At 46.5% G+C, this 57,090-nt stretch carries 64 protein-coding genes, 1 other RNA gene and 1 pseudogene (1 of these 66 cut by a window edge); 6 read left to right on the top strand and 60 right to left on the bottom strand.

Going from position 1 to position 57,090, the window contains the following annotated elements:
• Positions 1-64: 64 nt before the first annotated feature.
• The 8 genes and pseudogenes from rnpB to SB847_RS06305 all read right to left on the bottom strand — a co-directional run bounded on the left by rnpB (position 65) and on the right by SB847_RS06305 (position 6,176).
• Positions 65-446: RNase P RNA component class B (rnpB, locus tag SB847_RS06270), an RNA gene on the bottom strand.
• Between the two features lie 55 nt (positions 447-501).
• On the bottom strand, positions 502-801 hold the full coding sequence (gpsB, locus tag SB847_RS06275; protein ID WP_003153541.1) for a cell division regulator GpsB: 300 nt from the start codon (positions 799-801) through the stop codon (positions 502-504).
• Between the two features lie 79 nt (positions 802-880).
• On the bottom strand, positions 881-1,429 hold the full coding sequence (locus SB847_RS06280; protein WP_410561690.1) for an SLOG family protein: 549 nt from the start codon (positions 1,427-1,429) through the stop codon (positions 881-883).
• Between the two features lie 88 nt (positions 1,430-1,517).
• Complete coding sequence (cotD, locus tag SB847_RS06285; RefSeq protein WP_003153539.1) at positions 1,518-1,754, bottom strand: spore coat protein CotD; 237 nt, start codon at positions 1,752-1,754, stop codon at positions 1,518-1,520.
• A gap of 83 nt (positions 1,755-1,837) precedes the next feature.
• A pseudogene (locus tag SB847_RS06290) lies at positions 1,838-1,945 on the bottom strand (hypothetical protein); the annotation flags it as partial.
• A 121-nt stretch (positions 1,946-2,066) separates the two neighbouring features.
• A complete protein-coding gene (locus SB847_RS06295) occupies positions 2,067-3,305 on the bottom strand; it encodes a ribonuclease H-like domain-containing protein (protein ID WP_038458947.1) in 1,239 nt (412 codons plus the stop codon).
• 19 nt (positions 3,306-3,324) lie between these two features.
• Positions 3,325-5,571, bottom strand: coding sequence for a DEAD/DEAH box helicase (locus SB847_RS06300; RefSeq protein WP_410561685.1), 2,247 nt, complete (start codon positions 5,569-5,571; stop codon positions 3,325-3,327).
• 98 nt (positions 5,572-5,669) lie between these two features.
• Positions 5,670-6,176, bottom strand: a complete 507-nt coding sequence (locus tag SB847_RS06305; RefSeq protein WP_012117833.1) for a PTS sugar transporter subunit IIA — start codon at positions 6,174-6,176, stop codon at positions 5,670-5,672.
• Between the two features lie 138 nt (positions 6,177-6,314).
• On the opposite strand from SB847_RS06305, the gene SB847_RS06310 reads away from it, so the two are divergent.
• Positions 6,315-6,728 carry an Hsp20/alpha crystallin family protein gene (locus SB847_RS06310; RefSeq protein ID WP_410561681.1) on the top strand — a complete coding sequence of 138 codons (414 nt, stop codon included), beginning with the start codon at positions 6,315-6,317 and terminating at the stop codon, positions 6,726-6,728.
• A gap of 29 nt (positions 6,729-6,757) precedes the next feature.
• Here the strand turns inward: SB847_RS06310 and SB847_RS06315 are convergent, their stop codons facing one another.
• Positions 6,758-7,225 carry a YppG family protein gene (locus SB847_RS06315; RefSeq protein WP_410577475.1) on the bottom strand — a complete coding sequence of 156 codons (468 nt, stop codon included), beginning with the start codon at positions 7,223-7,225 and terminating at the stop codon, positions 6,758-6,760.
• A 186-nt stretch (positions 7,226-7,411) separates the two neighbouring features.
• Between SB847_RS06315 and SB847_RS06320 the strand changes: the two genes are divergently transcribed.
• Positions 7,412-7,594, top strand: a complete 183-nt coding sequence (locus SB847_RS06320; protein WP_003153532.1) for a YppF family protein — start codon at positions 7,412-7,414, stop codon at positions 7,592-7,594.
• Between the two features lie 38 nt (positions 7,595-7,632).
• Here the strand turns inward: SB847_RS06320 and SB847_RS06325 are convergent, their stop codons facing one another.
• Together SB847_RS06325 and SB847_RS06330 are read right to left on the bottom strand one after the other, a co-directional pair.
• Positions 7,633-8,001: a YppE family protein gene (locus SB847_RS06325; protein WP_029326132.1), complete on the bottom strand. Its 369-nt coding sequence runs from the start codon at positions 7,999-8,001 to the stop codon at positions 7,633-7,635.
• Between the two features lie 45 nt (positions 8,002-8,046).
• A complete protein-coding gene (locus SB847_RS06330) occupies positions 8,047-8,292 on the bottom strand; it encodes a DUF5446 family protein (protein ID WP_014418233.1) in 246 nt (81 codons plus the stop codon).
• 205 nt (positions 8,293-8,497) lie between these two features.
• Between SB847_RS06330 and sspM the strand changes: the two genes are divergently transcribed.
• Positions 8,498-8,602 carry an acid-soluble spore protein SspM gene (gene sspM, locus SB847_RS06335; RefSeq protein WP_410561673.1) on the top strand — a complete coding sequence of 35 codons (105 nt, stop codon included), beginning with the start codon at positions 8,498-8,500 and terminating at the stop codon, positions 8,600-8,602.
• A 43-nt stretch (positions 8,603-8,645) separates the two neighbouring features.
• On the opposite strand, the gene SB847_RS06340 is transcribed toward sspM, so the two are convergent.
• Positions 8,646-9,608: a DUF2515 domain-containing protein gene (locus SB847_RS06340; protein ID WP_410561670.1), complete on the bottom strand. Its 963-nt coding sequence runs from the start codon at positions 9,606-9,608 to the stop codon at positions 8,646-8,648.
• A gap of 41 nt (positions 9,609-9,649) precedes the next feature.
• On the opposite strand from SB847_RS06340, the gene recU reads away from it, so the two are divergent.
• Both recU and SB847_RS06350 read left to right on the top strand, forming a co-directional pair.
• The gene (recU, locus tag SB847_RS06345; RefSeq protein ID WP_012117837.1) at positions 9,650-10,258 is read left to right on the top strand and encodes a Holliday junction resolvase RecU; all 609 of its coding nucleotides are present in this window, start codon (positions 9,650-9,652) and stop codon (positions 10,256-10,258) included.
• A gap of 38 nt (positions 10,259-10,296) precedes the next feature.
• Positions 10,297-13,080, top strand: coding sequence for a PBP1A family penicillin-binding protein (locus tag SB847_RS06350; protein ID WP_410561666.1), 2,784 nt, complete (start codon positions 10,297-10,299; stop codon positions 13,078-13,080).
• Positions 13,081-13,157: 77 nt separating this feature from the next.
• On the opposite strand, the gene SB847_RS06355 is transcribed toward SB847_RS06350, so the two are convergent.
• From SB847_RS06355 to SB847_RS06440, 18 genes are all read right to left on the bottom strand, one after another.
• Positions 13,158-13,649, bottom strand: coding sequence for a YpoC family protein (locus SB847_RS06355; RefSeq protein WP_007612186.1), 492 nt, complete (start codon positions 13,647-13,649; stop codon positions 13,158-13,160).
• Positions 13,646-14,305 (bottom strand): endonuclease III, encoded by a 660-nt coding sequence (nth, locus tag SB847_RS06360; RefSeq protein WP_007612187.1) that lies wholly within the window; start codon positions 14,303-14,305, stop codon positions 13,646-13,648. Before nth ends, SB847_RS06355 begins: the two co-directional genes overlap by 4 nt.
• An 18-nt stretch (positions 14,306-14,323) precedes the next feature.
• Positions 14,324-15,022, bottom strand: a complete 699-nt coding sequence (gene dnaD / locus SB847_RS06365) for a DNA replication protein DnaD (RefSeq protein WP_003153516.1) — start codon at positions 15,020-15,022, stop codon at positions 14,324-14,326.
• 94 nt (positions 15,023-15,116) lie between these two features.
• Positions 15,117-16,409: an asparagine--tRNA ligase gene (asnS, locus tag SB847_RS06370; protein ID WP_003153515.1), complete on the bottom strand. Its 1,293-nt coding sequence runs from the start codon at positions 16,407-16,409 to the stop codon at positions 15,117-15,119.
• A 134-nt stretch (positions 16,410-16,543) separates the two neighbouring features.
• Complete coding sequence (locus SB847_RS06375) at positions 16,544-17,725, bottom strand: pyridoxal phosphate-dependent aminotransferase (protein ID WP_007612190.1); 1,182 nt, start codon at positions 17,723-17,725, stop codon at positions 16,544-16,546.
• A 22-nt stretch (positions 17,726-17,747) separates the two neighbouring features.
• Positions 17,748-18,233 carry a cell wall elongation/penicillin-binding protein regulator TseB gene (tseB, locus tag SB847_RS06380; protein ID WP_224182275.1) on the bottom strand — a complete coding sequence of 162 codons (486 nt, stop codon included), beginning with the start codon at positions 18,231-18,233 and terminating at the stop codon, positions 17,748-17,750.
• Positions 18,234-18,242: 9 nt separating this feature from the next.
• Positions 18,243-18,413: a YpmA family protein gene (locus SB847_RS06385; RefSeq protein WP_003153512.1), complete on the bottom strand. Its 171-nt coding sequence runs from the start codon at positions 18,411-18,413 to the stop codon at positions 18,243-18,245.
• A 147-nt stretch (positions 18,414-18,560) separates the two neighbouring features.
• A complete protein-coding gene (gene dinG / locus SB847_RS06390; protein WP_410561661.1) occupies positions 18,561-21,347 on the bottom strand; it encodes an ATP-dependent DNA helicase DinG in 2,787 nt (928 codons plus the stop codon).
• Positions 21,348-21,468: 121 nt separating this feature from the next.
• Positions 21,469-21,852 (bottom strand): aspartate 1-decarboxylase, encoded by a 384-nt coding sequence (panD, locus tag SB847_RS06395; protein WP_216061700.1) that lies wholly within the window; start codon positions 21,850-21,852, stop codon positions 21,469-21,471.
• A gap of 1 nt (position 21,853) precedes the next feature.
• Entirely contained in the window at positions 21,854-22,714 is an 861-nt protein-coding gene (gene panC / locus SB847_RS06400; RefSeq protein WP_045208029.1) for a pantoate--beta-alanine ligase, read from the bottom strand.
• Positions 22,715-22,717: 3 nt separating this feature from the next.
• Entirely contained in the window at positions 22,718-23,551 is an 834-nt protein-coding gene (panB, locus tag SB847_RS06405) for a 3-methyl-2-oxobutanoate hydroxymethyltransferase (protein WP_007409480.1), read from the bottom strand.
• Between the two features lie 244 nt (positions 23,552-23,795).
• On the bottom strand, positions 23,796-24,773 hold the full coding sequence (locus tag SB847_RS06410; RefSeq protein WP_032873269.1) for a bifunctional biotin--[acetyl-CoA-carboxylase] synthetase/biotin operon repressor: 978 nt from the start codon (positions 24,771-24,773) through the stop codon (positions 23,796-23,798).
• Positions 24,758-25,948, bottom strand: a complete 1,191-nt coding sequence (locus tag SB847_RS06415; RefSeq protein WP_088461047.1) for a CCA tRNA nucleotidyltransferase — start codon at positions 25,946-25,948, stop codon at positions 24,758-24,760. The genes SB847_RS06410 and SB847_RS06415 overlap by 16 nt, the downstream gene beginning before the upstream one ends.
• A 4-nt stretch (positions 25,949-25,952) precedes the next feature.
• Positions 25,953-27,086 (bottom strand): N-acetyl-alpha-D-glucosaminyl L-malate synthase BshA, encoded by a 1,134-nt coding sequence (gene bshA / locus SB847_RS06420; RefSeq protein WP_007612214.1) that lies wholly within the window; start codon positions 27,084-27,086, stop codon positions 25,953-25,955.
• The gene (gene bshB1 / locus SB847_RS06425) at positions 27,083-27,796 is read right to left on the bottom strand and encodes a bacillithiol biosynthesis deacetylase BshB1 (RefSeq protein ID WP_003153501.1); all 714 of its coding nucleotides are present in this window, start codon (positions 27,794-27,796) and stop codon (positions 27,083-27,085) included. Before bshB1 ends, bshA begins: the two co-directional genes overlap by 4 nt.
• Entirely contained in the window at positions 27,789-28,202 is a 414-nt protein-coding gene (gene mgsA / locus SB847_RS06430; protein ID WP_003153499.1) for a methylglyoxal synthase, read from the bottom strand. The genes bshB1 and mgsA overlap by 8 nt, the downstream gene beginning before the upstream one ends.
• A gap of 23 nt (positions 28,203-28,225) precedes the next feature.
• Positions 28,226-29,029: a 4-hydroxy-tetrahydrodipicolinate reductase gene (gene dapB, locus SB847_RS06435; RefSeq protein ID WP_007612215.1), complete on the bottom strand. Its 804-nt coding sequence runs from the start codon at positions 29,027-29,029 to the stop codon at positions 28,226-28,228.
• A gap of 8 nt (positions 29,030-29,037) precedes the next feature.
• A complete protein-coding gene (locus tag SB847_RS06440; protein WP_003153495.1) occupies positions 29,038-29,373 on the bottom strand; it encodes a nucleotide pyrophosphohydrolase in 336 nt (111 codons plus the stop codon).
• 142 nt (positions 29,374-29,515) lie between these two features.
• Between SB847_RS06440 and SB847_RS06445 the strand changes: the two genes are divergently transcribed.
• The gene (locus SB847_RS06445) at positions 29,516-30,388 is read left to right on the top strand and encodes a YitT family protein (RefSeq protein WP_003153493.1); all 873 of its coding nucleotides are present in this window, start codon (positions 29,516-29,518) and stop codon (positions 30,386-30,388) included.
• Positions 30,389-30,411: 23 nt separating this feature from the next.
• Here SB847_RS06445 and SB847_RS06450 read toward each other — a convergent pair whose 3' ends face one another.
• From SB847_RS06450 to spoIVA, 30 genes are all read right to left on the bottom strand, one after another.
• Positions 30,412-31,587, bottom strand: coding sequence for an oxalate decarboxylase family bicupin (locus SB847_RS06450; protein WP_038458962.1), 1,176 nt, complete (start codon positions 31,585-31,587; stop codon positions 30,412-30,414).
• 29 nt (positions 31,588-31,616) lie between these two features.
• Positions 31,617-32,399: a sporulation protein YpjB gene (gene ypjB / locus SB847_RS06455; protein ID WP_007612217.1), complete on the bottom strand. Its 783-nt coding sequence runs from the start codon at positions 32,397-32,399 to the stop codon at positions 31,617-31,619.
• Positions 32,400-32,466: 67 nt separating this feature from the next.
• Positions 32,467-33,060 carry a lipoprotein heptaprenylglyceryl N-acetyltransferase LhaT gene (gene lhaT / locus SB847_RS06460; protein WP_410577477.1) on the bottom strand — a complete coding sequence of 198 codons (594 nt, stop codon included), beginning with the start codon at positions 33,058-33,060 and terminating at the stop codon, positions 32,467-32,469.
• A gap of 107 nt (positions 33,061-33,167) precedes the next feature.
• Positions 33,168-33,935: a menaquinol-cytochrome c reductase cytochrome b/c subunit gene (locus SB847_RS06465; protein ID WP_007409471.1), complete on the bottom strand. Its 768-nt coding sequence runs from the start codon at positions 33,933-33,935 to the stop codon at positions 33,168-33,170.
• A 31-nt stretch (positions 33,936-33,966) separates the two neighbouring features.
• Positions 33,967-34,641 carry a menaquinol-cytochrome c reductase cytochrome b subunit gene (gene qcrB, locus SB847_RS06470; protein WP_003153485.1) on the bottom strand — a complete coding sequence of 225 codons (675 nt, stop codon included), beginning with the start codon at positions 34,639-34,641 and terminating at the stop codon, positions 33,967-33,969.
• 1 nt (position 34,642) lies between these two features.
• On the bottom strand, positions 34,643-35,146 hold the full coding sequence (locus SB847_RS06475) for a Rieske (2Fe-2S) protein (protein WP_003153484.1): 504 nt from the start codon (positions 35,144-35,146) through the stop codon (positions 34,643-34,645).
• A gap of 137 nt (positions 35,147-35,283) precedes the next feature.
• Entirely contained in the window at positions 35,284-35,730 is a 447-nt protein-coding gene (locus SB847_RS06480; protein ID WP_038458968.1) for a YpiF family protein, read from the bottom strand.
• 54 nt (positions 35,731-35,784) lie between these two features.
• On the bottom strand, positions 35,785-36,324 hold the full coding sequence (locus tag SB847_RS06485; RefSeq protein ID WP_003153482.1) for a ReoY family proteolytic degradation factor: 540 nt from the start codon (positions 36,322-36,324) through the stop codon (positions 35,785-35,787).
• A gap of 73 nt (positions 36,325-36,397) precedes the next feature.
• Positions 36,398-37,669 carry a tetratricopeptide repeat protein gene (locus tag SB847_RS06490; protein ID WP_082998672.1) on the bottom strand — a complete coding sequence of 424 codons (1,272 nt, stop codon included), beginning with the start codon at positions 37,667-37,669 and terminating at the stop codon, positions 36,398-36,400.
• Between the two features lie 316 nt (positions 37,670-37,985).
• On the bottom strand, positions 37,986-39,272 hold the full coding sequence (gene aroA, locus SB847_RS06495) for a 3-phosphoshikimate 1-carboxyvinyltransferase (protein ID WP_065180552.1): 1,287 nt from the start codon (positions 39,270-39,272) through the stop codon (positions 37,986-37,988).
• Between the two features lie 11 nt (positions 39,273-39,283).
• A complete protein-coding gene (locus tag SB847_RS06500) occupies positions 39,284-40,399 on the bottom strand; it encodes a prephenate dehydrogenase (protein WP_410561646.1) in 1,116 nt (371 codons plus the stop codon).
• Between the two features lie 51 nt (positions 40,400-40,450).
• Entirely contained in the window at positions 40,451-41,533 is a 1,083-nt protein-coding gene (hisC, locus tag SB847_RS06505; RefSeq protein WP_007612228.1) for a histidinol-phosphate transaminase, read from the bottom strand.
• Positions 41,534-41,544: 11 nt separating this feature from the next.
• On the bottom strand, positions 41,545-42,342 hold the full coding sequence (gene trpA, locus SB847_RS06510; RefSeq protein WP_007612229.1) for a tryptophan synthase subunit alpha: 798 nt from the start codon (positions 42,340-42,342) through the stop codon (positions 41,545-41,547).
• Positions 42,335-43,537, bottom strand: a complete 1,203-nt coding sequence (gene trpB, locus SB847_RS06515; RefSeq protein WP_053284893.1) for a tryptophan synthase subunit beta — start codon at positions 43,535-43,537, stop codon at positions 42,335-42,337. The genes trpA and trpB overlap by 8 nt, the downstream gene beginning before the upstream one ends.
• A complete protein-coding gene (locus SB847_RS06520) occupies positions 43,518-44,171 on the bottom strand; it encodes a phosphoribosylanthranilate isomerase (RefSeq protein ID WP_410561645.1) in 654 nt (217 codons plus the stop codon). The genes trpB and SB847_RS06520 overlap by 20 nt, the downstream gene beginning before the upstream one ends.
• A 4-nt stretch (positions 44,172-44,175) precedes the next feature.
• Positions 44,176-44,928 carry an indole-3-glycerol phosphate synthase TrpC gene (trpC, locus tag SB847_RS06525; protein ID WP_326155350.1) on the bottom strand — a complete coding sequence of 251 codons (753 nt, stop codon included), beginning with the start codon at positions 44,926-44,928 and terminating at the stop codon, positions 44,176-44,178.
• Entirely contained in the window at positions 44,921-45,937 is a 1,017-nt protein-coding gene (trpD, locus tag SB847_RS06530) for an anthranilate phosphoribosyltransferase (protein WP_410561643.1), read from the bottom strand. The genes trpC and trpD overlap by 8 nt, the downstream gene beginning before the upstream one ends.
• The gene (trpE, locus tag SB847_RS06535; protein WP_410561642.1) at positions 45,909-47,456 is read right to left on the bottom strand and encodes an anthranilate synthase component I; all 1,548 of its coding nucleotides are present in this window, start codon (positions 47,454-47,456) and stop codon (positions 45,909-45,911) included. Before trpE ends, trpD begins: the two co-directional genes overlap by 29 nt.
• Before the next feature lie 223 nt (positions 47,457-47,679).
• Positions 47,680-48,063: a chorismate mutase gene (gene aroH / locus SB847_RS06540; protein ID WP_003153463.1), complete on the bottom strand. Its 384-nt coding sequence runs from the start codon at positions 48,061-48,063 to the stop codon at positions 47,680-47,682.
• On the bottom strand, positions 48,060-49,148 hold the full coding sequence (gene aroB / locus SB847_RS06545) for a 3-dehydroquinate synthase (protein ID WP_410561641.1): 1,089 nt from the start codon (positions 49,146-49,148) through the stop codon (positions 48,060-48,062). Before aroB ends, aroH begins: the two co-directional genes overlap by 4 nt.
• Positions 49,148-50,320, bottom strand: a complete 1,173-nt coding sequence (aroC, locus tag SB847_RS06550; RefSeq protein WP_003153459.1) for a chorismate synthase — start codon at positions 50,318-50,320, stop codon at positions 49,148-49,150. The genes aroB and aroC overlap by 1 nt, the downstream gene beginning before the upstream one ends.
• A gap of 71 nt (positions 50,321-50,391) precedes the next feature.
• On the bottom strand, positions 50,392-51,162 hold the full coding sequence (locus SB847_RS06555; RefSeq protein WP_105937573.1) for a protein-glutamate O-methyltransferase: 771 nt from the start codon (positions 51,160-51,162) through the stop codon (positions 50,392-50,394).
• 189 nt (positions 51,163-51,351) lie between these two features.
• The gene (ndk, locus tag SB847_RS06560; RefSeq protein ID WP_007409456.1) at positions 51,352-51,798 is read right to left on the bottom strand and encodes a nucleoside-diphosphate kinase; all 447 of its coding nucleotides are present in this window, start codon (positions 51,796-51,798) and stop codon (positions 51,352-51,354) included.
• 120 nt (positions 51,799-51,918) lie between these two features.
• Positions 51,919-52,881 (bottom strand): heptaprenyl diphosphate synthase component II, encoded by a 963-nt coding sequence (gene hepT / locus SB847_RS06565; protein ID WP_003153454.1) that lies wholly within the window; start codon positions 52,879-52,881, stop codon positions 51,919-51,921.
• Positions 52,882-52,909: 28 nt separating this feature from the next.
• Positions 52,910-53,611: a demethylmenaquinone methyltransferase gene (gene menG / locus SB847_RS06570; RefSeq protein ID WP_003153453.1), complete on the bottom strand. Its 702-nt coding sequence runs from the start codon at positions 53,609-53,611 to the stop codon at positions 52,910-52,912.
• Positions 53,612-53,616: 5 nt separating this feature from the next.
• Positions 53,617-54,372 carry a heptaprenyl diphosphate synthase component 1 gene (gene hepS / locus SB847_RS06575; protein ID WP_007409455.1) on the bottom strand — a complete coding sequence of 252 codons (756 nt, stop codon included), beginning with the start codon at positions 54,370-54,372 and terminating at the stop codon, positions 53,617-53,619.
• 156 nt (positions 54,373-54,528) lie between these two features.
• Positions 54,529-54,756, bottom strand: a complete 228-nt coding sequence (gene mtrB / locus SB847_RS06580) for a trp RNA-binding attenuation protein MtrB (RefSeq protein WP_003153449.1) — start codon at positions 54,754-54,756, stop codon at positions 54,529-54,531.
• Positions 54,757-54,776: 20 nt separating this feature from the next.
• The gene (folE, locus tag SB847_RS06585; protein WP_003153448.1) at positions 54,777-55,349 is read right to left on the bottom strand and encodes a GTP cyclohydrolase I FolE; all 573 of its coding nucleotides are present in this window, start codon (positions 55,347-55,349) and stop codon (positions 54,777-54,779) included.
• A gap of 186 nt (positions 55,350-55,535) precedes the next feature.
• Positions 55,536-55,814 (bottom strand): non-specific DNA-binding protein Hbs, encoded by a 279-nt coding sequence (gene hbs, locus SB847_RS06590; protein WP_003153447.1) that lies wholly within the window; start codon positions 55,812-55,814, stop codon positions 55,536-55,538.
• Between the two features lie 373 nt (positions 55,815-56,187).
• Positions 56,188-57,090 carry the 3' portion of a stage IV sporulation protein A gene (spoIVA, locus tag SB847_RS06595; protein WP_007409454.1) on the bottom strand. Its footprint extends 576 nt past the window's final position, so 903 of the gene's 1,479 nt are visible here — the last part of the coding sequence; the start codon falls outside the window, past its right edge; its stop codon occupies positions 56,188-56,190.

Below are 57,090 nucleotides of genomic sequence, written 5' to 3' on the forward strand. Positions count from 1 at the left end.
CATTCAAGATAAAAGCTCCCCTTTAAAGGAGAGCTCTAATTTGTCATATCAATAATGTTTAACGTTCTGTAAGCCATGTTTTGTTCCGTCGTACTGCAATCGGCTCATCACCTCGTACTCAGGCGGCAATCATCTATCTACAGAAAGCATTCTGTCCTTCTATCTGTTCAATTCCTTCAAGAAGGTTCCCCTACCAAAATTTGGGTTTCTCGCTCGAGGGGTTTACCGCGTTCCACTCTCACCATTTCTGATGAGACTTCGTCACTGTGGCACTTTCAAGGATACTCAGCCATATCCGGAGACGTAGGCTTTTTTCCTGCCGTCAGCCTATCAAGGCTGCCCTAGCTTATTTCTTCGCTAGGCACGAACACTACGGGCATCTCAGCACCGTGCGAGCATGGACTTTCCTCTACAGATTCAAAGATCTGCAGCGATTACCCGAACGTTAAGAACACTTGTTCATTATAAAGCAACTTGTCTCATTTGACAAGTGCTTCTGCCTTATTCGTCATAAAGTTTGCTGCCGAATACATGTTTCTCAAGGTTGGACAGCCTTTTCAGAATGTCAAAGTTGGTTGTATTGGACTGCACCGGCTGTTTTTTGCTTGCTTCTTCAAGCTGTTTTTTCAGCTGCAGATTTTCTTGCTGCAGTTCTTCAATTTCTTGATGAAAGGTTTCATAATCCTTAATAATCATATCTAAAAATTTGTCAACGTCTTCTTGTCTGTAACCTCTAACGCCTGTTTTAAATTCTTTTTCCAAAATGTCTTTCGCAGAAAGCTTTACTTTATCAGCAAGCATCTTTTTCACCTCATATCGTGAATCATCATGTTATATTTTATTCAGAAACACGTCCCGTTGTCAAATATTCTCTGACGTGTTATGTAAAGAAATCTTCTTCTTCAACGGCAGCACGGAGATCATCCATCGTAATTGAATAAATCGGATATCCGTTTGTTTCACGGCGTTTTTCTGCCTGCTGCAGCATATATTTCGGCGATCCTTCCATTTCAGGGTCATATAAAAGCAAAAGCGCATCTGACTTTTCAATAAAGAACGCGTTTTTCTGCCGGAATTGGAGCGGACTTTCGTACGGCCGATGCGTCAGGCTCTCCTCATAATCTGCCTGAGCAAGCACCGCTTCATACATTTCTTTATTCGGATCCTTCCACTTTTCCTCCTGGCCGTAGAAAGGTGTGATAACGGCAACCTTTAATTTCGGATACTCTTCTCTGAGATCGTACGCCGTTTCTGCCGCCCAAAGCTCAGTCCCCAGCTGTCCGGATATGAGAATCCATTCCAAGCCTTCGTCAATAAAGCTTCTGAGTCTCGTTTCTATCGCCTTTTTTATATAAACAAGCGCCCGGTCATCCTGTTTAAAAATCCCGAGTTCAAACGGCTTGTATCCTGTTACGGCTAATACTTTCAATTGATCACCTGCTTAAAAAATGGGGCTCCCCATCGGGCCCCATTTTGATTTGCTGATATCCTAACCGATCTTGCTTAAGCGTTCAATACTAATGATCGCAGCAAGGGCTTCCGCACTGAAAATGCTGGTGAGTTGTCGGGTCAACATTTGAAAAAGTGTGCGGATAGTAATGAACGTGCTCAAAGTTGTGGTGATTTACGTTAGTTGTATGTTGCGGATGAATATGCGGCACAACCGTGTTAGAAAAGCAATGGTGTTCACAGCAATGAGTCGGATGGACAATCGGCGGCATCACGTTTGGTCTGCAACAATGATGATGAAACATGCTAAATCCCCTCTCCATTAACTTTTATTACACTGTTAGGTTATGAAGAAAAGAGGGTACATGTTCTAATTCAATCACCCAATTTAAAAGTGCGTCAGCAAACTGTCTTTAAAATTCGAAAATACAAACGCAATCAAAAAAACCACGACAAAGAACAAGTAAAAAACACCTTTATACATACCAACTCTCCCCTATAAATAACTAACGCTATTTTACAAGATGCGGCACCATTCTACAACAAAATCGATGCGGATTCAGAAAAAAATATTTTTGGCGAAACAGCTCGGCTTTTGCGCTTTCCCGGGCAATATTTCAAGAGGAATATTTCCTCTTGAGCCGGGCAATTCTCACATGGAGCTTCTCGGCTTCTTTTTCCGATATTTCCCCGTCTTCTGCCGCCTGCTGCGCGACCTGCAGAGCTTTTTTGTAATCTTTTGCGTGATGCTCAAAATAGATCGCCAGCTCTACCGCTGATTGGTGTCTGCATATGTGAAGAGCAGAGCCCGTCAGTTTCTCCCAAAGGGGCACGGCGTCTTGCCTGCGGTTTTGTTTTTTATAAAGCATTGCTAAGTCAAAAAGGGCCCGATCCGAATCTTCAAAGGCTTTGCCTTGCAGCGCTTCCAGCTGTGAAACAGCCCGATCGGTTTCTTTATGAGCGATAAACCATTTCGCCATGGCGTATGCTTCCTGACGTTCTGACGTTTGATCAGAAGATGCAAAAATCTTTTTTGACATATGGATGTAAAGAGCGATGAGGGAAAGCACATCTTGTTCATTATGTGAGAGCACTCCCTTTAAAAGAGCCGGGTCCTCCGCCTTTAAAAATTGAAAATACAGCATCGGCGCCAAATAACCAGGTGTGTCTTCGTCCCTTTTAAAAGCAAGCTCTTCATTTTCAACCGCTGAAAGCGATACACGCTCTAATTTATGTTTCCAAAGCCGTCTCGCCCCGTGCAGAAGATCAAAGTGACCGAAGTCAGGAAGTTTCGGAAGCCTGTCCCGCAGCAATGTATGCCTAGTTTTTACCTGAGGCCAGTCAAAGGCTTTTCCGTTATACGTAACAAGGGACGTAATGTCAACCTCACTTAAAAAGCTTTTGTAAAGAGCCGTCTCGTTTCCCGGTTTAGGAAGCAGATGCTGTTTAACCGCGACACGGTCTTCATACACTCTTGCATGGCCGAGCAAAAAGATCATATTGCCGGCCCCGCCGCCAAGGCCGGTCGTTTCAGTATCAAAGAAGAACAGCTGGCTTTTTTCGTATCCTTCTGCTGATAAAGTATGTGTCAAACCGCCTTTATTCCATAATGCCATGACGTCATCAAGTTCACTGAAGCTGTACCGTCCGTGACGGTGCGAAAGCGGATAGACGGTTTCGCGGATAAGACAGTATTCATCCTCAAAAAAGAAAGGCTTCACTCCGAATGCCTCCCATTCTTCTCTAAATGGGACTTGAATATCCGGGACCGAAAGTTGTGAAGCTGCCGGCTTTTTTTCAGCTTCCGGCACATTCAGGTGGTTTTTCATCCGCTTTAATTTATTTTTCAAGGACATCTTTCGTCCCCCTTTTCTTTTACACGTAATTCAAGAGCCGGAGTATCGCTTTCTTTGCATCTATTCCTTCTATTTCGGAACCGATGCAGGAAGGACACCCGTCTTGACATGGACATTGTCTGATCAGGCGCTCAGCCCCTTCAGTGATTTCATCAAATCGCTTATATACTTCATCAGCAAGTCCGATTCCGCCCGGATAATGATCATACAGAAAGATTGTCGGAAGTCCGGTATGTGCAGCTTTGATTTGCGGCACGACATGCACGTCATTTCGGTCGCACATGACGTATACAGGCACGATATGCTGCAGGACGTGGGCAATGCCTAAAAGCAGCTGTTCAAGCGTTTTTTCGCCGATCTCCGAATCCGGCTCTTTCAATTCAAGCCAGGCAGCACTGGTATGCAGTTCTTCTTCTGGAAGATGAATCGGCCCTGATCCTATATTTTCAAATGTCGTCATTTTAATTTTTTTAAATATTGTCGGAAGTGCGTTCACGGTTACATCGCCGAAATGTAAGGCCGTTTTCTTTCTGCTGTCCGTTCTGTCAATGTCCAGCACTTTCAGCTGCACCGCTAAATTGGCATCTGTATAATATTCGACATCGACCTTTCGCACGTACGCCTTTTTATGATCCCAATCAAGCTTTTCAACCTGATACTGCACCCCTTCATGAAGATAAATCGCTTCATCATGAAGAAGCGTCATCGCGCTGAAGCGGTCCATTTCTCCGATGATTTTTACATCAGCCGTCTCTGACCGGTCAACGATGACCACGTTTTCCTGTGACGCCGAACGGAGACTGATGTTGGAGGCGGGAAAAGATTCGCTCGCCCAGTGATAGCGTTCGCGGTTTTCGTGAAGCACCCCTTCTTCCTCTAAATACTCAAGAATGTCTCTTGCATCATTTTCTCCGAATGTTTCATCGGCTCTGAAAGGCAGCTCATACGCGGCGCATTTCAGGTGATCGACCAGTATAATGAGATTATCGGGATTAATCCTTGCAGATTCAGGCGAGCGTTTAAAGAAATAATCAGGATGGCGCACAATATATTGGTCAATCGGATCAGAGTTCGCCACCATCACGATAAGCGCCTCTCCCTGCCGCCGTCCGGCCCGGCCCGCCTGCTGCCATGCGCTCGCGACACTGCCCGGGTACCCCGTCATCACGCAGACCTGAAGCTGGCCGATATCAACGCCGAGCTCCAGCGCGTTTGTGCTGACAACGCCGAGAATGCTGCCGTCTCTTAACCCCCGCTCTATTTCTCTTCTTTCTTTCGGAAGATATCCGCCGCGATAACCTCTGACAGACTTTGAGCCGATTTCTTTTTTTACGATCTCCTGAATGTGGCTTAAAATAATTTCAACCCGCACACGGCTTCTGGCAAAAACAATCGTCTGGATCTTATTTTTCAAAAAAGTTTTGGCAAGCTTGTTCACTTCCACGGTGGCACTTTTTCGAATATGCAGCGGTTTATTTACAATCGGAGGATTGTAAAAAGCAAAGTGCTTTCTTCCGGCCGGGGCTCCGTTGTCGTCAATCAGGCGCACAGATTTTCCCGTCAGCTGCTCCGCCAACTCCCTCGGATTGGCGATTGTGGCGGATGTGCAGATAAATGACGGCTTGCTTCCGTAAAAAGCGCAGATTCTCATTAAACGGCGGATGACGTTCGCCACATGGCTGCCGAATACGCCCCGGTACGTATGTAATTCATCAATGACGATATATTTCAGGTTTTCAAACAGACTCACCCATTTTGTATGGTGGGGAAGAATGGCTGAATGAAGCATATCAGGGTTTGTAATCACAATATGCCCGGCCTTTCTGACTTTCTGCCTGATGGCCGGAGACGTATCTCCGTCATAGGTGAAGCTTTTAATGTCCATGCCCGTCTCGTCTATGATTTCGTTCAGCTCGCTTTTTTGATCCTGCGCGAGCGCCTTTGTCGGAAATAAATAAAGCGCGCGGCTTGAGGCATCTTCCGCGATAGACTGAAGAACCGGAAGATTATAGCACAGTGTTTTTCCGGAGGCCGTCGGTGTGACAGCCACAATGCTTTCTCCGTTTTGAACCGTCTGAAAAGCGGAGTATTGATGTGTAAAGAGCCGCTTAATCCCCCTCTTTTCGAGAGCCGCCCGAATGTTCGGATCTACTTGCTCCGGCATCGGCATGGTTTTCGCCTCCCGCGGTTCCTCTTCATGCCAATGCACAATATTTTCATGATTTTTTAATTCCTGTATCAGTTCGCTCAGTGATTTTTTCTTCATCGTTCACACCTCTTTATGAGGTACAGTTTACCGAATATTTGTTTGCCTGGCTAGATGAAAATCCTGCACAAGAAAAAAAGCAGGGAATCAGCCCCTGCCTACTTCATTTTTATCGTAAAAAGCTCTGTTTGTCCTTTTTTCGCTTCATTTGCGCCTGCAAATTGCAAAGGTTCTGCGGCATCGCCATTCATAATCACCATAGGGATGACGGTGCTGCTTGCTTTTTCTTTTATTAAATCCAGCCGGCACGTTAAAAGCAGATCGCCTGTTTTCACTTTGTCTCCTTCTTTTACATGCGCTTCAAAGCCTTCACCGTTCATATTGACGGTATCCAAACCGACATGTATCAAAAGTTCCGCTCCGGAAAGGGTGCGGATGCCGACAGCATGTTTTGTATGGAACAGCTGAATCACTTCTCCCTCAACCGGTGAAACAATGTCTCCGTTTGCAGGCTCGACGGCAATCCCGTCCCCCATCATTTTTTGTGAAAATACGGGATCCGGCACTGAAGCCAAATCCATCACCGCTCCGTCAGCCGGAGAAAAAATCACTTCCTCGGCCGGCTTTTTCCGGCTGTCTCCCAATCCGAATAATTTTTTCAGCAATGTGTTGTGCTCCCCTTCCTAAATGTGAATCCGTTACCAGTTTATTCTCCACTATTTAACCATACTTTCTTTTTTCCTTCAATTCTTAACCATACGGCTTAACATCGCATAGTCTGTTTGTAAAAAGGCGGTGGTCATATGGATCAATCACAAAACGATAAACTTGATCCGCAAAGAAATGAGGACATCATCAGCCATGCGATGGACCAATTTTTTCACTCAGGTCCCTTCGCAGAATTGATGCAGGGTTTTCAGCACCTTGTCAATTCGGCTTTTATTGAAGCGCAAGTGACGATTGACGTCAGAGAAGAGCCGACGGGCCTCGCGGTTGATATCGGCGTTCCCGAGACGTTCCGTGACGGGGATATGCTGGTGGAAACGAAAGGGTGCTACCTTCACGTTACAATCCGCTACGATCATAAACAGGCTCATTCATCCCATGTGTCTTCAAGCATGACAAGAACCGTTGTCCTCCCGTATAAGGTGAGTGAAGAAGATATGGAAACATCCTGGAATGAACAGACGCTTACCCTCTTTTTCCCTAAAAAATAAGCATGAATGATGGATATCATTCATGCTTTTTATTTGAAGATACTGGTGAGGCCTTTCACCAGCGATCCGACCTGATTTACGGCGCTTACCATCTGCCCCGTTGTATCCATCATTTTATTAAAGTCAAACTGTCCGTTCGTTTTTTTAAACTGGGAGAGTATGCCTGAGAATTGGGAAGACTGCTGCTGATTCGGTCTGGGAACGGGGTAAGGATTCACAAACCCCGGCTGCCCCCCGGACATGGCTGCCTGAGGAGGAGGGGGAGCAAACGGCTGCTGCATATGACCGTATTCCTGATTCGGATAAAATTGCTGCGGGTACTGTCCTTGCTGTTGATATGGCGGCGGCTGTAATGGCTGTATCTGCTGCGGATACGGCGGCTGTAATGGCTGTATCTGCTGCGGACTCGGCTGCTGCAGCGGCTGTATCTGCTGCGGGTAGAAATATCCCGCCGGCTGCTGGTACATATTTTGATAGGGCTGCGCTCTCCATTGCATATGACATTCCCCCTTGTCTCTCACTAAGCTTCTGCTATATATGTATGAATTCCGCCTTGGTTATGTGCTTTCGGAGATTCTGATCTTTGTCAAATGCTGTCGAAAGTCTTAATTTTTTAAAAACAGAAAAAAGTCGAATCGTTATGTTACCATAATCTCAACATACATGAGAGGGGATGCACCATTATGAACGTATCATACTTAAGAAAGCGTTTTGCTGAAGTGAAAAAATATGAAACAGATTGTGCAGATAAACTGATGGACTTTGCAAAATTCCTCTATATTCAAGGCCATCTCACCGCAACCGAATTTCGAAACAGTATGAAGGTTCTCGAAGCAAGTGGAGCAGAAAACCCGGCGTATGAATAACATACCCGACCCCTTTATATAAAAGAAGGCAGCCGTTTTCAGCTGCCTTCTTTTTCAATTTCATCCCTTAATATACGAAGCGTATATAAAACAGATTCAGTTAAATCCCTGTATCTTTTTTTATGAATATGATGAACATATGATTGGAGCATCAGCTCTCCGAAATTTTCTGTAACGGCCTGAATTTGTGCGTGATGAACGTATTTCGGACGGTTTTCCTGAATAAACGCAAGCGCTGCTTCTGTCCAAAGCGCGCAAAGCCGGTCTCTTTTTCCAACATCGGGTTTAATAATCTCAAAAAAATCATATGAACGGCCTGACTCTTTTCCATCCTGATACCTTTTTTCGGCTTCCAGAACCGCCTCTATCATTTGTTCTGTCAGCTCCAATAACGACTGTGTCTGCAAACGGACTCACCTCAGTACATATGGTACCAAAGTTTTTGCATAAAATCAGCTGATCCGGCAGGCTCTCGGCAAATCCTTTTTACGCCGGTCAGCCAAAAACAGGTCATCAATACAAACATGAAGCTCCCGCGCCTCTTCCTCAAGGCGGGAAAGTTTCTCCTGCCTGATTTCTTCAGCTTCCGCCTGACAGGATCTGACTGCTTGGGTAAGCGTCTTTTCAGCAGCAGAAATCCGGATTTCGATATCAGAAAGCAGACGGAGAATATCAGCCTTGCTCGTGTAAACAGACATTCATGTTCCTCCCTTTTATCACTTGCGTCTCTTTAGAATATAATTCTCGTTTTCATACCGCTCTCCTCTGCACATGACAAAACTAGAAGCAGTTCGGCAAACAAACAGAGATTATCCTAAAAGGCGTGCCTTTCGACAAAAAAGTGCCGCAAACTTTGTATGAACCGGCACGTTAATGCAAACGATACAGTTGAGGAGGTGCCGTATGAAAACGAGACCGAAAAATGCAGGTAAACAGCAAAAAACCGAAACAAAAACGACTGATACGCTTGATAAAAAATTAGGCGGCCCAAACCGCCCTTCCACGTAACACATCAGCAGCCCGAAACCCCAGCGAACGGTTTCGGGCTTTTTCATTTCTTCAGCCACTCTTTAACTGCGAAGAGCACATGGAGCTCCCGTCTTTTCTGGAAGTACCAGTCCGTCAGTTCAAGCTGTTTCGGCATTTTCTCCTGTAAGAAAGCCCCTTTTCTTAACCTTTTTTGAAACCAATCCGCCTTTTCGCCGTCTAATGGGTGGGCAACAAGGGGATAGGTTGTCCTCAGCATCGGTGATGTTCTTTTTTTGATGCCGATCATTTTCTCCATATCAAAGCGTGAACCGGTATGAGGAACGGTATCAAGAAAACGGTAAAAAGAAGCGTGAAGGTCAGGGCTGAACAGAAGGCGGGCCAGCTGTTTTCCGAGCGTAATTCTTTCTTCGGTTTTCGAAAACCGTTTGACGGAAATTCCGTATAAATGTCCGTCAAATGAAGGGAATATCACCGTATTAAAATGAAACCAATCACTTAAATAAAAAGGAATCGTGCCAAAAACATTCTTTTTAAACGAAGGATTTTGTATAATAGGTGCTTGGATAGTGTTTTGTTCATTTATAATAAGAGCATACATGAGCCGTTCCGTATCTCCGTCACGCCAAAAGCGGAACCATTCTTCCTGCATAAAAGCCGAGACGCGGAAATAAGGAAGATGACGGAATAGAGGTTCGCCGATTTGTTTTGACCACTGGTAGACCAGAAGCTGAGGATAGGCATCAGAAAAAATCAGCCAATTCGCCCTTTCATACGAAAGGAAAAACCAGTTTTTCTGACTGCTGTCAAGGCCCTCCTGATAAAGGACGCCTCTTAAATCAGTCATCGACCAGCCCGCATTGCGGGACACAAAGGATGCCAAAAGCGGCCACTTGATCTCAGGATGGCGGTCATAATATGCTTTATAGGCATTCGTCCGGGAAATATTATCGGCATTTTTTATTTTCGTCTCTTTTTCGATCAGGCGAAGAATGGCGGTTACGGTCTGTCGTTTATGCACGTTCATTCACTTCCGTCACTATTAGTTTGATAAGGAGGATGGAAAAAGTGATTCGGTACCCGAATGGAAAAACTTTTCAGCCGAACAAAACGGTTTCATCCCAAAACAGCCAGAAACGGTCTCATTCATACAGTAATCGCGGCATGACCCTCGAAGACGATCTGAATGAAACGAATAAGTATTATCTGGCTAACCAAATTGCTGTCATTCACAAAAAGCCGACACCCGTCCAGATTGTAAACGTCCACTATCCGAAAAGAAGCGCCGCAGTCATTAAGGAAGCTTATTTTAAACAGTCTTCCACAACCGACTACAACGGCATTTATAAAGGACGCTACATTGATTTTGAGGCAAAAGAAACAAAAAACAAAACGGCATTTCCCCTGCAGAATTTTCATGATCATCAGATTGAGCATATGAAGCAGGTGGTCAGGCAAGACGGCATTTGTTTTGTTATTATATCCGCTTTCGGAAAGGTTTATTTCCTCGAAGCCGACAAGCTGTTTGTCTTTTGGGAGAGAAAGGAGAACAATGGCAGAAAATCAATTCGCAAAGACGAATTAGAAGATGCTTCCTTTCCGATTTCCCTTGGATACTCACCGAGAATTGATTATATTAGTATTATTGAACAGCTTTATTTTTCGCAGGAACAGTAGACTGAGCGAAAGGTTGATAAACGAAAGGTTGAGATGTTATGTCAGATCAATTTACGAGCCGTGAAGAACGCCGTAAGGCAAGGCAGACGAAAAGCACTAAGCCCTCTTCACCGAAAAAAGGCAAGAAACAGCGTAAAGGCGGTTTATTCAAAAAGATTGTGCTGTCCTTGGTTATTCTGTTTGTCCTTGGCATAGTCGGCGGAGCGGCGGCATTTGCCGTTTTGGTTTCCGGCGCGCCGTCTTTGGACGAAGCCAAGCTGAAAACGCCTTACTCTTCAACGATTTACGATAAAAACGGCAAAGAAATCGCGGAAGTGGGCGGTGAAAAACGAACCTACGTCCCGATTAAGGATATTCCTGATGTTGTGAAAGAAGCATTTATCGCAACTGAAGACGCCCGTTTTTATAAACACCACGGTATAGACCCGATCCGGATCGGAGGCGCCTTGGTCGCCAACTTTACGGATGGATTCGGTTCAGAGGGAGGAAGCACAATCACCCAGCAGGTTGTGAAAAACTCGCTTTTGACCCATCAGAAAACGATTAAACGGAAAGCACAGGAAGTGTGGCTTTCACTGCAGCTGGAGCGCCATTATTCTAAAGATGAAATCTTAGAAATGTATTTAAACAGAATTTATTTCTCACCGCGTGCCTACGGCGTCGGTAAAGCGGCTGAAGAATTCTTCGGCGTAAAAGACTTGAGCAAGCTTACGGTTGAACAGGCGGCGACGCTTGCCGGAATGCCGCAAAGCCCGACCGGATATAACCCGGTTAAAAACCCTAAGGCTTCCGAAAAACGCCGGAACATTGTTCTCAGCTTAATGGAAAAACAAGGATTCATTTCAAATTCTGAATACCAAAAAGCAAAGAAAGTGTCCATGAAAGATGAAGGCGTCGTCAGCCAAAAGCAATACGATAAAAAGGACACAAATAAATATAGCGCTTTTGTCGAAGAAGTTATGAAAGAAATTGAGACAAAAGAAAAGAAAGACGTCGATATTTCAACTGACGGACTGAAAATTTACACGACTCTTGATACGAAAGCACAAGATTATCTTGATCAATTGATGAACGGAGATACGGTCGGCTTTTCGGAAGGCATGCAGGGCGGCGTCACCCTCCTTGATACGACAAACGGGGAAATCCGCGCCATCGGACCGGGACGTAACAGAACTGTCGGGGGATTCAATTATGCAACGCAAGGTAAAACCCAGCCCGGTTCAACGATAAAACCGATTCTTGATTACGGGCCGGTCATTGAAAATAAAAAATGGTCGACGTATGAGCAGATTGACGATTCGGCTTATACGTACTCTGACGGCACACCGATTCATGATTGGGACAATAAATACAGAGGTCAGATATCTATGCGAGAGGCCCTCGCAGACTCACGTAATATTCCTGCTTTAAAAGCATACCAAGCAGCAGGAAAAGATAATGCCGTCGACTTCGCAAACGACTTAGGATTGGGATTAAACAAAGATCAAGTATATGAACCCTATTCTATCGGGGGATTTGGTGAGGGTAACCGCGGTGTATCTACTATGACCATGGCAGGCGCCTACAGTGCTTTCGGAAATAATGGAACGTACAACGAACCGCACGCGGTCACATCGATTGAATTTAATGACGGTACTAAGCTTGATTTAACACCGAAACCGAAAAGTGCTATGAGCGACTACACGGCGTTCATGGTTACAGATATGCTCAAATCAGCTGTCGAATCTGGAACAGGTAAACTGGCCCAAGTACCGAACGTGGAAGTCGCCGGTAAAACGGGTACGACTAACTTTACTAAAGAGGATATTCAAAAATATAATATTGCTCAAGGCGGAGTCCCAGACTCATGGTTTGTCGGCTATACCCCTCAATATACAGCGGCGGTTTGGACCGGAGTTGAGTCTGGCAACAAAGCAGGTAAGAAATCACTGTCTTCTGCTGACCAGCAAGTCGCAAAACGGATTTTCCAAAAGCTGATCTCTTACGTTGATGACGGTAAAGGAAGCTTCAAGCAGCCTGACAGCGTCGTCAAAGAAACAGTTGAGAAAGGCTCGAATCCTGCAGCTTTAGCCGGACCGAATACGCCGGATGATAAAAAAGTGACGGAGTACTTCGTGAAAGGAACGCAGCCAACTGCCGTTTCTAAAACGTACACGAAAGAAAAAGCCGATAAACCGACAGGATTGCAAGTGAAATACGACAAAGATAAAAAATCATTAACCTTAAGCTGGAATTATGACGGTGATGCAACATTCAATGTCAAGCAATCCGTTGACGGCGGAAGCTACAGTGACATTCAAAACAGTTCGGCAAAAGAAGCCGTCGTCCCAGATGTCACGCCAGGCTCCACATACAGCTTCCAGGTGACAGCGGAAAACGATGACGGAAAAAGCGATACGGCATCAGCATCTTTCAAAGTCCCGAAAGATGAAGAAGACGATGCAGATAAAGATAAAGCGACTGACGATGAACAGAAGTCTGATGAAGATAAAGACAAAGACAAGACGCAAACTGATGATTCAAACACAGATGACAATCAGACAGATACGCCTGACGGATCGGATCAAACACCAACTGATGACCCGGATAAAAATCAGGATCAATCCGATAAGGATCAAACAGATAACAACAATCAGAATCAGCCCGGTAACGGGACCGATAACAACGGACAGCAAGATAACGGCTCTGATAATGATTCCGATTCCGGTTCAGACGGCTCAAATAAACCCGACAGCGGTCAAACGGACAAAAACAAAGACTCATCTTCAAATATCAACGGGCAGTCCAATTCGTCAACCATCCAGTCAAACCCCGCTCATTAGCGGACGAAATCCTTCACCTCAAACAGGTGAAGGATTTTTTTCATACAAAAAAACCTCCTTATGAGAAAAGGAGGTTTTTAACATTTGTTCATGGCTTCATATTTATGATATTGTTTCTTCATCTCCGTCATCAATTCATCAAGCTGAATAAACGAGTGATATTGAGTCGGTTTTGTTAAAATAAACGCCATTCGCTCCGCCCAATTGATCGGTTCGGCGGGAAAATGCTTTGTTTCAAGCACAGACCAATCGAGTGATGTGACCCGCTCCCCTGCCGTCCAGTGAAAAGCGGCAATCAGACAGGCAATTCCCTTCAGCATGTCATTTTGATCACATCTCGATTTTCTTGTTTGAAAAACGGGAAGCAGCGTTTCTTTCGTTTCGTTCCAAATCTGAAATAGAAACGGGACATATTCGCCCCTTTCCCTCCATGGCTGCACGGTTGGCTGACCGCTGAAATCCATATACAGCGGATGGCGGCGCAGCGCCGTTTTGATCTCAAGGCTTTCCAAATCCGTAAGGCTGCGGAGGTATGTTTCATAGCCTGCCAGAATGTCAATCGCCGTCACCGTTTCACCAGCCCTTTTTTGTCACGCTTCTGCCCTTCTCTGCATAGCGGAAGCAAAGGACATTCCGCACAGCGGGGAGATTGCGCTTTACAATGATACCTGCCGAAAAATATTAATCTGTGGTGCGTAACAGACCAATCCTCTTTCGGCACTTTTTTCATTAATGTTTTCTCTACTTCCAAAACAGAGTCCTTCCAGCGGCAGATACCGAGCCGTTTAGAGACACGCTCCACATGAGTGTCTACTGCAATCGCAGGTACGCCGAAAGCAACAGACACGACCACATTTGCCGTTTTCCGTCCGACACCCGGCAGATTCACAAGCTCATCCCGGTCTTTCGGCACTTCTCCGCCGTACTCTTCGATGATCATTTTGCTCAGCTTTTGAATATTTTTGGCTTTATTACGGTACAGGCCGATTGATTTAATATCCTGCTGGAGTTCTTCCAGCGATACGGCAAGATAATCTTCGGGCCGTTTATATTTTTGAAATAGCGTTTTTGTCACTCTGTTGACGAGAGCGTCCGTACATTGCGCGGATAATGCGACTGCCACAACCAATTCGAAAGGATTTGAATGGACAAGTTCACATTCTGCGTGCGGAAACATATCGCCGATTTTTTCAAGACAATATTCAATCTGCTTTAAATTTAACACGTTTCTCCCCTTCTCATGTTATTGTTCCAGCCAATTGTAAAAAGGCACCTGCCTCGTATACTCTTTTTGCGGATCATTTTGTTTCGTTTGAACACGACGGAATTTTTGGCTGTGCGCCTTCGCCTGCTCAACCGTTTTGAAGCCGTTCTTTTTCCATTCAAATAAAATCCGGTCAATATAGCGAAAACTGAGTTTTCCCGATAAAACGGCTTCTTTTAAGGCGTGTTTAATCAGAATCGCATCATGCTGATCCTGATCCTGCCATATGGCCAGCGTCTCGCATTCAAGGGGCGACAGCGGTCTTCCGAACTCTTCTTCAAAGATGGTATACAGGCTTTTTTGTTCTCTTTCTGACGTTCTTTCCTGCGTTTCATTTTGAGAATGCTGCATGTAATCATACAGCTTCGCCCATAACGGCTGCAGAGAATATTTTTCAAACTTTATGCCGTTATGGTCTTCACATTCTTCAATAAACAGAAAACCTTTTTGAATAAACATTCTCAGGCAGCTTGTACATTCTTCAGCAGAGATGGACATGCCTGACTGAAGTTCAAACGGCGTCGGAAAATAAGAGCCTTTTTCCAAATGCATTTTAATCTTCAAAAGCAGGATCAATTCGGTTTCATTCAGCCCGAGCTGCCGGTAATGTGTCAGCAGCAGGTTGGGAATGCTTGAAATGCCGAGTTCCTGCATATCTATAAATTGCTGTTTTTTCATCCTTACACCTCTTACTGTAAAAGGTTATCTCCGGGAGCTTTCCCCTTTACTTAGAAAAAGTCTCCCTTGCAGGAGACTTCGTTTTTTAAAACTATTACGGATACAGACGGTTCAGAAGTCTCGGGAACGGAATCGTTTCACGCACGTGAGGCGCTCCGCTGATCCAAGCCACTGTCCGCTCAAGTCCAAGGCCGAAGCCGGAGTGCGGAACAGAACCGTATTGTCTGAGTTCAGCATACCATTTGTAAGCATCTGAATCCAGACCGTGTTCTTTTAATCTTTCTTCCAATAAATCCATATCATGAACGCGTTCTGAACCGCCGATGATTTCCCCGTAGCCTTCCGGAGCAATTAAGTCGGCACATAACACGACATCGTCACGATCTTTGGCAGGCTGCATATAAAACGGTTTTAATGACGTCGGGTAATGAGTGATAAACACCGGTTTGTCATAGCTTTCTGCGATCGCTGTTTCATGCGGCGCACCGAAGTCATCTCCCCACTCAATATCGTCAAAGCCTTTTTCTTTCAGGAATTCAATCGCTTTATCGTACGTAATGCGCGGGAATGGCGCTTTGATTTGTTCAAGCTTCGATGTGTCTCTTCCTAATGTGTTCAGCTCGATCTTACAATGTTCCAGCACACTTTGTACGATGTATGCAACATAATTCTCCTGAACTTCAAGGTTTTCTTCAAATTCAACAAATGCCATTTCAGGCTCAATCATCCAGAATTCGATGAGATGGCGTTTCGTTTTTGATTTTTCCGCTCTGAACGTCGGTCCGAAAGAGAATACTTTTCCGAGCGCCATTGCAGCTGCTTCCATATACAGCTGGCCGCTTTGAGACAGGAAGGCGTCTTCATCAAAATATTTCGTCGCGAACAGCTCAGTCGTGCCTTCGGGAGCGCTTCCCGTCAAAATCGGCGGATCAACTTTCACGAAGCCTTCTTTGTTGAAAAATTCATAAGTCGCACGAATGATTTCGTTGCGGATTTTCATAATTGCGTGCTGGCGTTTCGAACGGAGCCATAAATGTCTGTGATCCATTAAGAATTCCGTACCGTGCTCTTTAGGCGTAATCGGATAATCAGTCGCTTCGTGAATGACTTCAATGGATGTAACAGCAAGCTCATAGCCGAGCGGTGAACGCTCGTCCTCTTTCACAATTCCTTTTACATAAAGTGACGTTTCCTGTGTCACTGATTTCGCGATTTGGAAGATGTCTTCTTCTACTTCAGCTTTAACGACAACTCCCTGAATGAAGCCTGTACCGTCTCTCAGCTGTAAAAATGCGATTTTACCGCTTGAGCGTTTATTAGCGACCCAAGCTCCAATCGTTACTTCCTCGCCTGTGTGTTTATACACTTGGTTGATTGTTGTTTTCAAACTCTTTCCCTCCAGAACAAGAAAGACATTCAGGAATCTGCCTGAATCTCTTTTTTCATCACTTTATTATACCCGTTCTACTCTAACGGGGTCAATGCAAGTGAAAAGCGGCTTTAAAAGCCGCTTTTTCAGAATCAGCTGTGTTTTTCCGTGAAGCGGCGGATTCTTTCGACCGCTTCTTCTAAAAGATCGAGTGACGTTGCGTAAGATAAGCGGACGTTGTCCGGTGAACCGAAACCCGAGCCCGGCACGATGGCGACTTTTTCTTCTTCCAGAAGCGCCTTGACATATTCATCGACATCTTTGAATCCGCAGTTTTCTGCGGCCGCTTTGGCGTTAGGGAACAAGTAAAACGCCCCTTCAGGCTTGACACAGGTGAATCCGGGAATTTCACTGAGCTGAGCGTAAATGGTGTTCAGTCTGTGCTCAAATGCCTGTCTCATCTCTTCCAGCGGCTCAGCCGGCCCGTTATAGGCCGCAATGGCGCCGTATTGAGCGATAGACGTCGGATTTGATGTGCTGTGGCTCGCAAGGCTCGTCATCGCTTTAATAATCGTCTCCGAACCCGCCGCATAGCCGATCCTCCAGCCCGTCATGCTGTGAGATTTCGACACGCCGTTAATGATGATCGTCTGCTCTTTCAATTCATCTGAAAGCTGTGCGATTGAGACGTGTTTTTTTCCTCCGTATGTAAGCTTCTCATAAATCTCGTCAGAAACGATCAGAATGCCGTGCTCCAGACACACTTTTCCGAGTTCCGCAAGCTCTTCTTTCGTATACATAACACCTGTCGGGTTGCTCGGTGAATTGATAATGAGCGCTTTTGTTTTCTCGGTGATAGCCTGCTTCAGCTGCTCCGGTGAAATTTTAAACTGATTGGATTCCAGCCCTTCTGCATAGACGGGACGCCCCCCTGCCAGTTTCACCTGCTCAGGGTAGCTGACCCAGTAAGGAGTCGGTATAATCACTTCGTCCCCTTCATCGAGAATAACCTGAAATAATGTATACAGAGCGTGTTTCGCTCCGGTGCAGACAATGATTTCTGACGGCTTATATTCAATCCCCTGGTCGTTTTTGAATTTTTTTGCGATACTGTCTTTCAGCGCCGGCAGACCGCCTGAAGGCGTATATTTCGTATGGCCTTCATTCATGGAACGCACCGCGGCATCTATAATATGCTGAGGCGTATTAAAATCCGGTTCTCCTGCTCCGAGGCCGATGACATCATGGCCTTCTGCTTTCAGCTCTTTCGCTTTTGCAGTAATTGCTAGTGTTGCAGACGGTGTTAATGCGGATACTCTTTTTGCCAATTTCAACTTGAACTCCCCCTAATACGTCTCACGGTGTGATGTTTTTGAGAATCTTGCCGCTTGTAAAGTCCACATAGCTGAAGCTATATTGCCCGCTTTTGTTGATATAGGTCACTTCCCATAACGGAACATTGTTTTCTCTCGCCGGGTGAACGCCATTCAGCTTGGAAACAAGCCCTTCGTCCCGAACGATCTTGGCAGCCTTGCCGCTTGAAATGCCGTCACTGGCTTTTTTTGAGAGAATTTTTGCTTTTTTGTCGGCCGGAACCCATACATACATATCTTTTCCATGTTTATCCGTTCCGGTAACAACATAATATTTCTGTTTGCCGACAAAGGTCTCCACTTTCTCAGCATCTGTCAGCTCCGTTTTTTCTTTAGCGGCTGCCGCAGCTGTTTCGTGGCCTTCTTCTTTTTGAGCCATTGCAGATTTAAAAATGCTGGCCGAAAATAAAAGAACTGCTAAAAAAATAATACCAAATACGGCTGTAAATATTAATGCTTTTTTTCTCATCTTTTTCACCTATGTGCGATAAATGGTGAAGACCGCTTCATTTTGATTTTCTTCGTCGAGCGCAAGGCCGAACATCAGATTGTCCCGTTTCAAAGTCCGGTTTAATGTATCGACAATTTTATATAAATCATCTGAATGCTCCACATTAATCGTTGACAGAATTTCAATTTTACTTTCCATTTTTATACCCTCCATCGGTCGAACAAATTTTGTTAGTCATAACGGGATGCGCCCGCGGCATAATAAAATCACAAGGCGGCATGAACCCGCTTTTACTATAAAAACAATTCCTCATCCCACACCACGAAAGCCGCGTTTATGCGGCTTTTATTCCGTTTGGCTGACATAAGCCGCCATTTCGGCATCCGTCAGTTCCAAAAGAGATGAAGTCGGGAGCGCTTCAAGAAACAGCCGTCCGTATCCCGCCGTCTTTACACGCTGATCTAAAAGAACGATCGTTCCCTTGTCTCCCGCCGTACGGAGCAGGCGCCCGATCCCCTGTCTGAACGTTAACACGGCCTCAGGCAGGGAAATCGTCTGAAACGGATTTTTCCCCTGCTTCTTGGCAAATTCGCATTTTGCGGCGTGAAGCGGATTGTCAGGCGCCCTGAAAGGAAGTCTTGCGATCATGACGGTTGACAATTCATCCCCCGGAAAATCAACGCCTTCCCAGAAATGATTCGTCCCGAGCAAAATCGCCCGGCTTGCCGTTTTAAAGGTTTTCATTAATTTACCGGGACTCCCGCCCGAAATACCTTGGGCGAGAAGCTGAATGCCTGATATCTCCATACTGAGTTTCAGTTCCTGATACACTTTTTTCAGCATATCATGAGACGTAAACAGGACAAGGATCTTCGGCTGTTTTCCCTTTGACATGATTTCTGCATACTTGGCAATATGCTCAATGACTTCCCGCTCTCCGTCATATTTAACGGATTTCATCTCTTTCGGAATGATGACGTTCATCTGATCATCGTAAGAAAAAGGAGACGGGATGCTTTTGGTGCGCGGATAAAAATCCGCAAGTCCGAGCCTTTCAATCATAAATTGAAAAGACTGCTCCACCATTAAAGTCGCTGATGTGAGCACAACGCTTTTTTTGCGGGCGAAAAACTGGTCTGCAAGCATTTCACCGGGCTCCAAAGGCTGCGCATAGATGCTGACGGCATTTTTTGCGCCCTTCGCATCAATTTCAACCCAAACGGCTTCTTTCTCATCATTTTCAAACAGCAGCCTGCTGAACGTATCGCGATATTCTTTCAGCCCCCTGATACACTTTACATATTCGGCCGCTAAAAAAGCCGCTCCGCTTTTCATCTGTTCAAGCTTTTGATGTAACAGTTTCTCCTGTACTGAAAACATGTCAAGCAGCTGATCCAGCATCGCGCAAAGCCGCTCCGCTCCGTCCGTTATCATGTGAAACCCTTTATCCTGGCTTTTATGATTGAGACTATAGACGAGACGGTTCAGATCGTCTTTAGGTTTTCTTCGTTTGACAAAAGAATGCACTGAACTGAAAAATGCGTCGCTTTCCGATTGAATATGCTTCATCCACTCATCGGCGTCAAAAAAACTTTCCGCCGGCAGTTCATACGTATAAAACAGTTTTCTCATCCGCTTTAACAGTCCGTGTTCCTTTAAGGTTCCGATTCGGCTGAGCTTTGTGTGCAGTCCGATGTATGAAGCTCTCTTCCCCAGGTGCTCGCTGGCAGCGCGTTCGAAATGATGCGCTTCATCAATGATGATTGTTCCGCTTGCAGGCAGTTTTTTCGTTTCACTGCTTTGATCTGAAAACAGCAAAGCATGGTTTGTGATAATCAGATCTGCGGCCTGCGCTTTTTCTTTAGCCCGTTCATAAAACCCGGCAGCCGAGTCCTTCCCTTTTTTAAAAAAAGAATTCTCATCGTAAGCCATGCGCTCCCACAGCAATCTGCCGCCTGATGGAAGATTCAGCTCAGCGGCGTCGCCCGTTTCAGTCTCCGTCAGCCAGACGAGAAGCTGCGCTTTCGTCAAAACCGCATCATAGTTGTCATCTTCCTCATGCAGAATATGTTCAAACTTAGGCAGGCACAGATAATGTGATTTCCCTTTTAAAATAGCGGCTTTGACCGGCCAAGGAAACATACGCTCCAAAAGCGGAAGATCTTTAGACATGATCTGCTGCTGCAAAAGAGTAGAGTACGTGCTGATAATCACGGGAGTCTGCTCCGCTTTGGCAAATAAAACAGCCGGAACGAGATAACCGATCGTTTTTCCGATGCCGGGTGCCGCTTCAATCAGCGCATGCTCCCGATTGCGGAAGGCGCCAAGCACTTCATCCATCATCGAAAGCTGCCCTTTCCGCTTTTCATAGCGGGGGATGATGCCGGATAAGATCTGTTCTTTTTCTTCGTTCCACTTTTCAAGGTCAGTGGCCGCATTCACCGGACGGGAAACCGGAATGTGATCGGGCTCTTTAATTGAAAAAGAGGCGTATGGAATGCAGCTCTTTTCTTCCGCCGGCCTGCTTTCATGTATAAAAGAATCCAAAAGCAGCGTCAAATCGCTGATAAAATGCTGTGAAAGCCTTCTAAGCTGCTTTAACGTCGGTAAAGGCAAATGTTTCAGTTTATGTAAAATGTCTAAAAAGACCAGTCCCGTAACCTCCGCATCGCTGTCTGCGCGGTGAGGGCGGTCATGAACAATATTCAGCTCCGCGCACAACTCACCGAGCTTATATCCTTCAAACCCCGGGAAAACAATACGCGAAAGCTCAACCGTATCAAGCACTTCACAATCCGGCAGCTCATAGCCCGCTTCGCTCAGTTCATGCCGGACAAATCCGAGGTCGAAATGAATATTGTGGGCAACAAAATACGCGCCGTCAAGCAGATGAAAAATCTCCTCTGCGACCGCTTCAAACGGCAGTTCATTTTCAACCATTCCGGACGAAATTCCGGTCAGCTGTTCAATAAACGGCGGAATGACCTGATTCGGATTGATATATTTTGAAAACCGCTCAGTTATTTGTCCATTTTCAATGACAACCGCTGCGATTTGAATGATTTTATCGCCCTTTTTCGGCGAATTTCCTGTTGTTTCGACATCTATGACAACGAACCGTTGTTTGTTCATTAAAATGGACACCTCAATTCTTGCATACGAGAAAAGTGTAACACGTTTTGTTGAGAAATGGAGCGGAAAAACAGCTTTTGCCCCTAAATCTTAAAAGAAAACCCCCATGAAGGGGGCTCTTTTACAAAATCGTGTGTGCCGGCTCCTGGCCCAGCATCTGCTCGATTTTATTCTGATCATCCAGAACAGCCACCTTCGGCTGATGGCTTTTTGCTTCCTGATCAGACATCACTTGATAAGAAATAATAATGACTTTATCTCCTTCTTGGACGAGACGGGCGGCTGCTCCGTTTAAACAGATGACGCCGCTCCCCCGCTTACCGGGAATAATATACGTTTCAAGTCTCGCTCCGTTGTTATTATTCACAATCTGAACTTTTTCATTAGCGAGCATTCCGACGGCATCTAAAAGATCTTCATCAATCGTAATGCTGCCGACATAGTTTAAATTGGCTTCCGTCACGGTAGCGCGGTGCAGTTTTCCGGCCATCATAGTGCGGTACATATTATGATCTCTCCCATTCATCAATATCAATAATGATATTATCAATCAGTCTGGCTTTAGAAAATTGGACGGCGCAGGCCAGAATGACCTTGCCGTTTAATGTTTTAAGCGGAGTCAGCTCCGGATAAGCGTACAGTTCGGCATAATCAATGACGCCGCTTGTGTTTTCGATGATATCGGTGACGGTTTTTATAATGGTTTCCGGATTTCTTTCACCGTCTCTGATCAGTTCGGCACCTTGCTGCAATGCTTTATAGATCATCGGCGCTTCTTTGCGTTCCTGCTCAGTCAGATAGACGTTGCGAGAGCTTTTGGCAAGTCCGTCTTCTTCTCTGACCGTGTCCACTGCAACCAATTCGATATCCATAAAGAAATCCTCAATCAATCCGTCCACAACCGCTGCCTGCTGGGCATCTTTCAGGCCGAAGTAGGCGCGGGTCGGTTTAACGAGATTGAAAAACTTCGTCAGCACAGTGGCCACTCCGTCAAAATGGCCGACGCGGGAGGCGCCGCACAACACGTCAGTTCTCCTTTTCACTTGCACGGCAACATTTTGCTCGCCTTTATACATATCACTTGGAGACGGCGTAAACAAAACATCTGCCCCCGCCTGTTCTGCAAGCCGGGCATCGCGCTTTAAATCTCGCGGATATGCCTCGTAATCCTCGCCCGGTCCGAATTGAGTCGGATTGACAAAGATGCTCATCACAACAATATCGTTTTCTTTGCTTGCTTTTTCAACCAGCGTCAGATGTCCTTCATGAAGAAAACCCATTGTCGGGACGAATCCGATCGTCCGGCCTTCTGAGCGGTATTGTGCAATCAATTCTTTCAGCTGTTGAGTTTCTGTCAGTTGTTTCATCGCTTACTTTCCTCCGTACAAGCCTTGCAGCACAGTTTGGTTTATCTGAAAGGAATGCTTTTCTTCCGGGAAAACCCGTTCTTTCACATCACGGACGTAATCGCTGAGGGCCGACTCAATCGTGCCGTCGATTTTGGCGTATTGCTTCACGAACTTCGGTGTTCTGTCCACGCCGTGGCCGACGACGTCATGATAGACAAGGACTTGGCCGTCCGCTTTTGAACCGGCTCCGATTCCGATGACGGGAATGGATACTTCTTCTTTTATTTTAGCAGTCAGTTCAGCAGGCACGCATTCAAGCACGAGCATCATTGCTCCCGCCTGTTCGCATTTGATGCTGTCTTCAATGAGCTTTTTCGCACTTTGCTCATCTTTCCCCTGCACTTTATATCCGCCTAATACGCCGACAGACTGCGGTGTGAGGCCTAAATGGCTGACGACAGGAATTCCGCCGAGAGTCAGCGCGCGGATGGATTCGAAAACGCCGTCTCCGCCTTCCAGCTTTAACGCGTCCGCGCCGCTTTCCTGAATAATGGCCGCGGCGTTTTTCAATGTATCCTCTTTTGAAAGGTGGTAAGACATAAACGGCATGTCAGTTACGATAAACGTATTTTTCGCACCGCGTTTTACCGCTTTTGTATGGTGAATCATGTCACTGACCGTTACGCCGACTGTTGAATCGAGTCCGAGCACGACCATTCCGAGCGAATCCCCGACTAAAATCATGTCGACTCCCGCCTGTTCCGCAAGCTTTGCCTGCGGATAATCGTAAGCGGTCAGCATCACGATCGGCTCTCCGTTTTCCTTCATTTTCATGAAATCCAGTTTTGTTTTCATTCTGTTTCTCCTCCTCTAAACGGTGAGGAGATGAGCCGCCAATTCTTCGCAAGCAAAAAAGCCTTCTGTAAAATAAGAAGGATCCCCACTTGTTTAACGTTCGGCGAATGTCATCCCTCTGTCCCAGTCCTTTTTTGGATCAAGGCAGACTTTTCGTAATCTCTGTTCTGCTGATCAGGTGCAGTTCATTATGATACTGCCCATAGGAAGTATACCAAATTCAAGAGGCTTGTACCAACTAAGATTAATTGAGCTCAATATCGGCAGAATAGATCTTCTTTATGCCGTCTTTCGTTTCCAAGAGAAGAACTCCCTCATCATCAATGCCGAGCGATTTCCCGTAAAACGTCCCTTGCAGCGTTCTCGCTCTGAGCTCGTTCCCCAGTCCGACCGCATAGCTTTCCCATAACAGCTTGATCGGTGTAAAGCCGTGGTTCAAATAATCCTGATAGCGTTTTTCAAAAGTCAGCAGAATCTCTTGTATCAGACCCGCTCTGTCAATTTTTTCGCCGGCTTCCATCCTGAGGCTCGTCGCAATGTCCTGAAGCTCGCCGGGAAAATCGGTTTCCTGCTGGTTCACGTTGATGCCGATCCCGAGAATAACCGAACGGACACGGTCTTCTTCCGCCTGCAGCTCAGTTAAAATCCCGACGGCTTTTTTGCCGTGAATCATTAAATCATTCGGCCATTTAATGGCGGGCTGTACACCTGTAAAAGCCTCGATGGCCTGTACGACCGCAACGGCAGATAACAGGGTGAGCTGCGGCGTTTTTTGCAAAGGAACGTCGGGTCTCAGAATGAGGCTCATCCAAATCCCGTTTCCCTCCTGTGAATGCCATACTCTGGCCATTCTTCCTCTGCCAGCCGTTTGTTTATCGGCGACTACGAGCGTTCCTTCCGGCGCGCCGTCATTGGCAAGTTCATGAGCGGTTTTTTGGGTGGACGGCAGGACGTCCCGGTAATGAAGCTGTTTGCCCAAAACCTCTGTTTTCAGCCCGAAACGGATTTCGGATTCACTGAGTTTCCCCGGTTTTTTAATGAGCCTGTACCCTTTTCGTCTGACCGCCTCAACCTCATAGCCCTCTTTGCGGAGCTCCTCTATATGTTTCCAAACGGCGGTTCTCGAGCAGCCGAGCGCGTCACTTATTTTCTGCCCGGAGATAAAGCCGTCACCCGCCTCAGAAAATAAATCAATTAATCGGGTTCTTAATGTTGATCCCATGATCCGAGCCACTCCTTTATGTCATGTTTTCGGTTAGGGAGCTTCCCTGCCAATACCGCTTCTTCGATCCGGCGAAGTTCTTCGGCCACCCATTTACCCGCGCGGCGGTTTCTGAGCTCCATCAGATCAGCGCCTGAAATGTCGAGGTCTCGAAGGCTTTTGATCGGCAGCTGCTCATACAGGCTCTGAACCTCTTTCAGCTTTTGTTCATCAATCGTCTTATGCTTTTTCAGCATCCCGATTTTAACGGCTGAAAACAGCGCCTCTCCCGCCCGGTACATCGCTTCCGCTTCCAGCTGCACCGGATAAACGCTTATGATTTGCACCGCTTTTTTTATGACTTTTCCCGGCAGTTTCCATTGTTTTAAAAACGCCTCGGCGCTTTTCGGGCAAAGACCGAGAAGCAATAACAGCGCTGCCCAGCGTTCTTCGCGTGCATCTAAAGAAGAAAACGGAAAGCCGCTTGCTTCAAGCATTTGCTGCTCATAACCGGAAAGACCGGGCAGCTCTTGTATCAGACCTGTTTGCACCATCGTTTGAATCGCTTCTTGTGAGGAAACGCCCTGCAGCAGCTTTTCAAACTCGACGGTCTTTCGTTCTACTGATACATGTGCCAAAAGCTCCCTGTCTTTCATGATGGCCTCTCTTGTTTCTTTTTCTAACAGAAAGCCGAGCTGACTCATAAAGCGGACGGCTCTCATCATCCGCAGAGCGTCTTCCCGAAAGCGGTCTTCAGGGTTACCCACCGTACGGATCAGCTTTTGTCCGATATCATGTGCGCCTCCGAAATAATCAAGCAGCTCTCCTTCGGCAGACATCGCCATCGCATTAATCGTTAAGTCTCTCCGCTTTAAGTCTTCTGATAAAGAAGTAATGAACCGCACAGCTTCAGGGCGCCGGTAATCCTTATATTCTGATTCGGCACGAAAAGTGGTGACTTCATAGGTTTCATCTTCCCACAGGACGATGACGGTGCCGTGCTCTTTTCCTACATCGACAGTCCGCTTAAAGAGACGCTCCACCTCATTCGGCGAAGCGCTGGTTGCGATGTCCACATCACCTATTTTTCGTTTCATATAGCTGTCTCTGACGGCTCCCCCGACAAAGTACGCCTGATGGCCCGCCTTCATCAGATGATGAAGGATGGGGAGGGCTTTGACAAATTCCTGTTCCATAAGATCACTCCGGTCCTGCCAATTCGTCATAAATCCGTTCATACTGACTGACGATTCTTTGCGAAGAAAAGGCGGTCTCCGCCATTTTCAGCGCATGATCAGTCAATCGTTTGCTGAGCTGTTTATCTTCTAAAACGGCAAGCGCTTTTTCAGATGCCGCCTGAATATCGCCGACTTCCACCAGAAAACCGCTTACTTGATCTTTAATCACTTCCGGGATTCCGCCGATATTTGTTCCGATGCACGGCACGCCGCAGGCCATCGCCTCAAGGAGGACGAGTCCGAAACTTTCTTTTTCAGACAGAAGAAGCTTAAGGTCGCTGATGGAATACAGCTCTTCCACCCTGTCCTGATTTCCGAGGAGCAGCACTTGATCCTGCAGTCCGTATTTTTCGACAAGCTGCCAAGCGACGCACTTTTCCGGCCCGTCGCCGACAAGCAGGAGCTTCGCCTTTGTTTTGGCTGCGATATTACGGAAAACGCGGATGACATCTTTAACACGTTTTACTTTTCTGAAGTTCGAGACATGGATGACGACTTTTTCATCCGGCAAAATGCCATGTTTCTCTTTTATACTCTCTGTATTTTTCTTAAGATAAACACGTTCATCAATAAAGTTGTAGATGGTCTCAATTTTTTTATCCGGCTTGATTAAGTCATATGTTTCTCCGGCAAGCGCGGTTGATACCGCCGTCACTCTGTCGGACGCTTCGATGGCAAAACGGATTAAATCTTTTAATGACGGATCATATCCTAAAACGGTGATGTCCGTACCGTGAAGCGTCGTCACGATGCCGATGTCGCGCTTGAGCATCTGCTTGGCAAGATAAGCGCATACCGCATGCGGCAGCGCATAATGCGCGTGGATGATATCAAGATTTTCCCTTGCGGCAACCTCGGCGATTTTGCTCGCCAGCGTAAGGTCATAAGGCGGATATTTAAATACCGCGTATTGGTTGACTTCCACCTCATGAAAATGAATATTCGGATGATATGTATTTAATCTGAACGGGATGCTTGATGTGATGAAATGAACCTGGTGCCCTTTTTCCGCAAGCAGCTTGCCGAGTTCCGTCGCAATAATACCCGAGCCTCCGACACTCGGGTAGCATGTAATCCCTATTTTTAATGGTCTCATTGTCCGCCCCCAAAAACATCATCATTCAAAACGGGAAGCTGTTTTGAAAAGAAGCCTTCAGCATACCCCGTCCCGGCTTCTTTGCCATACAGTCTTTCCCGCGCTTCCACCATTTCGATATAACCGTTGGTCAGCGGTGTGTTCACTGACTGCGCCGTAGGAATAAACTGGCTTTGATAGGCGTGCAGACTTTCTTTTTTCAGATCGATGGTTTCCGTTATGTCGATTACAAAGTCCGGACGGTGAAACCCGTTGATCATATAATAGTATACGCGCTGAGCCTTATGAGCCGGCAGTTCCTGATGATCTCTGTATTTATGAATTCCCGCCGAGAACACCGCCTCTTCGACCAAAGCCGCCGCATTGCCGTGGTCAGGATGGCGGTCTTTCGGATAAGGCATGAAAACGGTTTTCGGCCGGCAGGCTCTGATGACACTGACAATCCGGCGGATGCCGTCCTCACTTTTCAAAAGCCCGCGGTCGGGAAGCGTAAGCTGGATTCTCTCTTTTACGCCGAGAATTCGTGCCGCCTCTGCCGCTTCTTCTTTTCTTATCCCTACCGTTCCGTTGGATGATAGTTCGGCCTCGGTCAAATCGCATATCACCGCGGTTTTTCCTTGAGCCGTAAATTTTGCGATCGTGCCGCCCATACCGATCTCGACATCATCACTATGGGCGCCGAACGCCAGAATATCAACGTGTTCAGACATTCGGCTCTCCTCCGCGCACAAGATTGCGGAAATCAAATGCCCCGCCGTCCAGTGTCCGGACGAGGATTTCCGCTGTTCCCATATTTGTGGCAAGCGGGATCGCGTATACGTCACACAGCCGGATCAGCGCCGAGACATCCGGTTCGTGAGGCTGCGCAGTTAATGGATCGCGCAGAAAAATGACGAGATCCAGGGCATTTGCTGCAATCAATGCGCCGATTTGCTGATCTCCGCCGAGCGGGCCGGATTGAAAACGTTCAACGGACAATCCGGTCGCTTCCTGGATTTTCAGGCCTGTCGTACCTGTCGCGTATAACTCATGATGGCTCAGTATATCTTTATATGCGGTCGTAAACTGAACCATATCCTGCTTTTTTTTATCGTGAGCAATCAAAGCGATTTTCATTTGATGTTCTCCCCCTTGCCGATTCAGTCGATAATATTTTCGAGTCCGTATACAAGCTGGTCGATTTTCATCACTTGCTCCACTGACAGCTTCACTCCTGACATAAAGGAAGCCCGGTTATAGGAGTCATGGCGCAGTTTCAGCGTCTGGCCGTCCATGCCGAACATGACTTCCTGGTGGGCGATAAGACCCGGAAGACGCACGCTGTGAAGGCGGATGCCGTTTAATTCAGCACCGCGGGCGCCCGGCAGAATTTCTTTTTCATCAGGATGGCCCTGCTGCTTTTCTGTACGGACGCTTGAGATCATTTCCGCTGTTTTCAGCGCCGTTCCGCTCGGGGCATCCAGCTTTTGATCATGATGAAGCTCAATGATTTCTACATCTTCAAAATAGTTGGCGGCCATTTGTGAGAACTTCATCATCAGCACCGCGCCCAATGCAAAGTTCGGAGCGATGATGGCGCCGATTCCTTTCTCTTCAGTCAAGGCTTGAAGTTCCTCTAAATCGGCTTCAGAAAATCCGGTCGTTCCCACAACGGGGCGGACGCCGTGTTCAAGAGCGGCTTTCGTATGTTTTTTGCCGATTTCAGGCGTTGTCAAATCGATCAGCACATCCGGTTTTGTTTGTTGGAAACATGCGCGGATATCCGTATAAATAAGAGCGTCTGAATCAGCTGACATCACTTCCCGCAATGTTTGCTGATCGTATGTATGGTCAATGGCGCCGACAAGCTCAAAATGAGGCGTGCGGACGGCAAGTTTTACGGCCTCCTGGCCCATTCTGCCTCTCGGTCCGGCAATGACGACTTTAATGGTTTCATTTGACATGGTTTCTCCTACTTTCCTTCTTCTTTTCTAGTCCAGCGGTCTTTATCACGTGTATTAAATTTATGCATGACGCGGTTATGAGCTTCCTCCAATGAAATATCAAGGGAGTTGGCGAGGCAGATCAGGACGAACAGCACATCGCCCATTTCCTCTTCCATGCTTTTCTCATTTTCCGTCGTTTTCTTCGGCTTTTCCCCATAATAATGGTTGACTTCTCTTGCAAGTTCGCCCAGTTCTTCCGTGAGACGGGCCATCATGGCAAGCGGGCTGAAATAGCCTTCTTTGAATTGGCCGATATATTCATCGACCTCAGCTTGTAAGTCTTTCATCGTTTTGTCACTCACTGTGCGAATACCTCCTGTCATCTCTTCCATGTTAGCTAATTCAAGTACATTTGACAAATGTTAAAAACGGCAGTTTGCTGTTTTCTTTTGTATCCACTATAATATTTACGCAATCTTATGGAAGGAAAAGGGGTTTGATGCAATGCTTGGAGAAATCAGAATCAAAAACATTTGCTTTATTTTAATCGGCGCCGCTGTTTTTTCATTCGGACTGGTTCACTTTAATATGCAGAACAATTTGGCGGAAGGCGGATTTACCGGCATTACGCTGCTTTTATATGCGTTATTCCACATCAGCCCTTCTATTTCCAACCTGGTATTAAACATTCCTATCTTTTTCATCGGCTGGCGTATGCTCGGCCGGACGATGTTTGTCTATACCCTGATCGGCACCGTCTCTCTTTCTGTTTTTCTGAGTGTTTTTCAGCGCTACGAAATTCATATGCCGCTGTCCCATGATTTAGCGCTGGCCGCCTTATTCGCCGGTGTATTTATCGGCGCGGGTCTCGGCATTATTTTTAAATACGGCGGCACGACGGGCGGGGTCGATATCATCGCCAGGCTGATCAACAAATTTTTCGGAATCCCGATGGGCCGGACGATGTTTGCCTTTGACGCCTGTGTCATTCTGCTTTCTTTGTTTACGTATCTTTCTTACAAGGAAGCGATGTACACGCTTGTAGCCGTTTTTGTCGCTGCGAGATTGATTGATTTTATCCAGGAAGGCGGCTATGCCGCAAAAGGGGCAACGATTATTTCTTCGAAAAACGATTTGATCCAGCAAAAAATAATTGAAGAGATGGAGCGCGGCGTCACCGTTTTAAAAGGACAGGGATCATATACAAAAGAAGACAGGGACGTTCTTTACTGCGTCGTTCCGAAAAACGAAATTGTGCTTTTGAAAAGCGTCATCACTTCCGTTGACCCGCACGCCTTTGTTGCAGTAAGCGACGTCCATGATGTGCTCGGCGAAGGATTTACGCTTGACGAAAATAAAAATCCGATCAGACGATAATAAAAAGGCGGCTTTTGCCGCCTTTACTGTTCGTGTTTCCATTTGACAACCGGTGATTTTTTCTTTTTCAATCGGCGGGCGAATGCCGGACTGACATTGAGCGTCTGCTCGACGAAGCGCTGCGGCGTCAGTGCCAGCCATTGGTTTAAAGAGACGTCTTCGAAACGGTCGCTTTTGAAGATTTCCAGAAAGCGAAGCACGGTGTCACCGGTATTCTGAACATAATGTCCCATTGCAAAAGGAACATATCCTACGTCACCCGCTTGATAGTTAAATGTCCGCGCTCTTCCTTCCGCCGCAAACACCGTCATTTTCGCTTCTCCTGAAAGATAATACTGCCACTCATCCGTATTCGGATGCCAATGCAATTCTCTCATGCCTCCGGGTTCGACTTCCACAAGAGCTGCGGCAATCGTTTTTGACACCTTAAACGTTTTTGAATCGACAATCTTTACTCTTCCCCCGCTGGTAACAAGAGGCTCCTGCCGGGAAAGCTTGTAGCTGAACGGCTCCAAAACGGTGCCTTCCGGGGAAGAAACTGCTGACTGTTCAATCGGGGGAGGCGGTTCCAGCTGAAACATGTAACGCTCTTTCTTGTGAATGTAGGCCAAGTCATATCCGGGAACACCGAAGTTCGCCTCCAGCACGCTGCGCGGGGTATGGGCAAACCAGTCCGTTACTGAAAAGGTGCTGTTTTCTGAAAAAGAGCCGTCATCAAAGACAAGCAAAAACTCACTGCCCCGTTCCATCCCTTGAATGGAATGAGGAATGCCGGAAGGAAAATACCACAGGTCCCCTTCACTTACGTTATCAATAAAATTCCGCCCATTTTGATCAACTGCAGTTAAACGGACTTCTCCGTTAATCACATATCCCCATTCGGCTTCTTTATGCCAATGAAGCTCCCGCACAGCTCCCGGTTTCAGTCTCATGTTCACCGCCGCGATGTTTTTGGATACCGGCAGTTCCCTGACCGTCACCTCTCTGGACCATCCGCCGTCTTCAAGCCTCATATGCGTATCAGAAAATGAGAATTTCAAGTTTTGAACCGTTCCTGCATCCGTTGAGGGCGGAACGAGCATGTCAGGATTCTGAAAGTCACGCGCGAGGTTTCGCGGTCCTTCGTCAGTCGCCCCTTTTCTGCCTCTGATCGGCTGCGGGAGGTGTTTTGAAGCCAATTGCTGGATGAGTTTTTTCACTGACTTAGCTCCTTTACAGCAATTTGTGTTTATTTAGACTTAGGATACTCACGCTTTTTCTCTTTCTTTTTTTCCGCTCTGTATTTTCGGTAGCCGACATATGTCAGCGCAGTAATAATGATACCGCCTGTTGTCAGAATGACCCAGAGCAGCGAAGGGTCAGCGTCATCCCGCTCCACCTTGTCAAAAACCCGCTTTAAATCCTGCTGCAGGAGCGTCAGACGCTCAAGCTTTGTTCCTTTTGTCATCTGCTGAAACCCGTCCTGCTCAATCACCTCGATATGTTTCGCCACCGTATCAAGCTGGCCGGCCGACACATCCATTGTCAGGCTGGGATAAATTAAATCATATAATGATATAAATTCATTCCACTTTTCATTGAAATTTTCACTTCCGTTTCCGCTGACATCTTCTTTTAAAGCGCTGAATGTCGCCATAATCGGTCTTTCAAGCGAACCCCACAGCGGATCGGAGTGATCTTCCATCGCATCCATTACCAACCTGAACTGGGCGGCAGCCCGGATTTTTTCGGTATCTGAGGCGTCTGCCTGTTTCAGAACGCGCACTAAATCATTGAAACCCAGAGTCACCTGCCTGACTTCGGCGCCGCTCAGTGAGTTTACGTGTGTCATTTTTTTCTTAAAGTAGCCAAGCACTTGCAGAGCCTCATCATACTGCGAATGCCGCGTCATTTGGAAAACGGTATCCGAAAGGTCGTTCAGTTCCTTGAGACCGCCCTCATCTTCAGCTTTGGCAGTTGTGATGAAACACATAAGAGCAAGTAAAAGACAGATCGTCAGCTTTCGTTTCATAGAGGTCCCTCCCACTCCTTCTCTTTACAGAATATGAGGAGCGGGACAAGGTTAGACCAAGATTCTATCAGTGTAAGTCAAGCTTTATCCGTCTTTTGGAAATCACCAAATAGTATGCAAAGCCGAGTGAAAATATGCTCAGCCAGAATGTAGCATAGCCGATTACTTGCATATAGTCATTGAGCATTGAGTAGCGGGGCATCATGCCGAAAAGATAATCAATGACATCATTATGAAGCGTCCAAACAGAGGCAACGGCAAGATGCCATAACCGGAACCGAAAATACGGGCTGTATAAAACGCCTTGAACGGCCATGGCAAAATGTGAAGCAATCAGCATGTACCCTTCCCAAGGCATCTGCCCCATTTTGACCAGCACAAAGACATTCATTCCGACCGCCCACAGCCCGTATTTTACAAGGGTTACAAGAGCCAGCGCTTCAAACAGCGGCGCGTTTCTTCCCATGAGAAATGCCAGAAGCACGAACAGGAAGAAAAACGTCGCCGTCGGGCTGTCAGGCACAAATATCAGAAATCGGAACGGCGTGTCCGCAAGCTGAGGCACATACCAATAATAGCCGTACACCGTACCGATAAAATTAACGGCAAGAACAAGCAGAAGCATGCCGCGCAACCCTAAAAGATAAGAAATCCACCTCATACCATCAACTCTCAGTCCGTAAAAAGTATGTATCATGCAAAAAAAGCTGACATCCGGTCAGCTCTTTTCATAAAAGTATATCCTGCTATTGTCTACTTCACAATACGTTATTTCGCTGTCGTTTCAGAAATGAACTTCGCCAGCTGATCAAGCTGTTTGTCATTTCCTTTAAAAATACCGGCTGGCATCTGCCCTTTCCCTTTGACGGCAATTTTTTTAATTTCTTCCGGGCTCAGCCCGTTATCGACCAGGGACGGACCGGCGCTTCCGCCTTGAAGATTATCCCCGTGACAGGATATACATCCTTGTTCTTTAAATACCTTATAACCGTCTGATTCAGTATCAATGGCGGCTTCTTTTTTGATTTTCCCTTGCTCCTCCGCCTTCGCCCAGTCATGCGTCGCGACTGACTGCCACGTTAAAAAGACCGTAGCGCAAAGCGCCAAAAGCATCATCCCGACCGCAACCGGACGCTTCCACGGCCTTCTTTCAGACCCCCTGTCGAGAAACGGAGCCAAAAGCAGCGACCCGAAGGCAAGACCCGGTATAATCATCGCGCCGATAACGGTGTAGCTCCCTGCGGCATATTCATATTTTAATAGCTGGTATAAAAATAGAAAATACCAATCCGGCAGCGGAATATACCCTGTATCCGTCGGGTCCGCCACCCGTTCCAAAGGCGGCTCGTGCACAATCGTTAAAACGAGAAATCCGACGAGGAAAACGGCCCCGACCATCCATTCTTTCAGCAGGAAGTTCGGCCAAAACGCCTCTGTCTTTCCAGGATACTCTGAATAGTCTTTCGGTATATTCGGTTTTTTTTCAGCCGGTATCCTTGAATCTCCTACAAACTTCATTCCTTTCCCCCGGTGCATGTCATCCCCTCCCTTTTATATCAGATTTGTATTAAAGCGGTCCTGAAATTCCCTGCTTGCGGATCATGACAAAGTGGGCGCCCATGAGCGCAAACAAAGCGGCAGGGAGAAAAAATACGTGAATCGCAAAAAATCTCGTCAGCGTTTGTGCGCCGACAATATCGTGGTGGCCGGCAAGAAGAGTTTTCACCTGCGCTCCGATCAATGGCGTCGCCTCCGCAATCTGAAGACCTACCTTTGTCGCAAACAGCGCCTTCATATCCCATGGAAGCAGATACCCTGTAAAACCGAGACCGAGCATCACAAAAAAGATCAGAACACCGACGATCCAGTTCAATTCCCGAGGCTTTTTATAAGCTCCCTGAAAGAAAACCCGCAGCGTATGTAAAAACATCATCACAATGACTAAACTTGCGCCCCAATGGTGCATACCCCTTACAATCTGCCCGAAAGCGACTTCATTCTGCAAATAATACACAGATTCCCACGCGTTTTTTATATCCGGCACATAATACATCGTTAAAAACATCCCGGACAGCACTTGGATAACGGTTACAAAAAACGTCAAACCGCCGAAACAATAGACAAAAGCCGAGAAATGGTGAGCGGGATTTACATGTTCCGGCACTTCATGGTCGGCGATATCCCGCCACATCGGCGTAATATCGAGACGTTCATCCACCCAGTCATAAATTTTATTCAGCATGTCACCCTTCCCCCCTAGGCTTTGCTTTTCCAAGATACAAAAAGCCGTCCTTTACTTTTTGCTCATAACGGTCAAGAGGCGCGAGCGGCGGCGTGCCCGGAACGTTCGTGCCGTCTTTTTCATACAGCCCGTAATGGCAGGGACAAAAGAACTTGTTCGGATTTTTAGGATCATTGTTCCAGTTTACGGTGCAGCCCAAATGTTTACAGATCGGAGAAAGCGCTATAATTTCATCCCCATGCTTGTAAACCCAGGCTGACCTGGATTCTTCCGATTCGTACCAGGCGTCGACTTGATGAATTTTAAAGTCAAACCGCTTCGGCTCCTTCGTCAGCTCATCCACACTGACAACCTGCACCATTTTTTGATCTCCCGTCGGTTTTAATACCGGGTCCAGCGCAAAACGGACCATGGGCATAAGCGCACTGGCGGCCATAAATCCCCCCACGCCGGTGAGCGCATAGTTTAAAAATTGTCTTCTTGATATATCTTGTTTTCCGCCCATCTCTTCCCCCCCTAAAGATTGACCAAAAATTAACTAAAATAGAAAATAATTCAGAGATTTGACACCCTCATAATATATGAATCTTTCAGCAAGGTCAACAGAGGCAAAACGGGTGTTTTGCGGGATGTATGGAGTTTTTAAGAATTGTTCCACTTCTGTAACAAAACGTTCAAAATTTCTCCGCACTTGTCATCCGCTATTTTTCTCTTTAAAGAGTCTTTCATATGTTCAAACGGAACGGCAGGTATGTATATGACATCAGACCCTATTTCAGAATCCTTCCATTTTTCGTCTGCCGTCAGGAACAAGGCGTGCCGAAAGTTGGTCATCACCTCTTCTTTGAGTTTTTGAAGCAGGGCGATTTGTGATTGGTCTATATCAACATATGTATAAGAGGGGAATAAATATACCCGTCCCTTCAATTGGCGCTCAAGCTCTTCAGAAAGCAATTGGGTGCTTTCCCCCTGTTCAACGGCCTCTTTTAAGCCTCCTGAAGACATTATGGAAATTAACGGAATGACAGCGGTATCAATGTAATCCGCAGATTGTAAATAGGCATCGGCATCAGCGGCCCTCCATCTCATGTCTCGTTCCTCCTCTTTACGCAACAAGCCTTGCATATTCTGCAAGGCTGTCATTTATGTGAGCTGATTCAATTGGCGGGAAAGCTTTTCAAATGTTTCTTTGTCGTGGCGGTCCAGCGCCTCGTCGATATCTTTAAGCAGCTTTTCCCGCTGGAAAGTGGAAATGGCATGTTCTAATATTTTTTCGGCCATCCCCTGATCCTGTTTATTTTCAAACAGGTCTTTCGGCAGATGCGGATTTGATTCAAGAACAGCGGCATATTCCGGTGAGCTGTAGGCCGAACGGAAATTCAGCTGGATAAATAAATCCTGCTGTTTATTTAACCGGATGTCGTGAAAAGATTTTTCCGCGTCCGTGGTCATGACATTTTCTTTGTAAAACCTAAACGGCACCTCATCAACGCAATGAGTAGACATGATAATGCCTCTCGGGCAAAATTCGGCTTGTTCTACAAAATGGACTTTTTCCATTAATGAATCATGACTCATTAAATAATTTAAAATCCAGACGCACTCCCGGCGTTTAAGCTGATAATGATTTAAAAACCAACGGATAAAATCCTTTTTTTCATTGACAGAAACAGGGGTCTGCATGTAATTCCCTCCTCTATCGATCGTATAATCTGACATCACTTATACATTCAGCAAGCATGGTCCAAAATCCTGCTTATCTTAAAAATTCATCCTCTATCCGTAAGATTGTTTCTTCAAGCTCTTCGTTTGTTCCATCCATTGAAAGCACTTGTTTTAAAAGCGGCAGCGCTTCTTTCTGGAGACCCTCTTCCAATAAGAAGTGAGCGTATTCATATAAGAAATCCCGATCATCCTGATAATGGAGATACGCAGCTTCGAAGCTTTTTTTCGCTTCAGCGTATTGCTCAAGGCCTGTATAGGCACCCGCCAAATACCAATTGTATTTCGGATCTTCTTCTCCGTAGCCGCGGACTTCCTGAATCAGATCAATAATCTCTTCAAAGCTTTCTTCTTTATGATAGACGGCTAAAAGCGTATGGAGCGCTTCCACGTAACCCGGATCGAGCGCCAGCGCTTCCTGAAGAAGCTTTTTGCCTTCTTCTGCGTTGCCGAGCTTTAACGCCATTTTCGCCGCATAGAGAAAAAGCTCTTTATTGTATTCATCGTAAGTAATACCTTCTTTAGCGGTTTTTAATGCATCTTCATACATGCCTTCTGCCTCGTAGCTTTTTGCAAGCGGCATATAAAGCGATGAATAGGAAGGATCAAGCCCTTTTAAATCAGACAGCTGCTTGATGGCTGTTTTGACCATTCCCGCCTGATAGGCTGTGAACCCGTACCCGAATATCGTATTCGGTTCTGTATGTTCTGCCGCCGCTTTTTCATACCATGAAATCGCTTCCTCAAATTCACCCGCCGCGCTCAATGACTCAGCCAGCCTCTGATGAACATTTACGCCGCCGATTTCGTGCCGTTCTTTTGCCGTCTCTTCATAGTAAGGAACGGCTTTTGCGTATGATCCCTGAGTGAAGTATAATTCCCCCAGAGCGAAATCAATAACAGGTTCATCTTGTAACATCGCTTTCGCCTGTAACAGCTTTTGCTCACTTACTTCAAATAAGCCCTGCATCTGATACAGATCAGCCATTAAAAGAAGGCTTTCCGCGTAAGACGGGTCTTCCGGAGAAATTGTCTCCAGCACCTCAAGAGCTTTTTCTTCTTCATCAATATCTATTAACAATTCGGCGTAAAAATTCGTCAGCTCAGACTCATCCGGATAAAGGTCATGCAGATCACTGATCAGCGCTAACGCTTTTTCGGCGTTTCCCCATTCATAGTAGAGCTGGGCTGCAATGGCTTTGTCTTCGTCATGAAGCTCTGTTTCAGCTTTTGAAAGCGCTTTGAGTCCCTTTTCGGTTTCACCTGCTTCAACTAATTTTATGGCTTCTTGAATCAATGTATTCAAATCAGACCGGTCCTTTCTTTTCCTATACCTCATCAACCAATGAAAAGGGTTTTTATTCGGGTTATTCTTATCATAATTCAGACAGGGCCTGCCCGCAAATAAGATGCTTCACCCGGCATTATAGTTTATCAGAAAATAGTTAAGAGGAAAACGGCAAAAAAGGGGACGGCATCTTTATACGCAGACAGCGCAATTTGTTCCGGCTGTTTCTGTAACGAAAACGCATTCCCCCTTTCTGTTATTTTCTGTTTAAGACAAGCTATGTCAAAGCCCAAGATTTTATGACACATGAAGAAAAAAGCCCGAAGAATCGTCTTCAGGCTTTTTTGGCTAATTGATCTAAATGCTCAAAAAATGTCGGATATGAGACATGGATTGCCTCAGTATCACGGATGTCAATCGGCTCTTCTGTCAGGCATGAAGCGATACCGAGCATCATGCCGATGCGGTGGTCGCCGTGGCTTGACACATCGGCTCCGCCCGCAAGCGTTTTTTTGCCGTGTATTTTCATGCCGTCTTCAGTCGGTTCAATGTCTGCGCCGATTTTCCGGAGCTCTGATACGACGGTGTCGATCCGGTTCGTTTCCTTCACCTTCAGCTCCGCAGCGTCTTTAATGACAGTTGTGCCTTCAGCCTGCGTTGCCAAAAGGGCGATAATCGGGATCTCGTCAATTAAACGGGGAATGATTTCTCCGCCGATTTCTGCCGCTTTCAGATCTGAAGTTTCAATAACCAGGTCTCCGTAAGGCTCCGCGCTGTCCGCTTCTGAAGGAATCACTTCAAGTGAAGCTCCCATTTGCTTTAAGACATCAATCATTCCCGTGCGTGTCGGGTTCAGGCCGACATTTTTCAGCACAATCCGGCTTCCGGGAACGACAGCGCCTGCCGCGAGGAAAAAGGCCGCTGAAGAAATATCGCCGGGCACGAAAATATCAGCTCCCCGGAGCTTCTGACCGCCCGTTACGGAAGCGCTCGTCTCCGTTTCCGCAAGCTCGGCGCCAAAAGCGTTCAGCATCCGTTCCGTATGGTCTCTTGATTTATGAGGCTCAGTGACGGTCGTCGTCCCTTCAGCCTGCAATCCGGCAAGCAGCACGGCGGATTTAATCTGCGCGCTTGCAACAGGGGAGACGTAATCAATGCCTTTCAATTGTCCGCCTCTTACGGATAAAGGCGTAAATCCTCCGTCCGCTCTTCCGTCAATCGCGGCTCCCATCTGTTTTAAAGGCTCCGTCACCCTCTTCATCGGGCGCTTTGCAATACTTTCGTCGCCCGCTACCGTACTGTGAAATGGGCGTCCGGCTAAAATGCCGAGCATCAGGCGGATGGTCGTGCCGGAATTTCCGACATCAAGAAGGCTGTCAGGCTCACAAAGTGCGTCAATGCCCTTCCCGTATATCGTTACATCACTTCCGTTTTGTTCAATGGAGACACCCATTTTTCTGAAGCAGGCAATGGTGCTCAGACAATCGGCTCCGGGCAAAAAGTTTTTTACCGTTGTCGTTCCTTCCGCGAGCGCTCCGAACATAACAGAACGGTGGGAGATGGATTTATCCCCCGGAATATGAATTTCACCGTTTAAAGACGTCACTTTTTCTCTTTTCAATGTTTTCCACCTCAGTCAGCGTAAAATGTGTCATATTTGGCGCGGGATTGAATGCAGGTTTCCGCGCGTTTCCGGTCATCATCAGTCTGGAAACTGATTCTGAGAATTCCGTTAATATCTTCTCTTGTTTCGATAATGCGGATGTTGGTGATACTGATTTTTTCTTCTGCCAATATCGCCGTAATTTCCGAAATGACCCCCGGATGATCGGGAACATCGACATAAAGGTCATAAAAGGACGGGATCGCTCCTTTTTGACGGAGCGGCAGACCGTCGCGATAATCTTTCGCTTTTTTAAAATATCCGAACAGGCTGTCCGCATCTTCATTTTCTACATAAGATTCGATCGTGTCAATCTCCCGCTTCCATTCTTTGAAGCGGTCAAGCAGTTTATCTTTGTTATGAAGAAGTATGTCCCTCCACATCGCCGGACTGCTTGAGGCGATTCTGGTGATGTCCCGAAAACCGCCGGCTGCGAAACGTTTCAAATACGGATAATTTTCTTCAGCATGATGAGCCTGATGTACGAGGCTTGCAGCAACGATATGAGGGAAATGGCTGATGACGCTCGTTACGCCGTCATGCTCCTCTGGGGTCATCTCCACAAAGTGGGCGTTTGCCGCTTTTAAGAGTTCCTTCAGATGCGTTACTGACTCTTTAGAAGTTGATTTTCCGGGTGTTAAAATGTAAAACGCATTTTCGAATAAAAATTCTTTCGCGGCAGCGGCTCCGGATTTATGAGATCCCGCCATCGGATGGCCGCCGACAAATTGATAGTGAGCCGGAAGCACTTTGTCGGCGTAGCTGACGACTTTCTGTTTCGTGCTGCCCACATCCGTAATCAGGAGTTCATGGGTGATGTCTGATGCGGCCAGCACATCGAGCATTTTCAGCGTTTGGGCGACAGGCGTGGCGATAATGACAACAGACGCTTGCTGCGCCCCTTCCGTAAATGAACCGGCCCGCTCGTCAATAATTCCGAGCTTCAGCGCGGCAGTGAGCTGTTCTTCCGAAATATCCACACCGATAATCCGTTTATGCGGATGCTCCTTTTTGATGGCCAATGCGATCGATCCGCCGATCAGCCCGATCCCCGCAAGCAATATAGTATCCTTCATTTCACTCATTTCCTTTTTCAACTATTTTAATAGAGCAAAGAGGTGATGCTTGATCACCTCTTATAATATTTCAGCTAAAATTGTGAGAATTTCCTCATTCTGCTCTTTCGTACCGACCGTAATCCTTAACGCTGTCGGAAATCCGAGCGCCTGTCCTGAGCGGACGATATATCCTTTTTCCAACAGGGCTTGGAACAGTTCATCCGCCGGGCGGTTAAAATCAATGAGCACAAAGTTGGTTTGTGAAGGATAACAAGTTAATCCGTGAGTTTCTGCAAAATCATAATACTGCTTAAGGCCTGCTTTATTTTTCTCGACGCATTCCTGAATAAATGTCTGGTCATCAAGCGCTGCCAGTGCCGAAGCCTGACCGATTCTGCTCGTATTGAACGGCTCTCTCGCCGGTTCAATCTGGCGGATCAGCGCTTCGTCCGCAATGCCGTATCCGACGCGCAGCGCGGCAAGTCCGTACGCTTTAGAGAAGGTGCGGAGGATCATAACATTCGCATATTGCTTTAATAGCGGAATGCTTTCTGGGTAATCTTCCGCCGTGACATACTCGTAGTACGCTTCATCAAGTACAACGAGTATATGCTCGGGAACTCTGTTTAAAAAGGCGATTAGCTCTTGCTCAGAAGTATATGTCCCCGTCGGATTATTGGGGTTGCATACCCATATGACTTTCGTCTTGCCGTCAATTGCTTCCAGCATCCGGTCCAAATCATGAGCGCCGTCACTGCGGAGTGGCACCTCGCGCACCTCAGCGCCTTCAATCACCGCATTGTGTCTGTATTGCGGGAAAGTCGGGGCGGCGGTAATCGTGTTTGCCTGATCATTTAATAAAGAACGGCAGATAATCTGCACAAGCTCATCAGAGCCGTTGCCGAAAATGATAGAAGATTCACTGACCTGCAGATGCTCACTGAGCCGCGTTCTCAAAGCGGCACTGTAACCGTCGGGATACAGCGCAAGCTGCTCAATCTCCTGATGCAGCGCATCTTTAGCGGCCTGTGAACAGCCGAACGGATTTTCGTTAGAAGCGAGTTTTACTACTTTCTCAAGCCCGTATTCCATTTTCACTTCTTCTATTGGTTTGCCCGGCTGATACGGTTTCAGCTGCCGCAGCTGTTCTTTAATCTGCAAATCCAGTCACCTCATTTTACACTGTACAGTCGTCCGAACGTCTTTGCGTATTCTTCAAATTCAAGAAGCGCATCAGCTCTTGTTCCGGGATTCACAAGCTTTGTTTTAAGCTCTTCGACTTTTTTGACAAGCGCGCTGCCGACAACGACACCGTCAGATATTTCATTCATCCCGTCAACCTGTTTGCGGTTTGAAATGCCAAAACCGACCGCCACCGGAACAGAGCTGAATTCTTTCACCTTACGAATGAAAGAGTATACAGACGGATCGAATTCGCTGCGTACGCCCGTCACTCCTAAAGAGGATACACAATACACAAAGCCGCAGGCCTGTTCAGTAATTATTTTCAAACGGTCTTCACTTGTCGGCGCAACCAGTGAGATATAAGCGATGTTCTCCTTTTTGCATGTCATTTGCAAAAGGGCGCTTTCCTCTAATGGAAGGTCGGGTACAAGCAGACCGTCTATGTCGTTTTCCCGCAGTAAAGCGAAAAAGTATTCTTTTTCTAATTGTAACACAGGATTATAATACGTAAAGAGGATAATTGGAATATGAACGCCGTTTTTTTTCATTTTGCCGCCAAGTTCAATTGCTTTTACGATATTCATTCCGTTTTCCAGAGCCCGTTTTGAAGCCCGTTGTATGACGGGTCCGTCCGCAAGCGGATCTGTGTAAGGAACGCCGATTTCAAGGGCAGACGCGCCTGCATTCTGCAATGATATTGCCAGCTCAACAGAAATGTCAGGAAGCGGATCGCCAGCTGTAATAAAAGGGATAAATAATTTTTCAGAATCTCGCAGATTAAACATGTGTCTCCACCCCGTTTTCCAAAACATTCATCAGCGTATGAACATCTTTATCTCCTCTTCCCGACAAACTGACGAGAATGATTTTGTCTTTATCCATGTCTTTTGCCATTTCAAACGCTTTTGCCAGAGCGTGGGCGGATTCAATAGCCGGAAGAATACCTTCTGTTTCAGAAAGCAGACGTAACGCGGCAATCGCTTCATCGTCTGTCACGCTTTCGTACGTTACACGGCCGCTTTTATGCAGATAGGCGTGCTCAGGGCCGATCCCCGGGTAATCAAGGCCTGCTGAAATGGAATACGGTTCGATAATCTGCCCGTATTCATCTTGTATTAAATAGGTCATTGAACCGTGAATCACCCCGAGCGTCCCTTTTGCGATCGTTGCCGCATGCAGCGGTGTATCAATTCCTTTTCCGGCAGCCTCGGCGCCGATCAGCTCAGTATCTTCGTCTAAAAAGGCCTGAAAAATGCCTATCGCATTGCTTCCGCCGCCGACACATGCAACAACCTTATCCGGGAGCGTTCCTTCAACCCGGCGGAGCTGTTCTTTCGCTTCCTCGCCGATGATTTTCTGAAATTCGCGAACGATATACGGATATGGGTGCGGCCCCACTACAGAACCGATAAGATAGAAATGATCTTCACAATGCTGGACCCAATACCTGATCGCCTCATTCGTCGCATCTTTCAGCGTGCCGTTTCCGCTTGTGACCGGCACCACTTCCGCGCCGAGCAGTTTCATCCGGAATACATTCAGCGACTGGCGCGCAACGTCTTCTTCACCCATAAAAACCGTACACTTAAAACCGAATTTTGCGGCGGCTGTCGCGGCAGCCACACCGTGCTGTCCCGCACCGGTTTCGGCGATGATTTTCGTTTTGCCCATCTTTTTGGCAAGCAGAATCTGGCCTAACGCGTTGTTAATTTTATGGGAGCCGGTATGGTTTAAATCTTCTCTTTTCAGATAGATTTTCGCCCCTCCCAAATACTCTGACACCCTGTCTGCGAACGTTAATGCGGTCGGTCTTCCGGAGTAATCAAACAATAGTTTTTTATATTCGGCATGAAAAACGGGATCATTCTTTAATTCTGTGAAAGCCGTTTCGATTTCCTCAAGGGGCCGCATCAATGTTTCAGGGACAAATTTGCCGCCGAATTCGCCGTATCTTCCGATTTCATTTGGATATGGATACATAGTGGTTCATCCTTTCTTCTAAAAGCCGGATCAGTGTTTGATCCTTTTGTCCGTTTTTTTCAATTCCGCTGGCAAGATCTATACCGCACGGACGCGATCTCAGTAAGCCTGTAATCGTTCCAGGATTAACGCCGCCCGCGATAAAACAGCGCTTGTTTGCATTTTGAGCCTGCTTCCGGTACAAAGGGACACGGGCCCATGAAAACGCGATTCCCGTGCCGCCTCTCATTCCTTTTACTGAAGAATCAATGACATAGCCGTCGACAGCAGGTGCAAATTGAGTCATCTGACGAAGCGTCCCTTCCCCGTGATGGAGCGCTTTCCATATCTCCGAGCGCACAAGCGGACGGAGCCGGAGAGCATCCTCAGGCGATTCATCACCGTGAAGCTGGATGACGTCAAGTGCCAGATCAGAGGCGATTTGCGCGATGTTTTCTATCGTTTCATTTACAAATACTCCGACATGTTTCTTGTCTGTCCGAACCTGCTCTTTCCATTTCCGGACCTCATCCGGCGTTACTCTCCGTTTGCTTGCGGCAAAAATAAATCCCAGATAATCCGCTTCTGAAGCTGCCGCAAGTTCATAATCACGCTTCGATCGTATTCCACAGTACTTTAACTCAGGCTTTTTCATATCGTCACTCCCCGAACAGTCCGCGGATCGCCTTTTGCTGCGAATCCTCTCTCATTAAGGATTCTCCGACCAATACAGCCTGTGCCCCGTGCTTGTTGACGAATTGCAGGTCGGCCAAAGAACCGATGCCGCTTTCGCTGACCAGCAGGCAGCCGTCCGGTACAAGCTGCGCTATTTTTTCCGTTTGCGAAACAGAAGTACGGAACGTTTTTAAGTCCCGGTTGTTTATGCCGAGAATGTCCGGCTGAAACACTTGTAAAATCCGTTCAAGCACAGTTTCATCATGGATTTCAACGAGAACATCCATGCCCTTCTCGCGGGCTTCCAGATAAAGCTCATGAAGCTCTGAAGGTTCCAGCGCTTCCCCGATCAGCAAAATGGCATCGGCCCCGATCCTGAACGATTCCTCCACCTGAAGAGAATCAATAATAAAATCTTTTCTCAGCACGGGAAGAGACACGGTTTGTTTAACATCTGTCAGAAATTGATTTCTCCCCTGAAAAAAACAGGTATCCGTGAGAACCGAAAGGGCGTCGGCTTTAGCCGCTTCATAATCCGCCGCAATCGTTTCCGGAACAAAATGCTCTTTAATCAATCCTTTAGACGGCGAAGCTTTTTTCACTTCGGCAATCAGCCCGATAAAACGGTTCGGGTTCAGGAGCGCTTTTTTAAAGGATCTCCGTTCAATTTGACAGGTTTCCGGCAGCACGATGGATTTGATTTCTTCTTTTTTCTGCTGAATGATTTGATCAAGCATACATTTCTTCCTCTTTCTGTTTCAGACGTTCGAGCTGCCTTTTGGCATCTCCGTTTTGAATCGCTTCTAAGGCGGTTTTCGTTCCTTCTTTCAGATCGTTTGCAAGACCTGCCGTATAAATGGCCGCGCCCGCATTTAAGGCGGTAATATGCAGAGCGGATGACGGAGCTTTATTTGCAAAAATATTCTGAATGAGGAGCGCGCTTTCTTCCGATGAACTCACTTGAATATCCTTTAGTGAACCTTCTGTAAAACCGAATTGTTCAGGTGAAACGGAATATTCAAGACGTTCACCGTTTTTCAGTTCAATGATATCGGTCGGTGCTGAGATGGACAATTCATCTAATCCGTCACGGGCCGACACAAGCATGACGTGTCTGACATCAAATTGTTCCAGAGCGCTTGCCATCAGGCGCGCTTTATCAAATGAATAGACGCCGATCACCTGCCGCTTCACCTGCAGCGGGTTGCTGAGCGGGCCCAGCAGATTAAATACGGTTCGGAAGCCAAGCTCTTTTCTTGCGGCGGCGACGTGCTTCATTGACGAATGAAACAGCGGCGCAAACAAAAACCCCATTTGTTTCATTTCAATGCTGCGTTTGACGCTGTCTGGAGTGGCTTGAATGGAAACCCCCAGCTTTTCCAGCACATCCGCGCTGCCGCTTTTAGACGAAACGGAGCGATTTCCGTGCTTGGCAACTTTAGCTCCGGCGGCAGAAGCTGTAATTGCCGCTGCCGTGGATATGTTAAACGTAGAAATCCCGTCTCCGCCTGTTCCGCACGTATCAACGACATCCGCCAAGCCACCTGATGTCTGTGCCCGCGCCCGCATCACTTTTACAAATCCGGCAAGCTCCTCCGCCGTTTCACCTCGGTGGGCTAATACCGATAAAATCCCGCCGATCTCAGACTGCGACATGTCCCCGTTCATCATCATTTCCATCAGCTTTTCGGCTTCTCCGGTTTTCAGCGTATGGCCATTAACGCACGATTGCAGAAATTTGTTCATCCGTCTTCTCCTCCCCGCCAGAAAAGATGTCTTCTGCAATTTGAATCGTTTTTAAAAGCGCCCCCGCTTTATTACAGCTCTCTTCATATTCGGCTTCCGGGACGGAATCGGCGACTATTCCCGCGCCCGCCTGCACCGACGCCGTACCGTTTTTGACACTCATAGTGCGGATGGTAATACACGAATCAATTGACCCGTCAAATCCGATATAAGCGATACATCCGCCGTAGGTTTCTCTGGAAGTCGGTTCTAATTCATTTAAAAGCTGCATCGCGCGGATTTTCGGAGCGCCCGTGAGTGTTCCTGCCGGGAATGCCGACATCAGCGCGTCAACGGGATGGACGCCCTGCTTTAAACGGCCGGTTACAACAGAGATGATGTGCATCACATGTGAAAAAGAAACGACCTTTGTGAATTCCGGAACGGCTACGGAACCGTACTCCGCAACTCTGCCGATGTCATTGCGCGCAAGATCGACGAGCATGTAATGTTCAGCTTTTTCTTTTTCGTCATTCATCAGCTCTTTTTTCAGGCGTTCGTCCTCTTCTTTTCCGGCGCCCCTTCTTCTCGTTCCGGCAATCGGATGAATTTCCAGGTGCCTGTCATGCACGCGGATCAGACGTTCAGGCGAACTCCCGACAATGTCTCTGTCAGGCAGTTTGATATAGTACATATAGGGTGAAGGATTGATGATGCGGAGCACCCTGTACAGCTCAAATGAATGTCTGGATACCGGAATGTCAAACTTTTGCGAAAGCACCCCTTGAAAAATGTCTCCCGCTTTTATATATTCTTTCAGTTTATTAACACCGGCCATAAACTCTTCTTTCGTATAATTGGATGTCACATCGGCAAAACTCGGCGTGTCAAACGTTTCTTTGGAAAAAAACGGCTCTTTCATATCTTTCGATTCTGTCAAAATACCGATAAGCTTACGAAGCTCCGCGCAATTCTCTTTGAAAACGGCCCGCTTTTCTTCCTCCGTCTCCCGGCCGTTAAGCTCCGCATATTGAATGAAATGCACTTGTTTCGTTTCGTGGTCGTACGCGATGATTTTCCGGCAGACAAACAGCATGCATTTTTCGAAATCTGTTACTTTCGCGTGGCTTGGCACGGAAGGCTCAATCAAAGGAATCATGTCATAGCTCAGATAACCGACCGCCCCTCCCGCAAATGGGATATCAAGCTCGGGTGTTTTAATGCGGAAGCTTTCATTCATCCAGTCAAGCACGGCTTTTAATTCTCCGCCTTCAAACAGCGTATGCCCATTTGGATCAGCGGCAGTGAATGTGTTATGACTCTCTTTAATCGTGATAAAAGGATCGAGGCCGATAAAAGAGTATCTCGACCAGCTTGACGACTCATCCTTGCTTTCTAAAAGATACGTAATGTTTCTGTCCAGTTTTTCAACCATCTGAATGGGTGTGATCGTGTCGACCGTAAAAGTCTCTGCGATTGGAATGGTGCGGTGTGTCAGACTGTCCTTTAAAAATAAAGAAATATCCGATTGTAAATTCATGATTCTCCTCCTTACGGTAAGGAGAATGAGATGAAGAGTGAGAGGAGTCTTGCGTATAAGAAATAAACCCAAAAGAAAGGCTTCTTTTGGGCAGAATAAAAACGTGTTTATCTCAGCTCAGCTAAACTCATTCTCTGCTACCCTATTCTAAACTCAACTGTTCAATATCTTACTTACCAGCTCTATACACACTCTTGTGTATTTCTAAGCTTTGTTTATCGTATTACATGTCAGTATTTTTTGTCAATGATAAATCCGGCCTTAACACAACGGCTTTTTCTAAATAGACATGCTTGATTTCATCTTGAGGCGTATCCGTCTGAACCGTCATCAGGACACGGATACACTTTTGCAGAGCGCCGGTGACATCCATTTCCTGCATGCACGTCACCGGGACGTACTGCCACCCGGAAAGGCGGCGGACCGCTTTTGCCGGAAATACGGAATGGATATCAGGCGTGGCGGATAACAGGATCTGTACAACGTCTTCCGGCTTGCATCCATTTTGTTCAATGATTTTTTCAAGCAGCTGCTGTGTTTTTTCTAAAATTTCTTGTTCGGTGTCTTGTTCCACCGTTGTTGCTCCGCGAATGCCGCGTATCATCATGCTGTTTCCTCCATTCGCCATTTGTTCAGCAAATTTTCGAGCTCATCTTTTGAAAGCATGCAGTCCCGCGCTTCGCCTAATTCTTTTAACACGATGAACTGTGTCATGCCTCCGCGCGTTTTTTTATCATTCATCATCCGGGCGGAGAGAACCGGCGTTTCAATATCTTGTCTGATGCTTCCCGGGTAGCCGAGCCCAATCAGCCATTGTGTGAGTTCTTTCCTGTTCATCTTGCAACCCGCAACCTGTTCACTCACGTAAAGGGCAAACTGCATGCCGAGGGCGACCGCATCTCCATGTGTAATCCGGCCGTAGCCGTATTCCGCCTCAACGGCATGGCCGAGCGTATGGCCGAAATTCAGAAAAGCTCTTATCCCCTCTTCCTTTTCGTCCTCACGCACGACGGCCGATTTGATTGAAATTCCTTTATAAATCATTTCATTCAGCTCAGCGCTTGTCAGTCCTTGCAACGTGTCAAATGTGAGAAGTTTTTCTAAAAAAGCATGATCGGCGATAAACGCGTGTTTGATCACTTCAGCCATGCCCGATCTCAGCTCTTGTTCCGGCAGGGTTTTCAGAAGCTCCGTATCGTAAATCACCGCTTTCGGCTGATAAAACGCGCCGATTAAGTTCTTTCCGAGTTTATGGTTGACGGCCACCTTGCCGCCGACCGCGCTGTCATGGGCAAGCAGTGTCGTCGGCATTTGAATGAAATCAATTCCGCGCATAAAAGTTGCTGCGCAAAAGCCGGCCAAATCACCCGTCACGCCGCCTCCGAAGGCGATCATACATGAGGAGCGGTCCATATGGAAAGCGATCGCTTCCGTTTGAATCCGTTCATACTCTTTTAGAGACTTCGCTTCTTCTCCGCTTGGAACGATCACTTTTTTCACGGGCCATGTTTCGTTTAAAAGCCGGAACATCTCATCACCGTAAAGCCGGTCAACTTCAGCATCGATGACGAGAAGGATCTTTGTCAGCGGCCTGTTCAGTGAAGACAAAAGGGCAACGGCCTGTTTCCTTATGCCTTCACCGATATACACGGGATATGCGGAGGAAGCTGTCCGAACCTCAAGCTCTTTCATCAGAATTCCCTCGATAATTTTTTCATGTTTTCAACATTTTCTTTAATTCGGTCGATCTGGTCAAGCCCGAATTGTTCTACGACGGCATTTGCGATTTCCCAGGCCACTGCTGCTTCAGCCACTACGCTTGCTGCCGGAACCGCGCAGCTGTCTGAACGTTCAATGCTCGCTGTAAACGGTTCTTTCGTTTCAATGTCGACGCTTTTCAGCGGCTTGTACAAAGTAGGGATCGGTTTCATAACGCCGCGGACGACAATCGGCATTCCCGTCGTCATACCGCCTTCTAATCCTCCGAGCCTGTTTGTGGCGCGTGTATAGCCTTTCTCTTCATCCCATACGATTTCATCATGAACTTCACTGCCGTTTTTGCCGGCCGCTTCAAAACCGATGCCGAACTCTACGCCTTTAAACGCGTTAATCGACAGAACGGCAGCAGCGAGCTTGCTGTCCAGCTTACGGTCATAGTGGACATAGCTTCCGACACCGACCGGCATGCCTTCGACGATCACTTCAACGATTCCTCCGATCGAGTCGCCGTTTGCCTTCGCTTCATCAATGGCTGCCATCATTTGACGGCCTGCTTCTTCATCGTAGCATCTGACCGGTGATTCTTCTGTTACTCGTTTGAGATCCTCAATGGATGTGTAATCGGTTTTCTCTGCTTTTACGCTGCCGATTTGCAGGACATGTCCGGCGACTTTAATGCCAAGCTCCGCTAAAATCTTTTTAGCGACGGCTCCGGCAGCCACGCGAACCGTTGTCTCACGCGCGGAAGATCGTTCTAACACATTTCTCATATCACGGTGATTATACTTAATAGCACCGTTCAAATCTGCGTGTCCGGGTCTCGGTCTTGAAATCTGGCGTTTCATTTCACTTTCTTCTTCTTCTGTAATCGGTGCGGCGCCCATGATTTTTGTCCAGTGAGTCCAATCTTTATTTTCTACAACGAGCGCGATGGGTGAACCGAGTGTCCGGGCATGCCGCACGCCGCTTGTGATCTTCGCTCTGTCCGTTTCAATCTGCATGCGGCGTCCGCGGCCGTGTCCTTTTTGACGTCTGGCAAGCTCAAAATTAATGTCTTCTTCAGTTATATAAAGCCCCGCAGGCACACCTTCTATAATTGTCGTCAGCTGCGGACCGTGTGATTCTCCGGCTGTTAAGTATCTCATTTCTTTCTTCTCCCTTCATCACATTAACGCTTTTAAGTAAAACTATACCACAAGTTTTCATTAAATGTCTTCTATCTTTTTTGATAAAAAAATGTATCAGTGCTCTCAAGGCCGAATTTTTCCGGGCTGAAAATTTGTTCTGTACTGCCGACAAACAGAATTCCGTTCTTTTTCAGACTGCCCGCCATTTTCACATACAGCTCTTCTTTTGCTTTTTCAGTAAAATAAATAAAGACGTTGCGGCAGACGATCAGATCAAAATCCTGTTCATAGCTGTCGGCAAGCAGGTTGTGCCGCTTAAACCGGATGTTGTTCTGAATCTCTTGTTTTACTTGATAACTGTTGTCAGCCTGCTTGGTGAAATAACGGCTTTTCACGGAAGCCGGCACCTCTTGCAGCGAGCGTTCCTGATAGATGCCCCGCTTGGCTTTGCTTAGCGCCTTTTCATCAATATCTGTCGCCAATATATCAAATCCGGCCAGTCCCGTCTGCTGATTGAGAATCATAGCCAAAGTATAGGGCTCCTCTCCCGTTGAACAGGCCGCACTCCATATTTTTAACGGTTTGTTATGCTTTATTAACGGAAGAATTGAGGTTTCAAGAACTTCCCACCGTTTATAATTTCGGTAAAATTCAGAAACATTGATCGTCATCCTGTCCAATGTTTCGTTTAATAAAAGCTTGTCCTTTTCCAAAGCGGCGGCAAATTCCTGAAAATCTCTGAACCCCTTCTTTTCATAAAGGGACGTCAGCCGCCTTTTCATCTGTGCTTCTTTGTATAAAGATAAATCAACGCCGGTTATTTGTTTCCACTTGGTGATAAAAATTTCGTAAGGCTCCATTGCTTCTCTCCCAATCTCGCTGTCTTTTGTCCTAGTATAGCCTGTTTTCTGTCGAAATTGTACGATTTCAATAAAAAAATCAGCCCGCAGGCTGATTTGTGAGAAACGAAAAGACAGGGCAACGCAGCCTCTGTCTTTTTTAAATGATGTAAACCTTTTCATAACACGAGAAAAAGAAAGGCTGACGGTTTAGTACACCCAGTCGGCCATTAATTTTTGATACGGTACAAGCTCTTCCTGTTTAAAGAAAATGTGAATTTCCCTCTCAGCGCTTTCTAAGGAGTCTGAACCGTGAATGATATTTTTGCCGACAAACATGCCGTAGTCACCGCGGATTGTGCCGGGCAGTGCATCTTTCGGGTTCGTTTTTCCGATCAGCTGTCTTGTGATCTCTACCACATTTTCCCCTTCCCATACCATTGCAAATACGGGTCCTGATGTAATGAATTCCACAAGCTCGCCGAAAAACGGCTTCCCTTTATGTTCAGCATAATGGTTTTCAGCCATCTGTTCTGAAACTTGCATTAGCTTGGCTCCTGCCAATTGTAAGCCCTTACGCTCAAATCTGGATAAAATCTCTCCGATCAGCTGGCGCTGTACGCCGTCCGGTTTTACCATGATAAAAGTTTTTTCCATAAGATTCTCCACCCCATCATTATGTATAGGCTTTCAAGTTGCACACCGAAATCGTAACATCTTTCTGACAATTAATCAATCCAGGGCGGAGAATGTTCACATCTTGTTCGTAAAAGGAATTTAAAATTTCCGTTTGCCGATATATTTGGCGATGGCGGCCAATGATGAGCGCGCACGTCCTCTCGGCAGTGTATTCAGTTTTTCAAACGCTTTTTTTAAGTACCTGTCACTGACGGCCATTGATTTTTCAATCGCGTCTGTGCGTTTAATATTTTCAATAATGGGAGCGAGCTGCTCCTGTGTTGTTTCACTGTTAATTAATTTCAGCTGATTTTTCAATTCAGGCTGACGGAGTGCATACAAAACGGGCAGAGTGACATTTCCTTGCAGCAGATCCCCTCCGACCGGTTTTCCCAGTTCCTCTTCCGTTGAAGTGAAATCAAGAATGTCGTCAATAATCTGATAGGACATGCCCACGTAATAACCGAACCAATATAATGCCTTGTGAATCTTCTCATCAGCTCCCGAAGCGATGGCGCCGAGCTGACAGCTGACGGCAATGAGAAGAGCCGTTTTCCGTTTGATGCGGCGCAAATAGGTTCTGAGGTTTTGCTCCATATTGTATTTATCTCTGATCTGTTCAATTTCTCCGAGGCATACTTCTACGATGGTTTTGGACAGGATCCGGTGGGCTTTCGGCTCATCCAATCTCGTCATCATCTCAAGTGAGCCCGCAAGCATATAATCACCGGTATACATGGCGATGCGGTTGTCCCACTTGGCTTTGATGGTCGGTTTTCCCCTCCGCAGCTCGGCGTCATCAATGACGTCGTCATGCACGAGGGACGCCATATGAATCATTTCCAGCGTCACCGCAACATATTTTATTTTATTAATGTCATAGTCGCCGAACATGCCGGAAAGCAATACGAAAACAGGGCGGATCCGCTTGCCGCCCGCCTGGAGCAGGTGGAGCCCGGCTTCACTCAGCAAGGGATAGTCTGACCGCACCGTTTGCTCAAGCTCCCTTTCGATCACATCAATATCGTCATTTAAAAAAGAATAGGCCATTTTAAATTTCATATCATTCACCCAAACATCTGTATATTCATCATTTCCAACCGATATGCGTAGCGGCCACTCCGCCGGTAAACGAATGGTATTTGACATTCGTCAGGCCCGCTTCTTCAAACAGACGCGCAAGTTCTTTCATACCGGGAAATTCTCTTGCCGATTCTTGAAGCCAAGAATATTCTTTATAGCTCTTCGCAAACATTTTTCCGAAGAAAGGCATGATGTATTTAAAATAAAGAAAATATGCCTGTCTGAATCCGAACATTTCCGGCTGGGATGTTTCCAGACATACGACCTGCCCGCCCGGTTTGACGACCCGCCGCATTTCTTTCAGCACGGTCAGATAGTCGGGAACGTTTCGCAGCCCGAAGCCGATGGTGACAAAATCAAAAGAATCATCAGCGAAAGGAAGCTCCATCGCATTTCCGTGCAAAAGCTCAATTTGGCTGTAACCGCCCTCTTTCACTTTTTTCTCACCGATGCTCAGCATATTTTTGCTGAAATCCAGTCCTTTGATTTCGCCGCTTTTTCCGGCCGCTTCTGCGAGGGCAATCGTCCAGTCAGCCGTTCCGCAGCAGACATCAAGCGCTTTTGCGCCTTCTTTTACATTCATGATCTGCATCGTTTTATCGCGCCACTTTTTATGCTGCTGAAAACTGATAACAGAGTTCATTTGGTCATAATTTTTATAGATTTTTTCAAACACGCCGTGTACGCGCTGTTCTTTTGACTCCTGCATGTTGATTACCCTTCTTCCACTTTCTGATGATATGTTTTGTCCTGGCTGATCGCTTTAAGCCGGTTCAGCATGAGGTTTTGGATTGGTGAATTGAGCGGCAGCAGCGTTTCAATGCTTTGCTTTGCCTTTCGGAAGCTATCTTCCATTATGTCAGCCTTTGATTTCCCTGACTTTACAATATTGCCGATGACATCGAGAAATATAGCATTGCCGTTCATCAGCCGCTTATATACAAAAAAATCACTCGCCAGCTCTTTCCAGCGCGGAAGATTAAAGTGGTCTGACACTCTGTGAAACAGGGCCGCTTCCACAATCGCCATGCTTTCGATCAATTGATTCAAGTCATTGACAGACCGATCGTACAGACGGATTTTATGCTCATTGATTTCTTTAATTGCCGTAGCGAGCGTCCGAATCATATAGATATCCTTCATTTCAGATAAAAGCGAATAATACAGTCCGCTGAAATAGTCGCCGGCAAGCACGGTGAGCTGCCGGTTTTTATTTTCGTCTCGCTTTAACGCTCTGGCTGTTGTCACTTCATCGTGGGTATCAAGGGCGCTTTGGACAAGCATCGCAGTTACTATGTAATTTTCTCTGTCGTTGTTCTTAATGTCCGCCTCTTCAAACAAAGCGTGAAAAAGAAGAAGCTTATCCTCATCGATTTTAGGCGCGGAAATATGTTTCGCTAAATAAGGATGAGACAGCTTTTGTTTTAATTTCGTATTTAGATTCGCTAAAGTTCCGTAGATGTCTTGCAAAAATATCACCCTTGTCCCCAAATTCACATTTATTCTAATATGTATGAGATTTACTCGTCATTATTATACGCAGGTATCATTATAGCATAAAAAAAAGAAATTGGCTGTATTCTCCCGCCGTTTGCGGGCATTTGGCAAAAGCGGGAAACAGCCGGCTTATTTTTTTTCGCTGTTCATTTCTCCGTAAGCGGTCTGGATGAGGGCGTTGCCTCTCACTTTGATGGCAGAGGTATGCTCAGTAAACTGAGCGATAATCACTTCGCCTTTGTCCAGTTTTTCGGAATGGTGAAATTTCGTATCCGTTCCTCTCGTTAAACCGATGACGTTCACGCCGTCCTCGACCGCTTTAATGACGACAAAATCACTTGAATGCTTTGAATTCATATCTGCACCCTCTATCATTATTAATCCGCACGTTTAATATGTTCTAACACTTCGGAACGCGCCGCTGCGTCATCTTTAAAAATACCTCTTACAGCGGAAGTCACTGTTTTTGCGCCCGGCTTTCTTACGCCCCTCATCGTCATGCACATATGCTCAGCTTCGACGACAACCATGACGCCGTGGGGATCTAAGGTCTCTACGATGCTTTCTGCAATCGTTGAAGTGATGCGCTCCTGCAGCTGCGGGCGTTTTGAGACGGCTTCCACCGCCCGCGCCAATTTACTCAGGCCCGTCACTTTGCCGCCGCGCGGAATGTAGGCAATATGCGCTTTTCCGTAAAAAGGAACAAGGTGATGTTCACACATGGAATGAAACGCGATATCTTTTACAAGAACAAGCTCCTCATGGTCTTCTCCGAAAACGGTTTTAAAGTGTTCTTTCGGGTCTTCATTTAATCCCGAGAATACTTCCGCGTACATTTTTGCCACGCGTTTCGGCGTATCTAAAAGCCCTTCCCGGTCCGGGTCTTCTCCAATCGCCTCTAAAATCTGGCGAACCGCCTGTTCAATCTGTTCTTTATTAACTTCTTTCATTGTCTGTGTCCTCCACCATTGAATACATTTAATTTCGATTCTAGCACATTTGCCGCGCCAAAAGCAAAACGAAAGTCCTGCCCGGTGACCGAGGCTGCTTAAATATGAAAAGCCCCTTTATCAAGGGGCTTTTCTGTGAAGAAACAAAGTGTATGTATCAGATGCATACACGATCTATATTCACAATTATTTTCCTGCAACAGCGTCTTTAAGAGCTTTACCTGGTTTGAAAGCAGGTACCTTGCTTGCAGGGATTTCGATTTCTTCACCTGTTTGCGGGTTACGTCCTTTACGTGCAGAGCGCTCGCGCACCTCAAAGTTACCGAAACCGATCAGTTGGATTTTATCACCGTTTTTAAGTGCATCTAAAATCGTATCAAAAACAGAATCAACTGCTTTTGTAGCGTCTTTTTTAGACAATTCGCTTGCTTCAGCAACCGCATTGATTAGTTCTGTCTTGTTCATGCCTTTCACCTCCTCCCAAAAGGGTATCAAATCAGCAGTTTATTATCATTTCTTCACAGTTCAGCCTGATTCTAAACCTGTCTGATAAAAAATCAAAGCAGGGAAGAACAGACAAGTAAACGGCTTTTCAAAAGAAAACAGACACTTTGAGGAATGTTTGTCCAACAAAGTGAAGATTTTCTGTATGTAGAGTAACACATATAAAAAGCCATATCAAGCATTTTAAAGCCTCAATCCCTTGCTCGTCAAGGTTTTCACGTGTTTTACCGAACAAATATTCCTTTTTTTGCTTTTTCCTCCTAATCCTTGATTGATTTCCAGTATCTAAAAAGAATAAAAAAAGACCCCCCGTTTCAGGAAGAGGTCCTTCAGCTTACAAAATAATGGCGATCAGGCCGCCTGAGCCTTCGTTAATAATTCTCTCCAGCGTTTCTTTCAGTTTATATCTCGCATTTTCCGGCATGAGTGACAGTTTTGCGGAGATTCCTTCTCTTACGATAGAGCTCAATGATCTGCCGAAAATATCGGAGTTCCAGATAGAAAGCGGATCATCTTCAAAGTCCTGCATTAAGTAGCGGACAAGTTCTTCACTTTGTTTTTCCGTCCCGATGATCGGCGCGAATTCACTTTCCACATCCACTTTGATCATATGAATGGACGGAGCGACCGCTTTGAGCCTTACTCCGAACCTTGATCCCTGTCTGATGATTTCCGGTTCATCAAGGCTCATATCGGCTAAGGCCGGGGCGGCAATGCCGTAGCCGGTCTGTTTCACCATTTTCAGCGCATCTGATACCTGATCATATTCTTTTTTCGCGTGGGCGAAGTCCTGCATTAATTCAAGCAGGTGGTCTTTCCCGCGGATTTCAACACCGACAACTTCTTTTAAAATCTGGTCATATAAATGATCCGGCGCATACAAATCAATTTCTGCGACACCCTGGCCAAGTTCGATTCCGGCCAGACCGGCGCTTTCAATAAACTCAAATTCACTGAAGTGGCCGACAACCCGGTCGACATCGCGCAGGCGTTTAATATCTTTTACGGTTTCTTTCACTGATTCCTGGTAGCTCTCTCTGAGCCAGTGATTTTCTTTCAGCACCATGACCCAGCTCGGAAGGTTGACATTGACTTCCAGCACAGGGAACTCGTAAAGCGCTTCTCTGAGGACGCTTAACACATCTGTTTCCCGCATGCTTTCAACACTCATGGCGAGGACGGGAATATCATATTTCGCGCTTAATTCAGCTCTGAGCGCTTCTGTTTCCGGGTGGTA

Source organism: Bacillus sp. SIMBA_026 (assembly GCF_046535335.1).
In the GTDB taxonomy this organism is placed as follows: domain Bacteria; phylum Bacillota; class Bacilli; order Bacillales; family Bacillaceae; genus Bacillus; species Bacillus velezensis.

Coding starts and splice junctions, on each gene's coding strand:
- gpsB (WP_003153541.1), bottom strand. CDS start 801: ATGCTTGCTGATAAAGTAAAGCTTTCTGCGAAAGACATTTTGGAAAAA.
- cotD (WP_003153539.1), bottom strand. CDS start 1,754: ATGTTTCATCATCATTGTTGCAGACCAAACGTGATGCCGCCGATTGTC.
- SB847_RS06295 (WP_038458947.1), bottom strand. CDS start 3,305: ATGTCCTTGAAAAATAAATTAAAGCGGATGAAAAACCACCTGAATGTG.
- SB847_RS06300 (WP_410561685.1), bottom strand. CDS start 5,571: ATGAAGAAAAAATCACTGAGCGAACTGATACAGGAATTAAAAAATCAT.
- SB847_RS06310 (WP_410561681.1), top strand. CDS start 6,315: ATGGATCAATCACAAAACGATAAACTTGATCCGCAAAGAAATGAGGAC.
- SB847_RS06315 (WP_410577475.1), bottom strand. CDS start 7,225: ATGCAATGGAGAGCGCAGCCCTATCAAAATATGTACCAGCAGCCGGCG.
- SB847_RS06320 (WP_003153532.1), top strand. CDS start 7,412: ATGAACGTATCATACTTAAGAAAGCGTTTTGCTGAAGTGAAAAAATAT.
- SB847_RS06330 (WP_014418233.1), bottom strand. CDS start 8,292: ATGTCTGTTTACACGAGCAAGGCTGATATTCTCCGTCTGCTTTCTGAT.
- sspM (WP_410561673.1), top strand. CDS start 8,498: ATGAAAACGAGACCGAAAAATGCAGGTAAACAGCAAAAAACCGAAACA.
- SB847_RS06340 (WP_410561670.1), bottom strand. CDS start 9,608: ATGAACGTGCATAAACGACAGACCGTAACCGCCATTCTTCGCCTGATC.
- SB847_RS06350 (WP_410561666.1), top strand. CDS start 10,297: ATGTCAGATCAATTTACGAGCCGTGAAGAACGCCGTAAGGCAAGGCAG.
- dnaD (WP_003153516.1), bottom strand. CDS start 15,022: ATGAAAAAACAGCAATTTATAGATATGCAGGAACTCGGCATTTCAAGC.
- tseB (WP_224182275.1), bottom strand. CDS start 18,233: ATGAGAAAAAAAGCATTAATATTTACAGCCGTATTTGGTATTATTTTT.
- SB847_RS06385 (WP_003153512.1), bottom strand. CDS start 18,413: ATGGAAAGTAAAATTGAAATTCTGTCAACGATTAATGTGGAGCATTCA.
- dinG (WP_410561661.1), bottom strand. CDS start 21,347: ATGAACAAACAACGGTTCGTTGTCATAGATGTCGAAACAACAGGAAAT.
- panD (WP_216061700.1), bottom strand. CDS start 21,852: ATGTACCGCACTATGATGGCCGGAAAACTGCACCGCGCTACCGTGACG.
- panC (WP_045208029.1), bottom strand. CDS start 22,714: ATGAAACAACTGACAGAAACTCAACAGCTGAAAGAATTGATTGCACAA.
- panB (WP_007409480.1), bottom strand. CDS start 23,551: ATGAAAACAAAACTGGATTTCATGAAAATGAAGGAAAACGGAGAGCCG.
- SB847_RS06410 (WP_032873269.1), bottom strand. CDS start 24,773: ATGGGATCAACATTAAGAACCCGATTAATTGATTTATTTTCTGAGGCG.
- SB847_RS06415 (WP_088461047.1), bottom strand. CDS start 25,948: ATGGAACAGGAATTTGTCAAAGCCCTCCCCATCCTTCATCATCTGATG.
- bshA (WP_007612214.1), bottom strand. CDS start 27,086: ATGAGACCATTAAAAATAGGGATTACATGCTACCCGAGTGTCGGAGGC.
- bshB1 (WP_003153501.1), bottom strand. CDS start 27,796: ATGTCTGAACACGTTGATATTCTGGCGTTCGGCGCCCATAGTGATGAT.
- mgsA (WP_003153499.1), bottom strand. CDS start 28,202: ATGAAAATCGCTTTGATTGCTCACGATAAAAAAAAGCAGGATATGGTT.
- dapB (WP_007612215.1), bottom strand. CDS start 29,029: ATGTCAAATGAAACCATTAAAGTCGTCATTGCCGGACCGAGAGGCAGA.
- SB847_RS06445 (WP_003153493.1), top strand. CDS start 29,516: ATGCTTGGAGAAATCAGAATCAAAAACATTTGCTTTATTTTAATCGGC.
- ypjB (WP_007612217.1), bottom strand. CDS start 32,399: ATGAAACGAAAGCTGACGATCTGTCTTTTACTTGCTCTTATGTGTTTC.
- lhaT (WP_410577477.1), bottom strand. CDS start 33,060: ATGAGGTGGATTTCTTATCTTTTAGGGTTGCGCGGCATGCTTCTGCTT.
- SB847_RS06465 (WP_007409471.1), bottom strand. CDS start 33,935: ATGCACCGGGGGAAAGGAATGAAGTTTGTAGGAGATTCAAGGATACCG.
- qcrB (WP_003153485.1), bottom strand. CDS start 34,641: ATGCTGAATAAAATTTATGACTGGGTGGATGAACGTCTCGATATTACG.
- SB847_RS06475 (WP_003153484.1), bottom strand. CDS start 35,146: ATGGGCGGAAAACAAGATATATCAAGAAGACAATTTTTAAACTATGCG.
- SB847_RS06480 (WP_038458968.1), bottom strand. CDS start 35,730: ATGAGATGGAGGGCCGCTGATGCCGATGCCTATTTACAATCTGCGGAT.
- SB847_RS06485 (WP_003153482.1), bottom strand. CDS start 36,324: ATGCAGACCCCTGTTTCTGTCAATGAAAAAAAGGATTTTATCCGTTGG.
- SB847_RS06500 (WP_410561646.1), bottom strand. CDS start 40,399: ATGAGTGAAATGAAGGATACTATATTGCTTGCGGGGATCGGGCTGATC.
- trpA (WP_007612229.1), bottom strand. CDS start 42,342: ATGTTTAATCTGCGAGATTCTGAAAAATTATTTATCCCTTTTATTACA.
- trpB (WP_053284893.1), bottom strand. CDS start 43,537: ATGTATCCATATCCAAATGAAATCGGAAGATACGGCGAATTCGGCGGC.
- SB847_RS06520 (WP_410561645.1), bottom strand. CDS start 44,171: ATGAAAAAGCCTGAGTTAAAGTACTGTGGAATACGATCGAAGCGTGAT.
- trpC (WP_326155350.1), bottom strand. CDS start 44,928: ATGCTTGATCAAATCATTCAGCAGAAAAAAGAAGAAATCAAATCCATC.
- trpD (WP_410561643.1), bottom strand. CDS start 45,937: ATGAACAAATTTCTGCAATCGTGCGTTAATGGCCATACGCTGAAAACC.
- trpE (WP_410561642.1), bottom strand. CDS start 47,456: ATGAATTTACAATCGGATATTTCTTTATTTTTAAAGGACAGTCTGACA.
- aroH (WP_003153463.1), bottom strand. CDS start 48,063: ATGATGATACGCGGCATTCGCGGAGCAACAACGGTGGAACAAGACACC.
- aroB (WP_410561641.1), bottom strand. CDS start 49,148: ATGAAAGAGCTTGAGGTTCGGACAGCTTCCTCCGCATATCCCGTGTAT.
- aroC (WP_003153459.1), bottom strand. CDS start 50,320: ATGAGATACTTAACAGCCGGAGAATCACACGGTCCGCAGCTGACGACA.
- SB847_RS06555 (WP_105937573.1), bottom strand. CDS start 51,162: ATGGAGCCTTACGAAATTTTTATCACCAAGTGGAAACAAATAACCGGC.
- ndk (WP_007409456.1), bottom strand. CDS start 51,798: ATGGAAAAAACTTTTATCATGGTAAAACCGGACGGCGTACAGCGCCAG.
- hepT (WP_003153454.1), bottom strand. CDS start 52,881: ATGAAATTTAAAATGGCCTATTCTTTTTTAAATGACGATATTGATGTG.
- menG (WP_003153453.1), bottom strand. CDS start 53,611: ATGCAGGAGTCAAAAGAACAGCGCGTACACGGCGTGTTTGAAAAAATC.
- mtrB (WP_003153449.1), bottom strand. CDS start 54,756: ATGAATTCAAAGCATTCAAGTGATTTTGTCGTCATTAAAGCGGTCGAG.
- folE (WP_003153448.1), bottom strand. CDS start 55,349: ATGAAAGAAGTTAATAAAGAACAGATTGAACAGGCGGTTCGCCAGATT.
- hbs (WP_003153447.1), bottom strand. CDS start 55,814: ATGAACAAGACAGAACTAATCAATGCGGTTGCTGAAGCAAGCGAATTG.